This is a genomic window from Micromonospora sp. NPDC005291, assembly GCF_040607415.1.
Taxonomy (GTDB): Bacteria; Actinomycetota; Actinomycetes; order Mycobacteriales; family Micromonosporaceae; genus Micromonospora.
This window is the reverse complement of record NZ_JBEXGR010000004.1, coordinates 242218-299888: the sequence shown is the minus strand read 5'-3', so window position 1 is coordinate 299888 and position 57671 is coordinate 242218. Positions and strand designations below refer to the sequence as shown.

The following is a 57671-nucleotide window of genomic DNA, read 5'->3' as shown; positions in this document are numbered from 1 at the left end:
GGGCTCGGCTCCTCGGCCGCCGAGCTGTCCGGTCCCCCCGCGTCGCTCGGTCACCCGGCCATCCTGCCAGGCGGCCTCCCGGTGCACCGCCCGGTTTACCGGGGTGCGACCGGCTTCACCAGCTTGGCGGCGAGGCGCTCCGGCTTCGGCCAGCGCACCTGCGTCGCCGCACCGAACTTCTCGAACAGCCAGATCACCCGGGCGGAGATGTCCACCTGACCCCGCAGCACGCCGTGCCGGGCGCTGGTCGGGTCGGCGTGGTGCAGGTTGTGCCAGCTCTCGCCGAACGACAGGATCGCGAGCGGCCAGAAGTTCGACGCGCGGTCGCCCTGGCGCATCGCGAACGGACGCTCGCCATAGACGTGGCAGACCGAGTTGATCGCCCAGGTGACGTGGTGCAACAGGCCGATCCGGACCAGCCCGGCCCAGAAGAACGCGGTCAGCGCGCCCTGCCAGGACAAGGTCACCAGGCCGCCGATCAGCGCCGGACCGAGCAGCGAGATGCCCACCAGCGCGGGGAAGAGCCGGTCGACCCGGCTGATGTCACGGTCGGCGATGAGGTCCGGTGCGAAACGCTCCCGGTTGGACAGCTCCCGGCGGAACAGCCAGCCCACGTGGGCGTGGAACAGCCCGCGGGTCAGCGCCCAGAAGTTGGTGCCGAAGCGCCACGGTGAGTGCGGGTCACCCTCCAGGTCGGAGAACGCGTGGTGCCGCCGGTGGTCGGCCACCCACTGGATGATCTCGCCCTGCACCGCCAGCGAACCCGCGACCGCCAGCGTCACCCGCAGCCACCGCTTGGCCTTGAACGAGCCGTGCGTGAAGTAGCGGTGGAAGCCGACGGTGATGCCGAGCCCGGAGACGACGTACCAGACCAGACCGATGATCACATCGGTCCAGCCGAGCCAGCCGCCCCAGGCCACTGGCACGGCGACCAGCAGGGCGACGAAGGGGATCACGACGAAAGCCCAGAGGGCGGCCAGGATTCCGGGGGACTGGCTGCCGTCGGTGAGTGGTTTGGGGCCGGAGGCGGCGGTGTTGGGTTCGACCACAGCAGTGGACATGGGACCTCGCAGGGGGGATGGAAACGATCACTAACTTACGCCTACGTCACCGTAACTTACGGCACCGTAGATCGCACGGGGAAGTTTCGAACGACCCTCGCGTAACTGTTCGCAAGCGCAGGTCAGGTGCCCTTCGTGGCGGGTAGGTGAGGTGGCTCGGGGCGACGGATGCAGGGCCTGCGGGCTGCTCGCTGAGGGCTCCCGAGTCGCGAGTCGCGCGGGGTGCGGCGGAATGAGCGATGGCGTCCGGCGGCCGGGGCGCTAAGGTGTACCGCGGGATGCCCCATCCCTGCTGCGACGTGCTCGCGTCGCTGATCGGCCGTGGTGTAATTGGCAACACCCGGGTCTTTGGTACCCGTATTTCAGGTTCGAACCCTGGCGGCCGAGCTGTCCAACTACGTCCGTTCCAGGTTCCAGTGGGGTAACAGGGGAACGTGCCGGGCCCCGCGGTTAGCATGACCGCGAGAGTGTCCACCGCCCCGACGGGAGCCACGTCGTGCCCCAGCCCCACCTTCGTACCGTCGTCGTGCTCGCCGCCGGTGAGGGCAAGCGGATGAAGTCGACACTGCCCAAGGTGCTGCACCCCCTGCTCGGTCGAACGCTGCTCGGTCACGTGCTGAGCGCCGCCGCGCCGCTGGCCGCGGACCGCACCGTCGTCGTGGTGGGGCACGGCGCCGACCAGGTCGGGGGGCACCTGACCGAGGTCGCCCCGGACGCCACACCCGTGCTCCAGGCCGAGCAGCTCGGCACCGGACACGCCGTGCGGATCGCGCTGGACGCCGTTCCGGACGGCGCCGGCACGGTCGTGGTGATCAACGGAGACGTACCACTGCTGCGGCCCGAGACGGTGGGCGCGCTGGTGACCGCACACGAGGAGGCCGGCGCGGCGGCCACCGTACTGGCCGCCGAGGTGCCCGACCCGACCGGCCTCGGGCGGATCGTCCGGGACGCCGACGGTCGGCTGGAGCAGATCGTCGAGGAGCGCGACGCCGACGCGACGCAGCGCGCGATCCGCGAGATCAACGCCGGCATCTACGCGTTCGACGCCGTGCGGCTGCGTGAGGCGCTGGGCAAGCTCTCCACCGACAACGACCAGGGCGAGGAATACCTGACCGACGTCTTCGGGCTGCTCCGCTCGGCCGGCGAGCCGGTCGCGGTGCACGTGGCCGTCGATCACGTGGAGACGTTGGGCTGCAACGACCGGGTAGAGCTGGCCACCCTGCGCCGGCTGCTGCGCGACCGGGTCAACGAGGCGTGGATGCGCACCGGGGTGAGCCTGCTCGACCCCGCGACCACCTGGATCGACGTGACGGTGGCGCTGGACCGCGACGCGGTGGTCGACCAGAACACCCAGCTGCGCGGCGGCACGGTGGTCGGCGCGGGCGCGTTGATCGGGCCGGACGTCACGCTGATCGACACTGTCGTCGGCCCCGGCGCGTCAGTGGTCCGCAGCCACGCTGTCGGCGCCGAGGTGGGCGCGGGTGCCAGCGTCGGGCCGTACGCGTACCTGCGGCCGGCCGCGCGGCTGGCCGAGAAGGCGAAGGTCGGCACGTTCGTCGAGGTGAAGAATTCGCAGATCGGTGCCGGCTCCAAGGTGCCGCACCTGACGTACGTGGGCGACGCGACGATCGGTGAGCAGAGCAACATCGGCGCGGCGTCGGTCTTCGTGAACTACGACGGCGTCAACAAGCACCGGACCGTGATCGGCAGCCACGCGCGTACCGGTGCGGACAACATGTTCGTGGCGCCGGTCGAGGTGGGCGATGGCGCGTACACGGCTGCGGGTTCGGTGATCGTGGACGACGTCCCGCCGGGCGCGATGGGTGTCGCTCGGGCGCGCCAGCGCAACATCGAGGGCTGGGTGGTGAAGCGGCGCGCCGGCACGGCCGCGGCGGAGGCCGCGCAGCGGGCTCGCGACGCGAAGGGTGCGTCGGAGGTGACCGGTGCCGCAAGCGACAGTGAGGCAATGCACGGGGCGACCGAGACGGTGGGCGGCGCATCCGGCACGGGAGATACTGCAACCGAATAGTCCCCGACTCACCACCACCGGGTCGGGTACCGCCGACAAAACTGGAGCAGACGGGCCCATGGGCAGCATCGTCGCCGAAAACCGCAAAAGCCTGATGCTCTTTTCCGGACGTGGCTTTCCGGAGTTGGCCAAGGAGATCGGTGAGGTGCTCGGCGTGGCGCCGACCCCGGCCGACGCGTACGAGTTCGCCAACGGCGAGATCTTCGTACGGTTCAAGGACTCGGTGCGTGGTTCGGACGCCTTCGTGGTGCAGTCCGTCACGCACGGGGTGAACACCTGGGTCATGGAGACCCTGATCATGGTGGACGCGCTGAAGCGGGGGTCCGCCAAGCGGATCACCGTGGTGCTGCCGTTCTACCCGTACGCGCGGCAGGACAAGAAGCACCGGGGTCGGGAGCCGATCTCGGCCCGCCTGGTGGCGGACCTGTTGAAGACCGCTGGCGCGAACCGCATCCTCACCGTCGACCTGCACACCGCGCAGATCCAGGGCTTCTTCGACGGCCCGGTGGATCACCTCTTCGCGATGGACATCCTGGCCGAGTACGTGGAGCGCAAGTACGCCGGCCGACCGATGACCGTGGTGGCACCGGATTCGGGCCGGGTGCGGGTGGCCGAGCGGTGGACCGACCGGCTGGGCGGCTGCCCGTTGGCGTTCATCCACAAGACCCGCGACCCGATGAAGCCGAACCAGGTCGTGGCGAACCGGGTGGTCGGCGAGGTGGAGGGCCGGGTCTGCCTGATCGTCGACGACATGATCGACACCGGTGGCACGATCAGCAAGGCCGCCGACATCCTCAAGGAGTCGGGCGCGGCGGAGATCGTGGTCGCGTCCACCCACGCGCTGCTGTCGGACCCGGCGACCGAGCGGCTGAAGAACAGCTCGATCAGCGAGATCGTGGTGACCAACACGTTGCCTCTGCCCCCGGAGAAGCAGTTGGACAAGCTGACCGTGCTGTCGATCGCGCCGCTGCTGGCGCGGGCGATCCGGGAGGTCTTCGACGACGGCTCGGTGACCACCCTCTTCGGTGGCCTGAGCTGAGCCTCGCGCTGCGGTGAGCCCCGTTTCCGCCGCCAGTGGGAGCGGGGCTGCCAAACTGGTGGAAACGGGGCCGGCACGCTGGTGGGAACGCCACCGACGCGCCGGTCTGGAGGCGTGACCGGGGACTGCCGGAAACCCTGGAAACAGCTCGGGTAGACTAGTGCGGTTGCCACGGCGAGGGTGCCCGGCGGGCCGCTGAAAAGCGCCGCACGGAGGCACCGTCATCGACGCGGTGCTCCGGGCAGTCGTTCTCGACGCATGAGCCCCAAGCGAGCCCCTCGCCCCAGCACCGCCAGACGACAAGCCGCCGCAGCGAAAAGCATCAGGAGTTTCCCCGTGTCCGAGGTAAAGATCAGCGCCGAGCCCCGTACCGAGTTCGGCAAGGGTGGTGCCCGCCGTACCCGCCGGGCCGGCAAGGTGCCAGCCGTGCTGTACGGCCACGGCGAAGCGCCCAAGCACATCGCGCTGCCGTCGCGGGAGTTCGCCGCGGCGATCCGCAAGGGCGGCGCCAACCAGCTCTTCGCGATCGACATCACCGACGGCACCCAGGTGCTCGCGCTGCCGAAGGCGATCCAGCGCGACCCGATCCGGGACTCCTTCGAGCACGTCGACCTGATCCTGGTCCGTCGGGGCGAGAAGGTCACCGTCGAGGTCCCGGTGCAGCTGACCGGCGAGGCCGCGAAGGACACCCTGATCGTGCACGACCACGACACCCTCTCGGTGACCGCGGACGCCACCAAGGTTCCGGACCACCTCGAGGCGTCGATCGAGGGCCTGGAGGCGGGCACCCTGGTGACCGCCGGCGACGTCGAGCTGCCGGATGGCGTCGAGCTGGCTGTCGACTCGGAGCTGACCGTCGCGTCGGTGACCGCCGCCCCCACCGCCGAGCAGCTTGAGGCGACGCTGCCCGAGGTCGAGGCTGCCACCGACGAGGCCGAGGCCGAGGTCGGCGAGACCACCGAGGGTTCCGAGGGCGCGGACGCCGCCGAGGGCACCGAGACCACCGAGGCGCGCACCGAGGCCTGATCGGTTCGTACTGTGCGGCAGGCGTCCCCGAGGGTTCGGGGGCGCCTGTCGGCGTATCGGGAGTCGGTGGAACGGACGTCGGAAGGGACGGGTCGTGACGGACGAGGCGGGGCCGTGGCTGGTGGTCGGCCTGGGCAACCCGGGCCGGGAGTACGCCGGGAACCGGCACAACGTCGGGTTCATGGTGGCCGATCTGCTGGCCGGGCGGGTGAGCGCGCGGTTCGGGCGGCACAAGCGGGCGGTGGCCGAGGTGGCCGAGGCGCGACTGGGGTTCGGTGGGCCGAAGCTGGTGCTGATGAAGCCACTGACGTTCATGAACCTCTCCGGCGGGCCGGTGGCGGCGCTGGCGCAGTTCTACAAGGTGCCGGCGGCGCAGGTGATTGCGGTGCACGACGAGCTGGACATCGAGTTCGGCCAGGTGCGGGTGAAGTTCGGCGGCGGCGAGGGTGGGCACAACGGCCTGCGTTCGATGTCGAAGTCGTTGGGCACGAAGGACTACGCCCGGGTGCGGTTCGGCGTCGGCCGACCGCCGGGTCGGCAGGATCCGGCGGATTACGTGCTGTCGGATTTTGGCGCGGCGGAGCGCAAGGAGCTGGATTTCCTGGTGGACCGGGCCGCCGACGTGGTGGAGTCGGTGATCGTCAAGGGCGTGGAGCCCACGCAGAACCTCTACCACGGCGCCTGAGCCGGGCGGGGCGTACCGGATCGGAAATGGCGGGCCGGTAGTCTGCGCCTTTCGGCGTGCCACGACCGGCGACGCGGGTCGCGGCGAATCGGTCCGTGCGTGCGCGGGTCGCGGCGAGGCGACGGGAGCGGGCAGATGAGCAGTCCTCCGATGATTGATGGCGCGTTCGCCCGATGGTTGGCGTCCCGGGCCGGGCAGGCGTTGCTCGACCTGCGCACGGAGATGGGTTTCGCGGACGCCGGCGCGTTGAAGTCGGCCGGGGACAAGGTGTCGCACGACCTGATCCGCACGGAGTTGGCGAAGTGGCGGCCGGGCGACGCGGTGCTCTCCGAGGAGGACGAGGGGTCGCGGTTGGCCTGGGCCGCGGAGGTGAACACCGCAGCGGTGCCCCGGTTGACGGCGGACCGGGTGTGGATCATCGACCCGTTGGACGGCACCCGGGAGTTTTCCGAGGAGGGCCGCTCGGACTGGGCGGTGCACGTGGCGCTCTGGGCGCGTAACGCGCCGAGCCCGCACGGGCTGGTTGCCGGGGCGGTGGGGCTGCCGGCTCAGCACCGGGTGCTGGGCACGGACTACCCGTCGGCGTACCCGCCGATGACGGTGGAGGCGGCGACGGCCGGCGAGCGGAAGATCCGCCTGGCGGCGAGCCGGAGCCGGCCTCCCGTCTTCCTGACCGACCTGGCCGAGGACGTCGGGGCGCACCTGGTGCCGATGGGCTCGGCCGGAGCGAAGATCGCCGCCGTGGTCACCGGTGAGGTGGACGCGTACATCCACGCCGGTGGGCAGTACGAGTGGGACTCGGCGGCCCCGGTGGCTGTGGCGACGGCCACCGGACTGCACGCTTCCCGGATCGACGGTTCTGAGCTGAAATACAACGAGGCGGATCCGCGCCTGCCCGACCTGTTGGTCTGTCGCAAGGATCTCGCCACCCGGTTGCTTGCAGCGCTGCAGAGACATTCCGGGTAGCCTGAGCGCACTTTCTTGACATGTCCGACCGGAAAGGTCTGGAAATCGGATGAGCGAGCGAATCGAGCCGGTGTCATGACCACCCCCGCGGCATACCGGGTCTCCCACCTGGACGCCCTGGAGGCGGAGAGCATCTTCGTGATGCGCGAGGTCGTCGCCGAGATGGAACGCCCGGTGCTGCTCTTCTCCGGCGGCAAGGATTCGATCGTCATGCTGCGGCTGGCGCAGAAGGCGTTCGCCCCGGCCAACATCCCCTTCCCCGTCATGCACATCGACACGGGGCACAACTTTCCCGAGGTCCTCGAATACCGCGACCAGCGGGTCGCCGAGCTGGGGTTGCAGCTTGTGGTGGCGAGCGTGCCCGAAGCCCTGGCAAGCGGCATGGTCCGGGAGTCCGGTGACGGGATGCGCAACCGGATCCAGACGCCGGTGCTGCTGGACGCGGTCGAGAAGCACCGCTTCGACGCCCTGTTCGGTGGCGCCCGCCGGGACGAGGAGAAGGCTCGGGCGAAGGAGCGGGTGTTCAGCTTCCGCGACGAGTTCGGCCAGTGGGATCCGAAGAACCAGCGTCCGGAGCTGTGGTCGCTCTACAACGGCCGGCATCACCCGGGTGAGTCGATCCGGATCTTCCCGCTTTCCAACTGGACCGAGCTGGACATCTGGCACTACATCGCCCGGGAACGCCTCCCGCTGCCCTCGATCTACTACGCGCACGAGCGCGAGGTGATCGAGCGGGACGGCATGTTCTACGCGGTCAACGAGTTCTTCCGCCCCCGCGCGGGCGAGGAGCGGTTCAAGGCCCAGGTGCGCTATCGCACCGTGGGCGACGCCTCCTGCACTGCCGCGGTCCGTTCCGACGCGGACACCGTGGAGAAGGTCATCGAGGAGGTGGCGGCCACCCGGATCACCGAGCGCGGCGCGACCCGTGGTGACGACCGGGTCAGTGAGGCCGCCATGGAGGACCGCAAGCGGGAGGGCTACTTCTGATGAGCACCGAGATCATGGCGTCCGCGAATGCGGAGGCCCGGGCTGCTACCGGGGCCGGGCCGGAGGCCCGGGCTATGGACCTGCTGCGGTTCGCCACCGCCGGCAGCGTGGACGATGGGAAGTCGACCCTGATCGGTCGGCTGCTCTACGACACCAAGTCGCTGTTCACGGATCAGTTGGCGGCGGTGGAGGCGGTCAGCGCGGCCCGCGGTGACGAATACACCAACCTGGCGTTGCTCACCGACGGTCTGCGTGCCGAGCGGGAGCAGGGCATCACCATCGACGTGGCGTACCGGTACTTCGCCACGCCGCGGCGCAAGTTCATCATCGCCGACACTCCGGGGCACATTCAGTACACCCGCAACATGGTCACCGGAGCGTCGACCGCTGACCTGGCGCTGATCCTGGTGGATGCGCGTAAGGGTCTGGTCGAGCAGTCCCGCCGGCACGCGTTCCTGTGCTCCCTGCTGCGGGTGCCGCACCTCGTCCTCTGTGTCAACAAGATGGACCTGGTGGACTGGTCGCAGGAGGTCTACGAGCGGATCGCCGACGAGTTCACCGCGTTCGCCGCGAAGCTCGACGTGCCGGATCTGACCGTGGTGCCGATCTCCGCGTTGCGGGGCGACAACATCGTCGCCCGGTCGGAGAACATGCCCTGGTACGAGGGCCCGTCGCTGCTGCATCACCTGGAGCGGGTGCACATCGCCAGCGACCGTAACCTGGTCGACGTCCGGTTCCCGGTGCAGTACGTGATCCGTCCGCAGTCCACCACGGTCACCGACTACCGCGGTTACGCCGGTCAGGTCGCCTCGGGTGTTCTGAAGCCGGGTGACGAGGTGATGGTGCTGCCGTCGGGGTTCACCAGCCGGATCGCCGCCGTGGAGACCGCCGACGGGCCGGTCGCGGAGGCGTTCCCGCCGATGTCGGTGACGGTGCGGCTGGCCGACGAGATCGACATTTCCCGGGGTGATCTGATCTGCCGGCCGAACAACGCACCGGCGGTGGCCCAGGACATCGAGGCGATGGTCTGCTGGATGGATGAGACGGCCCCGCTGCGGGTCGGCGGCCGGTACGCGATCAAGCACACCACCCGGTCGGCGCGGGCGATCGTGCGCGGGCTGCACTACCGGTTGGACGTCAACTCGCTGCACCGCGACGAGTCCGCCGACGAGCTGCGGCTCAACGAGATCGGCCGGGTACGGCTACGCACCACCGTGCCGCTGCTGGCCGACGAGTACCGCCGTAACCGCACCACCGGAGGCTTCGTCATCATCGACGAGGCCACCAACCGCACCGTAGGCGCCGCCATGATCGTCGAAGCCGCCTAACCCCACCCCACCCCCACCCCACCGTTCGCACCGGTGATCAAGAGGTTTGCGTCAGAATCCGCGCTCGGACTGACGCAAACCTCTTGATCAACCCACCCAGAGGTTGGGGCGGCAGGGTCAGGGCAGGCGGGTTGCGCCGGGGGCGGGGAGGACCGTCACGGTGTTGGGGGCGGTGAAACCGCGCTCTGCGTACGCGGCCGTGACGGCGGCGGCGACCGCGTCGGAGCGGTCGGCCTCGACCAGGGCGAGGACGCAGCCGCCGAAGCCACCGCCGGTCATCCGGGCACCCAGCGCACCGGCCGCCAGGGCCGCCTCGACCGCAGTGTCGATCTCCGGCACGGTGATCTCGAAATCGTCGCGCATCGAGACGTGCGAGGCGGTGAGCAGCGGGCCGATGTCGCGGACCCGGGCAGCGCGCAGCAGCGCCACCGCGTCCAGTACGCGCTGGTCCTCGGTGACCACGTGTCGAACCCGTCGCCGGGTCTCCTCGTCGTCGAGCTGGGCCAGCGCGGTGTCGAGCTGGTCGACGCCCACGTCGCGCAGGGCGGGGACGCCGAGCGCCTCCGCAGCCGCCTCACAGGATCGGCGGCGGGCAGCGTACTCACCGTCGGCGTGCCGGTGCGGCGCCCGGCTGTCGATCACCAGCACAGCCAGCCCGGCGGCGTCCAGGTCGAACGGAATCTGCTCGACCGACTCGTCGCGGCAATCCAGGAAGAGAGCGTGCCCGGCGCGGCAGCGGATCACCGCGGACTGGTCCATGATGCCGGTCGGCGCGCCCACGTAGACGTTCTCCGCCCGCTGCGCCAGCCCAGGCCGCCGCTCGGCGGGCAGCTCAAGCCCACCGAGGTCGAGCAGCGCGGCCAGCACCGCCGACTCCAGCGCCGCCGAGGAGGAGAGCCCGGAGCCCAGCGGCACGTCGGAGGCGATCGCCAGCCGGGCGCCCGGCACCGGATGACCGGCCTCGCGTAGCGCCCAGACCACACCGGCGACGTACGCGCCCCAGCCGGTGACCCGACCCGGCTCGGCGACGTCGTCCGCGCCGAAGGTGATCGTCTCGCCGGAGAGCTCGGACCAGACCGTCCAGTGCTCCCCGTCCTGTCGGTCGGCCGCGACGACGGTACGCATCGGCAGCGCGAAGGGCAGCACGAACCCGTCGTTGTAGTCGGTGTGCTCGCCGATCAGGTTGACCCGGCCGGGAGCCGCCCAGCGACCGGCGGCCTGGCCGCCGAACTGCGCGGTGAAGCCGGCAGCAGCCCGCTCCGCGACGTCACCGGTGGGGTGGGTCATGCTTGCTGCTCCAGGATGTGCGTGCGGTAGAAGGCCCAGGCGTCGCCGACCATGTCGTGCAGGGTCGGCTTCTGCGGCACCCAGCCCAGCTCGTCGCGGGCCAGCGCGGAGGAGGCGACCAGCTCGGCCGGATCGCCCTCGCGGCGCGGCGCCACCTCGACGGGCAGTTGGTGCCCGGTGACCTCGCGGACCACGTCGACGACCTGGCGGTTGGTGAAGCCGTTGCCGTTGCCCAGGTTGTAGATCCGGTGCTGGCCGCTGGTGGCCACGTCCAGCGCCAACAGGTGGGCCTGGGCCAGGTCGGCGACGTGGATGTAGTCGCGGACGCAGGTGCCGTCCACGGTGGGGTAGTCGTCGCCGAAGAGCTGGAGCTTCTCCCGTCGGCCGGCGGCGACCTCCAGCGCGATCGGAATCAGGTGCGTCTCCGGGTCGTGGCGTTCGCCGAGCGCGACGTCGCCGTTGAGGTGGGCGCCCGCCACGTTGAAGTAGCGCAGCGACACGGCGGCCAGCCCGTGCGCGATCGCCTCGGAGGTGAGCGCCATGTCGACGGCGAGCTTGGTCGCGCCGTACGTGTTGGTGGGTGCCTTGACCGCGGTCTCCGTGATCGGCAACTCGGTGGGGTTTCCGTAGACGGCGGCGGTGGAGGAGAAGACCATTCGTGGCACTCCGGCGGCCCGGACCGCGTCGATCAGGGCGAGCGTGCCGACGGTGTTGGTCTGCCAGTAGAGCTCCGGCTTGACCATCGACTCGCCGGCGGCGATCAGGGCGGCGAAGTGCAGCACCCCGTCGAAACCGGCGTCGGGGGTGATGATGCGGGCGGCGTCGTGGATGGACGCCTCGACGTGGGTCGCGTCCGGGGCGAGCGCCTCGCGGTGGCCGGTGCGCAGGTCGTCCAGGACGACCACCTGGTGGCCCGCGTCGAGCAGCATTCGGGTCACTACGCTGCCGATGAAGCCGGCGCCCCCGGTGACGAGCAGTTTCACGTCGTTGCCTCCTGCCTGGCCCGCCCGGGACGTGGCCCTTCGGTGATCACCCTAAGGCGGCGCCCGGCATCCTCGCCGACGCCACCGTCATCCCCATTCCATCATAATCTTTCACGATTAAACAGAGCCGAACATGTACGGTCGGCCCCGCGCGATTCCCAGTGGGGTGGGCGAACGGTGTCTACCATCTCTGTCATGCGGGAAGCGGCCCGTACCGGGCTCCGGCGACGCGTGCGGGTGCGACCCCGCCGCGACCCCGGCCCGCTCGCCCGGGCCGTCGCCCGGGTGCTGGTCCGCGCCGCAGATGGTGTCAGCCGACTCGTCACCGATCTGCTCGGGGCCGGTCCGGCAGCCGGTCGGGAGCGCATCTCCGAGGCCGACCTGCGGGACCTGGTCGCGGCGAACACGGTGCTCGACCCGGACGAACGGCGGATCATCCACGAGGTCCTGGTCGCCGGTGCCAGCCTGATCCGCGAGGTGATGATGCCGCGCACCGAGGTGGTCTTCCTCCCGGCACGGCTGACCATCGCCGAGGCCGCCCGGCTGGTCCGGGCGGAAACGCACACCCGCTACCCGGTCACCGACGGCACCCACGACGACGTGGTCGGCTTCGTGCACCTCCGCGACGTGCTGCTGCGACCGGACGCCGATCCGTGCGCCACCGTCGGCGAACTGGCCCGGGAGGTGAAGCGGCTCCCCGGCAGCAAACGGGTGCTACCCGCGCTGACCGAGATGCGCCGAGAGGGCCAGCACCTGGCGGTGGTGGTCGACGAGTACGGCGGCACCGCCGGGATCGTCACCCTGGAGGACCTGATCGAGGAGTTGATCGGCGAGATCCACGACGAGTACGACGCCACTCCGGACCCGGTGCACGCAGGCCTGCCCGCCGTGGTGGACGGCCGCCTCAACCTGGCTGACTTCGCCGAACGGACGGGGGTGGCACTGCCCGCCGGGCCGTACGAGACGGTCGGCGGGTTCGTGATGGCCGAGCTGGGCCGACTCCCGGTGACCGGTGACGAGGTGCCGGTGCCCGGTGAACCGGCCGACGTGGGCGCGCCCGAAACGGCCGACCTGCCGGGCGACGGCTGGCTGCTGCGGGTGCTGGCGTTGGACGGCCGCCGGGTGGCCCGGCTCGCGGTCTCCGCCGTGCGGGTGCCCGAGCAGCGCCGAGAGCACAACGCCGGGCAGCTCCGTCGGGTCGGGGCCGCGCCGACGCGCCGGGTTGGCGCGGGTGAACCACGCGAGGTCAGTGCCCCCACACCGGCGGGCCGCAGCCGACCCGCCGGCCCGTCATGACGGACCGGGTTGCTTGCTGACAGAATTATCGCCATGTCCGACGTTCCCGCCCGCCCCCGCGTCTTCTCCGGCATCCAGCCGACGGCCGACTCGTTCCACCTTGGCAACTATCTGGGCGCGGTGCGGCACTGGGTGGCCCTACAGGACACCCACGACGCGTTCTACTGCGTGGTGGACCTGCACGCCATCACCGCAGGGCACGACCCGGCGCTGTTGCGCCAGCGGACCCGTGTGGCCGCCGCCCAGCTGTTCGCGGTCGGGCTCGACCCGGACCGCAGCACCCTGTTCGTGCAGTCGCAGGTGCCTGAGCACCCGCAGCTGGCCTGGGTGCTCGGCTGCATCACCGGCTTCGGCGAGGCCAGCCGGATGACCCAGTTCAAGGACAAGTCGCAGAAGCAGGGCAACGAGCGGGCCAGCGTCGGGCTGTTCACCTACCCGGTCCTGCAGGCCGCCGACATCCTGCTCTACCAGGCCAACGCGGTGCCGGTCGGTGAGGACCAGCGCCAGCACCTGGAGCTCTCCCGGGATCTGGCCCAGCGGTTCAACTCGCTGTTCGGCCCGACGTTCACGGTGCCCTCGCCGCACATCGTCAAGGACACCGCGAAGATCACCGACCTGCAGGACCCGACCGCGAAGATGTCCAAGTCGTCGTCCTCGCCGGCCGGCATCATCGACCTGCTGGAAGATCCGGCCCGGTCTGCGAAGAAGATCCGGTCGGCGGTGACCGACACCGGTCGGGAGGTCGTCTTCGACGCCGCGACCAAGCCGGGTGTGTCCAACCTGCTGACCATCCACTCGGCGCTCAGCGGCCGCAGCATCGACGAGCTGGTGGCCGCATACGCGGGCCGGGGCTACGGCGACCTGAAGAAGGAGCTGGCCGAGGTCGTGGCGGACTTCGTCCGCCCGATCCAGGAGCGCACCCGCGCCTACCTCGACGACCCGGCGCAGCTGGACAAGCTGCTCGCCACCGGTGCGGAGAAGGCCCGCTCGGTGGCCGCGACGACCCTGCGGTCCGTGTACGAGCGGGTCGGGTTCTTCCCGCCCGTGCGCGGCGAGTAGCGCCGCGGGGCAGGGGGACGGGTCGGTGGCCGGAGTGGCGGCACGAAGCGTGGATCGCAGTGGCGGGGTGCCGCCAACCGGCGACACCATCCAGATCGGCATCGCCGTGGACATCCCCGAGCCGTGGGGTGCGCAGCTCACCCGGCGGCGGGTCGAGGCGGGCGACCCGCTCGCGGTGCCAGCGCACGTGACGTTGCTCGGGCCCACCGAGATCCGGACGGCCGACCTGCCCGCCGTCGAGCGGCACCTGGCCGCCGTCGCCGCCGCGCACCTGCCGTTCGCGCTGCACCTGCGGGGCACCGGCACGTTCCGCCCGGTCACCCAGGTGGTGTTCGTCGCGGTGGCCGCCGGGATCAGCGAGTGTGAGCTGCTGGCCGCCGCGATCGCCGCGTCGCCGGGCCTGCATCGCGAGGTCCGCTTCCCGTACCATCCGCACGTCACCGTGGCGCAGGACGTGGCACCAGAAACCCTGGACAAGGTGTACGAGGATCTGGCCGACTTCTCCGCGATGTTCGAGGTCGACGCGTTCACCCTCTTCTCGCACAGCGGGCAGGCCCGGTGGCAGCCGCGTCGGGACTTCCGCCTCGGCGACTGAGCCGGCGACGCGCCGACCGGCGAGCATCGGGAGCCGGTTGCCACCACAGCAGTGGGAGATCGGCGAGGATGATCGCGTGAACGTGATCGGCCGGATCGAGGCGGGCATCGACCGCTGGGTGAGCGCCGCGCGCCACCGGTCGGGGCTCTTCGATCACGTGTGGCGGGCCGGCGCGCTGTACGCCGAGGTGCTGGCGGGGCGGCTGGCCGCCGCGATCGCCTACTACGGCTTCTTCGCGGTGTTCGCCCTCGCCCTGGTCGCGTACGCCATCTTCGGCGCGATCCTCGAGGACAACGACGAGGTCAGCGCCGCAGCAGCCAACTTCCTTGAGGGGAACCTGCCATTCCTGGACGCTGAGCAGATCGCCAACTCCAGTGGCACGGTCGGTGTGGTGGGCCTGGTCATCCTGGTCTTCACCGGGATCGGGTGGGTTGAGGCCATCCGATCCTCACAGCGGTTGATGTATCAGCTCAACCAGCAGCCGGGCAACCTGGTGATGCGCCGGCTGGTCGACCTGGGTGTGATGATCGGTGTCTTCGTGCTGCTCGGCGTCTCGGTCGCGGCAGTGGACGCGTTGGAGTCGCTGCTGCGTTTCCTGCTGCGCAGCACCGGCTCGGTCGGTCTGACCACGATCAGCGCGATACTCAGCGTGCTGATCAACGCGGTGCTTGCGGCCGCGCTGCTGGTCGCGGTGCCCCGGTTGCGGATGAGCCGGTCCCGGTTGCGCCCGGTGGTGGTGCTGGTCGCGATCGGTATCACCCTGCTCAACACGGTGGGGCGGTACTACGTGGTGCGTACCGAGCGGAACCCGGCGTACACCGTGGTGGCCGGCGCCGTCGGTCTGCTGCTCTACCTCTACCTGCTCAACCAGTTGGTGCTGTTTGGCGCGGCGCTCCTCGCGACCAGCACGAACGGGCGGGTGGTGGACCTGGCGGCGGCCACCGCGCCGACGAGGGATGTCGATGAGGGCACCGATCCCGGTACGCCGGGCGGTGCGGGCTGATGACGGAAGGTGTGCAGGTGCTGATCTCGGTCGACCCGGACTCGTCGGTCCCCCCGTACGAGCAGGTGCGCGGGCAGCTCGCCGAGCTGATTGGCGACGGCCGGTTGCCGGTCGGCAGTCGACTGCCCACCGTCCGGCAGCTCGCCGCGGACCTGCGGCTGGCCGCCAACACGGTGGCGCGGGCGTACCGGGAGTTGGAGGTTGCCGGGTTGCTGGAGACCCGGGGGCGCAACGGCACCTTCGTCGCTCCGGGCCGGGACGACGCTGTCGACCGGCTGCAGCGGGCAGCGGCTGGCTACGCGGCCGAGGCCGCTCGGCTCGGCGTGCCGCCAGCCACCGCGCTCGCCCTGGTCCGCGCCGCTCTGGACGCCGCCCGGCCCGGCTGATCGGCCGCCGATCGTACGCCGGACGGGCGGTAACTGAGGCGAAAGGCGTCGGCGCTCGCGTTCGCGGCCCATGATGAGCCGGTGGGCGCACTCATGACACTGGACCTGCCGGCGGACTCACCGCTCCTCGGTCTGCCGTGGATCATCACCTTCGGTCCGCTCGGTGACCTCGACGAGTGGGAGCCGGTGGTCTGTGGGCCGTACGAGCGGCCGCACGCGTTGGCGCTGGCCGAGGCGGTGGTGGCCGACGAGCAGCTGATTGCCGTGGTGGAACCGCTGCTGCCGGCGCTGTCGGCCGACGAGATCCGCAGCGAGATCGCCGCCGCGCAGGTCGCCGCCGAGGACGAGGCGCGTCAGGTCGAGGGGGCCGACCTGTACGGGGACTTCGAGGACGTGATCGACGAGGAGCTGGATGCCGCCGCCGACGAGGCGGGCCACGGTGAGCCCGCTGAGCCACCGGACGAGGCCGAGGTGCGCGAGGGCTTCACCCGGATCGCGGCGCTGCTCACGGCGAAGTAGCTCGCGCAGACGGACACCGGCGCCGCGCGGAGCGGACTCCGCGAGGCGCCGGCGCCACCTCACCCCCCACCACAAGGGGCCGGTAGCCCAGTCGCCCGTCGGCGCGGGGCACAACGAACGACCAGGTCGAAAACGAGTTACCCGCTCAGCGCCGTTCCAACCAGGCAGCCGCGTCGACGGGCAGCAGGTGGCCGGAGCCCTGCCCGGTGAGCGCGTCGCTGGCGACGACCGGCTGGCCGTACCCGTCGATCAGGACCGGCGCACCGCTGAGGTTGACCACGCAGGTCAGCACGGTTTCGCCGGCGGTGCGGGAGAAGGCCAACATGCCCGGCCCGCTCTCCAGCCAGGTGACCCCCCCGGCGTCGATGGCCAGTGCCGGGTGCTCGTGGCGGATCCGCAGTGCGGCCCGGTACAGCTCCAGCGTCGAGCCGGCCACGCCGGTCTGCGCGGTGACGGACAGGGCCCGCCAGGTCGCCGGAGCCGGTAGCCAGCTCAACTCGCTGGCGGTCGGCCCGAAGCCGTACGGGGCCAGCTCGCCGCTCCACGGCAGGGGCACCCGGCAGCCGTCCCGGCTCTCGCCGGTGCGCAGGAATGCCGGGTCCTGGCGCAGCTCGTCAGGGAGGTCGAGCACCTCGGGCAGGCCCAGCTCCTCACCCTGGTAGAGGTAGGCGCAGCCGGGCAGGGCGAGCATCAGCAGGCTGGCGGCGCGGGCCCTGCGCAACCCCTCGGTGCCGTCACCGTAGCGGGTGACGTGCCGCTGCTTGTCGTGGTTGGACAGCACCCAGGTGGTGGGCGCGCCGACGACGTCCGACTCGGCCAATGCCGTGTCGATCACCTTGCGGAACGAGTCGGCCGACCAGGTGGCGTCGAGGAAGTCGAAGCTGAACGCCTGGTGCAGCTCGTCCGGGCCGATATAGCGGGCCAGGCGCTGCGGGGTCTCGGCCCACGCCTCGGCGACCGCCATCCGAGCGCCCGGGTAGCTGTCCAGGATGGGCCGCCAGGCGCGGTAGATCTCGTGCACCTCGTCCTGGTCGAAGTAGGGCAGCCGGCCCTTGCCGAGCAGTTCGACCTGGCGCTGGCCGGTGGTCATCGTGCTGAAGCCGACGTCCGGCAGCCCTTCGGCCTTGATCATGCCGTGCGCCACGTCGATGCGGAAACCGTCCACGCCCCTGTCCAGCCAGAACCGCAACACGTCCTCGAACTCGGCGCGGACCTCCGGGTGGCGCCAGTTCAGGTCCGGCTGGGCCGGGTCGAACAGGTGCAGGTACCACTGGCCGTCAGCGATCCGGGTCCACGCTGGGCCGCCGAAGATGCTCTCCCAGTCGTTCGGGGGCAGCTCGCCGTGTGCGCCCTGGCCCTCGGCGAAGAGGTAGCGGGCCCGCTCCGGCGAGCCGGGGCCGGCGGCGAGCGCGGCGGTGAACCAGCGGTGAGCGCTGGAGGTGTGGTTGGGCACCAGGTCGACGATGATCCGCAGGCCGAGGGCATGCGCGTCGGTGATCATCGCGTCGAAGTCGGCGAGGGTGCCGAACATCGGGTCGACGTCCCGGTAGTCGGCGACGTCGTACCCGCCGTCGACCATGGGGGAGGTGTAGAACGGCGTCAGCCAGAGCGCGTCCACCCCAAGGTCGCGCAGGTACGGCAGGCGCTGTCGAATGCCCCGGAGGTCACCGATGCCGTCGCCGTCGCTGTCGGCGAAGCTGCGCACGTACACCTGGTAGACGACCGCGGAGCGCCACCAGTCGTCGTTGGTGGCGTGGGGCGGGGTGGCAGTGCGGATCATCCGAGCAATATGCCGGCCTGCGGCTGCAAGAGTCAAGCAGATCTTGCGTAAGAGAGTCGTGCAGAGCTCGGGGCGACCGCGGTGGAACCGCGCACCACCAGCTCCGGGCGGAACAGATACTCCGAGTGCGGGGCACCGTGTCCGTTGATCTCGTCCACCAGGGCTCGGACAGCAGCCACCGCCATGGCGATGACCGGCTGCCGCATGGTGGTCAGCGGCGGGTCCGTGAAGGCCATCAGCGGTGAGTCGTCGTAGCCGACCACGGAGAGGTCACCCGGCACGCTGAGGCCGCGTTGGCGTGCCGCCCGGATCGCGCCGAGCGCCATCAGGTCGGAGCCGCACACCACGCCGGTGACGCCGCGGTCGAGTAGTCGGCCGGCGGCCGCCTCGCCACCCTCCACACCGAACAGCGACAGCTCGGCCAGTGGACCCAGATCGGCCTCGGGGACGCCGGCCAGCCGGGTCATCGCGGCACGCCAGCCGGCCACCTTGCGCTGCACCGGCACGAACCGGTCCGGGCCGGTGATCAGTCCGATCCGTCGGTGCCCGAGCGCGACCAGATGGGCAACGGCCAGCTCGGCCGCCTCCCGATCGTCGCAGGAGACGAAGGGTGCGCCGATGTCGGGCACGTACCCGTTGACCATCACGACCGGCAACGGCCGGGCGATCAGCGCCCGGTAGCGCTCGTGGTTGGCGGCAGTGTCGGCGTGCAGCCCGGAGACGAAGGCGATCCCGGAGACCTGCCGGTCCAGCAGCATCTCCACGTACTCGTCCTCGGTCACGCCACCAGCGGTCTGGGTGCAGAGCACCGGCGTGAACCCGCTCTGCGCCAGCGTCGACTCGATGACCTGGGCGAAGGCGGGGAAGATCGGGTTGTCCAACTCCGGCACCACCAGGCCGACCAGCCCGGCGCTGCGTTTGCGCAGCCGGGCCGGGCGCTCGTAGCCGAGCACGTCGAGCGCGGTGAGGACGGCCTGCCGGGTCTCCGGGGCCACGCCGGGGCGGTCGTTGAGCACCCGCGACACCGTGGCCTCGCTGACTTCGGCCTGCTGGGCGATGTCGGACAGTCGAGCGCGCATGGCGGCACTTTAGCCCACCGGCAAGTTCTTGCGGGGGGCTCTGCAAGCCCTTCCATGATCTGCAACTTCTTGCTAACGTCCCCGCAACATGCGAGAGCAGCGGCGCGGTATCGAGGCGCCGGTTGGCAAGAACTTCCAGAGGTTCCCACTGGCGGGCCGCCCTTCCCCCGGCGGACCCGCCATGACGACAGGAGTACCGATGCGCATCCGTACCGCGGGTGTGGTCGCCCTCTTCGCCCTGGCGCTCGCCGCCTCCGGCTGTGGCGGCGACAGCGACGAGCCGGCCGCGAAGGAAACCCCCAAGGCCGCCGGCGGCAAACTGGTCATCTGGGCGGACGACAAGCGCACCGCCGCACTCAAGCCCTTCGCCGAAAAGTTCGGCCAGGAGAACGGTGTCACCGTCGAGGTGCAGGCCGTTCCGAACGAGGACCTCCAGAACAACTTCGTGACCGTGTCGAGCCAGGGCGGCGGCCCCGACGTGGTGATCGGCGCGCACGACTGGATCGGCAACCTGGTCCAGAACGGTGCCATCGATCCCGTGCAGCTCGCCGCCGAGCAGAAGAGCGCGTTCAACGAGACCGCCATCAAGGCCGTCACCTTCAACGGCCAGCTCTACGGAGTTCCGTACGCGCAGGAGAACCTGGCGCTGATCCGCAACACCGAGCTGGCCCCCGAGGCGCCGAAGACGATCGAGGACCTGGTCGCCACCGGTAAGCAGCTCAAGGCGCAGAAGAAGGTCACCGAGACGCTGTGCCTCCAGGTCGGCCAGAAGGGCGACGCGTACCACATCTACCCGCTGTACGCCTCGGCCGGCGGCTACCTCTTCGGCACCACCGCGAACGGCGACTACGACCCGAAGGACCTCGGCGTGGGCAAGCCGGAGTCCATCGAGGCGTTCAAGAAGATCGCCGCACTCGGCGAGAAGGGCGAGGGCGTGCTGAAGCGCTCGATCGCTGACACCAACTCGACCGCCACCTTCACCGGCAAGAAGTGCGCCTTCCTGGTCTCCGGGCCGTGGGCGACCGCCGACGTGAAGAAGGCCGGCATCACGTACGACGTCTCCGCCGTTCCCGGCTTCGCCGGTGGCAAGGCGGCCGCGCCGTTCGTGGGAGTGCAGTCCTTCTACGTGGCCGCCAAGGGCAAGAACAAGGCTCTCGCCCAGGAGTTCGTCGTCAACTACGTCGCCAAGCCGGAACTGGCCGTGGCGCTCTACCAGGCCGACCCGCGTCCTCCGGCGCTGACCGCCGCGCTGGACCAGGTCAAGGGCGGCGACCCGGATCTGGCCAAGTTCATCGAGGCCGGCAAGAACGGCCAGGTGCTCCCGGCCATCCCGGCCATGGCCGCGATCTGGGACCCGTTCGGTAAGGCCGAGGCCGCCGTCATCGGCGGCGCCGACCCGACCAGCACGGTCACCGCGGCTGGCAAGACGATCGCCGGCTCGATCAAGTAATGAGCACACCGCTGTCCGGCCCGGGGACTGCCCAGCAGACCCCGGGCCGGGGGCCCGTCCGCACCGGGTCCCCGCGCACGTCCCGTACCGCGCGCAACCACGCGCCGATCACCGCGACCGGCCTCGCCGCGAAGGTGATCCTGCTCGGCCTGGTGGCCGGGATCGCGATCTGGGCGGCCTTCCCACTCGTGGAGGCCGAGAAGTGGGTCTGGTTGGCGGTGCTGGTGCTGACCACCGCCGCGCTGTTCTACCTGTACCTGGGCCGTCGGCACATCCCGGCGAAGTACCTCGTCCCGGGCACGCTCTTCCTGATCGCCTTCCAGGTCGTGCCGGTGCTCTACACAGCGAGCACGGCCTTCACCAACTACGGCGACGGCCACCGCGGCAGCAAGGACGACGCGATCGTCGCGATCCAGAGTTCCTCGGTCAGGCAGGTCCCGGGTTCCACCCAGTACCCGATGTCCGTCGCCACCACGGGCGACCCGGCCACCGGTGCCCTGGTCTTCCTGATCACCGACCCGGCGACCGGAGCGGTCTCTGTCGGTGACGCTCGGGGCCTGCGCCCGCTCGACCCGGGCGCGGCCACCGTCGCCCCCGGCGGCAAGGTCACCGCTGCCGACGGCTACACCGTGCTGAACGTCGGTCAGGCCAGCGCCCGCAGCAAGGACGTCACCGACCTGGTGGTGCCGACCGCCGGTGGCGCGCTGCGCTCGTCCGGCCTCTCCCGGGCGTACGAGGGCAAGGCCGTCCGGGCGTACGGCGCGGGCTGTGACTGCGTGAAGGACAGCGACAGCGGCAAGACCTGGACCGCGGACGGCGAGGTCGGCGCGTTCGTCGCCGCCGACGGTGAGCGGCTGGCCCAGGGATGGAAGGTGAACGTCGGGCTGTCCAACTTCACCCGGGTGCTCACCGACGAGCGGATCTCCGGGCCGTTCCTCGGCACGCTGATCTGGAACTTCGCCTTCGCGATCGGTTCCACCGGCGGCACGTTCATCCTCGGCATGTTGATCGCGCTGGCGCTGCACTCGCCCCGGATGAGGGGCACCAACCTCTACCGGATGTTGCTGATCCTGCCGTACGCCATGCCGTCGTTCGCGATGCTGCTGGTCTGGCGGGACATGTTCAACACCGACTTCGGGCTGATCAACAACCTGTTCGGGCTCAGCGTCGACTGGTTCGGGCAGGACTGGTCGGCCCGCGCCGCGGTGATCCTGGTGCAGCTCTGGCTCGGCTACCCGTACATGTTCCTGGTGGCCACCGGCGCGCTACAGGCCATCCCGCGGGAGTTGACCGAGGCCAGCTCCGTCGACGGGGCGTCGCCCTGGCAGTCGTTCAAGGCGGTCACCCTGCCGCTGCTGCTGGTCGCGCTCTCGCCCCTGCTGATCTCGTCGTTCGCGTTCAACTTCAACAACTTCAACGCGATCTACCTGACCACAGAGGGCGCGCCGTTCCCGGCGGACAACCCCAGCAACGGCGCCACCGACCTGCTGATCACCTACACCTACCGTCTGGCGTTCGGTGGGCAGGCCGCGCAGTTCGGCTTCGCCGCGGCCATCTCGTTGTTCATATTCGCCATCGTCGCGGTGGTCTCAACGGTCAGCTTCCGGCGGACCCGGCAACAGGAGGAGACGTACGCGTGACCACACTCACCGGCGCGAGCCGCCCGACGGCGGTCGACCGCAACGCGGGGAGGCGGGGGAACCGTTGGTTCGCCCAGGTCGGCTGGCGGCACGTGGTCGGCCTGCTCGGCGTGCTGTTCAGCCTCTTCCCGCTCGTGTTCGTCGTCTCGGCGGCGCTCAATCCGCTCGGCACGCTGTCCTCCACCGAGTTGGTGCCGACCGGCGGGGTGTCGTTCGAGAACTTCGGGGATCTGTTCGCGCGCACCGAATTCGCCAACTGGTTCCTGAACTCGATGCTCATCGCCGGTGGCGCCGCGTTCGCCTCGGTCTTCCTCTCGGCGCTCGCGGCGTACGCCTTCTCCCGGATGCGATTCCAGGGGCGACGGGTGGGGTTGCTGTCGCTGCTGTTGATCCAGATGTTCCCGCAGTTCCTGGCGATCGTGGCGATCTTCCTGATCTTCGGCGCCATCACGGACCTGTGGCCAGCCATCGGCTTCAACACGCCGTGGGGCCTGATGCTGCTCTACATGGGTGGCGCGCTGGGCGTGAACACCTGGCTCATGAAGGGCTTCTTCGACACGCTGCCCCGGGAGTTGGACGAGTCGGCCACCATGGACGGCGCGTCGCACGCCCAGGTCTTCTTCCGGATCCTGCTGCCGTTGGTGGCGCCGATCCTCGCGGTGACCGGGCTGCTCGCCTTCATCAACACCATCAACGAGTTCCTGATGGCGAGCGTCTTCCTCACCGACACGGACGCGAAGACCCTCGCTGTCGGTATGCGAGGCATGTTGCAGGGCGCTGAGCGGAACACCAACTTCGGGATCTTCGCCGCCGGTACCCTGCTCACCGCGATCCCCACCGTGCTGGTGTTCCAGTTCCTCCAGCGTTTCATCGTCTCCGGCCTCACCAGCGGCGCCGTCAAGGGATGAGCCAGCGACGCGCCGATCGGCCGACCCCACTACTACAAACTGTCGTTGATAGGGGAGGATGGGCGGCGTGGAAGCACTGCGACTGATTCTTCTCTATGTCCATCTGATCGGCTTCGCCCTGCTGCTCGGCGGCACGATCGCCCAGTACGTCAGCGGCCCGCTACGGATCAACCAGGCCATGCTGTGGGGCTCGGTGATCGGTTTGCTGACCGGCATCGGGCTTTCCGCGCCGCTGCGCGATGGCGACGAGCCGGAGCCGGCGAAGCTTGTGACGAAGTTGGTACTCGCTCTGCTGATCTTCGTCATGGTCTTCTTCTCCCGGAAGCGGGAATCGGTCAACCGCGGCCACTTCCTAACGATCGCCGGTTTGACCCTGGTCAACGCAGCAGTGGCGGTCTTCTGGCGGTAACGTCCGAGAGGGGGAGCGGCCCCCCGAAAACGGACTTTCGCGACGCCTGGGCGCTTGCTTAGCAGCACAAAGAGTGATGTGCCCCACGCAAGGGTTACACCCGGGTAACAGGCGTTCAACAGTCGTGCACGATTGTCGGCCGGTGGGTGGGCGCGGGCGTACGCTCCCGTCCGTAACGTGGGACAGCCGGCGGCATACCGCAGGTCGGCTGATGGGCTGCCACCGCACTAGGCGCGGTGTGCAATGGGAAGGAGACGTCTTGCGTTCGGTGCGTGGGATGCGGATCGCCTCGATCTTCGCGGTGGGTGGGCTCGTGCTCAGCGCCGCCGCGTGTGGCGAGGCCCCCGATGATGACAACAACGCCGGCAGCGGCGCCAAGAAGTTCAGCGCCTGCATGGTGACCGACGTCGGTGGCATCGACGACAAGTCGTTCAACACCTCAGCCTGGAAGGGCCTCGAGGAGGCCAAGGCCGCCAACAGCAACATCGAGACCAAGTTCGTGGCCTCGAAGGCTGAGGCTGACTACGAGCCGAACCTGACGCAGTACGTCAACCAGAAGTGCGACTTCATCCTGGCGGTCGGTGGCCTGATGGCCAACGCCACCTCGAAGATCGCCAAGGCGAACCCGAACCAGGAGTTCGGCATCGTCGACGCCGACCCGGGTGACGCCAACGTCTACCCGATGCAGTTCGACACCGCGCAGGCCGCGTTCCAGGCTGGCTACCTGGCCGCTGGGATGAGCAAGAGCGGCAAGGTGGGCACCTACGGTGCTATGCCGATCCCGCCAGTGACGATCTTCATGGACGGCTTCGTCGACGGTGTGACGTACTACAACACCACCAAGGGCAAGAACGTCCAGGCGCTGGGTTGGAACAAGGAGACCCAGAAGGGTTCCTTCACCAACGACTTCGCCAAGCAGGATGAGGGCAAGAAGGTCTCCGACGCGCTGGTCGCCCAGGGTGCGGACATCATCATGCCGGTCGCCGGCGGCGCCGGCCTCGGCACCACCGCCGCGGCCAAGGCCTCGGGCGGCAAGTACAACACCATCTGGGTGGACGTCGACGGCTGCGAGAGCACCCCCGACTGCTCCGCGATCATCACCACGGTGGTCAAGAACATCCCGGAGGCCGTCAAGGAGGCCGTGGTCAAGGCCGCCGCCGGCGACAAGTTGCCGGCCAAGCCGGGCTTCGTCGGCACCCTCGCCAACAACGGTGTCTCGATCGCCCCGTACCACGACTTCGACAGCAAGGTTCCGGCCGAGCTGAAGGCCGAGGTCGACAAGATCAAGGCGGACATCGCCGCTGGCACCATCACCGTCACCTCGAAGGCCCAGCCGACCAAGTGACGACCGACCGGCCTCCCCGATGAGATCATCGGAAGGGTCGGCGGGGGACAGGTACGACCGATCCGGCCGCTCCGGCGCCGCGGGTTAACCACCCGTGGGGCCGGAGCGGCCGATCGCGCGCCACGGTGACCGGGCCGGTCCGGCTCGGTCAACGGCAGCTACGCTGCACCATCGCTCGCACTCCAGGAGGTTGCGCTGAGACTCGAACTGCGCGGCATCACCAAGAGATTCGGTGATCTGGTCGCCAACGACCACATCGATCTGACGGTGGAGCCTGGAGAGATTCACGCCCTGCTCGGCGAGAACGGCGCGGGCAAGTCGACCCTGATGAACGTCCTCTACGGGCTCTACCAGCCCGACGAGGGCGAGATCCTGGTCGACGGCAAGCCGCTGAAGCTGAAGGGCCCGTCGGACGCGATCGCCGCCGGGATCGGCATGGTGCACCAGCACTTCATGCTGGTGCCGGTCTTCACCGTGGCCGAGAACATCATGCTCGGCGCCGAGCAGGTCAGGGGCGGCATCGCCGGCTTCCTGGACCGACGCCGGGCCAAGCGCGAGGTCACCGAGGTGTCCGAGCGCTACAACCTGAAGGTCGATCCGGACGCGGTGATCGAGGACCTGCCGGTCGGCATTCAGCAGCGCGTCGAGATCGTCAAGGCGCTCACCCGCAACGTCGACCTCCTCATCCTGGACGAGCCGACCGCCGTGCTCACCCCCCAGGAGACCGAAGAGCTGTTGACGGTCATGCGGTCGCTCAAGGCGGCCGGCAAGTCGATCGTCTTCATCACCCACAAGCTCGGCGAGGTCAAGGCCATCGCCGACCGGATTACCGTGATCCGACGTGGCAAGACCGTCGGCACCGCCTCGCCGGAGGCCAGCCGGGACGAGTTGGCCGCACTGATGGTCGGCCGCAACGTCCGGCTCACCGTGGAGAAGTCCCCGGCCACGCCGGGCGACCCGGTGCTGGAGGTGACCGGGCTCGTCGTCGACGACGACCGGCAGATCCGCGCGGTCGACGGGGTGGACCTGACCGTGCGCGCGGGCGAGGTGCTCGGCGTGGCGGGCGTGCAGGGTAACGGCCAGACCGAGCTGATCGAGGCGATCATGGGCCTGCGCCCGGTGCTCGCCGGCACGGTCAGCCTGGCCGGGGACCGGATCGACGGCTGGAAGACCAAGAAGGTGCTCCGCGCTGGCGTCGGCTACGTGCCCGAGGACCGCAGCGTGGACGGCCTGGTCAAGGAGTTCAGCGTCGCGGAGAATCTCGTGCTGGACATCTACGACCGGCCGCCGTTCGGCGCCGGGCTCGCGCTCAAGCCGGACGCGATCGCGACGTCGGCGAAGGAGCGGATCGAGCAGTTCGACGTCCGCACCTCATCGGCCGACGCGCCAGTGGGCACCCTCTCCGGCGGCAACCAGCAGAAGGTGATCGTGGCCCGTGAGCTGTCCCGGCCGCTGAAGCTCTTCATCGCCGCCCAGCCGACCCGCGGCGTCGACGTCGGGTCGATCGAGTTCATCCACAGCCGGATCATCCACGAGCGGGACGTCGGCACCGCCGTCATGGTGGTCTCCAGCGAGCTCGACGAGGTGATCGGGCTGGCCGACCGGATCGCGGTGATGTACCGGGGCCGCATCATCGGCATCGTCGGGCCGGACACCCCGCGCGAGGAGATCGGCCTGCTGATGGCCGGCATCAGCCCGGACTCGGTCCCCGAGCGCGGTGCGGACGCCGCGTCGACCGACGGCACGGCTACCGACGGGAGCCCGGCGAGCGACGCAGGCTCCGCGAACGAGGATGAGACATGAGCGAGCGTCAGCGAGCGAATCATCGTTGCAGAGCGTTGGTGCCTCGTGGCGTCACGCAGCGAAGCGGAGTGACGGCATGAGCAAGCGTCAGCGAGCGAATCATCGTTGCAGAGCGTTGGTGCCTCGTGGCGTCACGCAGCGAAGCGGAGTGACGGCATGAGCGACCCCAACCCGCCGTCCGGCTCGCCGGACAAGGAACCGGCGAGCGAGGCGCAGGCCGCGCAGAACGCGCTCGGCAACACCGAACGGGCCGAGTTGGCAACCGAGCCGGGCCGCTCGACGCCGGAGCCAAAGTCGGAGCCGGAGCCCAACCTGGGCCGGATGTTCCTGGACAACCTCTGGGCGGCCAACACCTTCACGGTGACCCTGCTGTCGCTGGTGCTGGCGATCGTGGTCGGCGCGGTTCTGATGATCATTTCTGATCCGGACGTGCTCTCTACCTTCTCGTACATCACCTCCCGCCCGTCCGACGCGCTCAATTCCAGTTGGACGCTGGTCAGCGAGGCGTACGCGAACCTGTTCAAGGGTTCGGTCTTCGACCCGGAGGCGTTCTCCGGCTGGCTGAACGGCACCAACGGGTGGGAGGCCGTGCTCGCGCCGATCTCCGAGACGCTCACCTACACCGCGCCGCTGGTCTTCACCGGCCTGTCGGTGGCGCTGGCCTTCCGCGGCGGCCTGTTCAACATCGGCGCTCAGGGCCAGGCCACCATGGGCGTTATCTTCGCCGCGCTGGCCGGCTTCCTGCTGCCGCTGCCGCCCGGCCTGCACCTGCTGGTGGCAGTGCTGGCCGGCGCTCTGGGCGGCGCGATGTGGGGCTTCATCCCCGGCATCCTCAAGGCTCGCGCCGGGGCCCACGAGGTGATCAACACAATCATGCTCAACTACGTGGCCACGTACTTCCTGACCTGGCTCATCGTGCAGAACGGCGTGCAGGACCCCACCCGCACCGACGCGATCAGCAAGGCGGTCGACACCTCCGCGCAGCTGCCCCGACTGCTCGGCGACAACCTGCGGGTGCACGCGGGCATCCTGCTCGCCGTGCTGGCCACCTGGGCGGTCGCCTGGCTGCTCAACCGTTCCACGCTCGGCTTCGAGCTGCGCGCGGTCGGCGCCAACCCGGACGCCGCCCGCACCGCCGGCATCAGCGTCACCCGGACGTACATCCTGATCATGGTCTTCGCCGGGATCCTGGCCGGTCTCGGCGGCTCGAACATGGTGCTCGGCTCCACCGCCAGCGCGTTGACCCCGCTGGTGGTCGCGCAGATCGGCTTCGACGGCATCCTGGTGGCACTCCTCGGACGGGTGAGGCCGTGGGGGGTGTTGCTGGCCGCGCTGCTGTTCGGGGCGCTCCAGGCTGGCGGCAACCGGATGCAGTCGTACTCGGGGATCTCGCTGGAGCTGGTCACGGTGCTCCAGGCGCTGATCGTCATCTTCATCGCCGCGCCCGCCCTGGTGAAGGCGATCTTCCAGCTCCGGGCTGCACGGGCAGCCCGGTTGCAGACGAGCCTGGCGAAGGGCTGGTAACTCATGTCCACCATGGCTGTCCCCGACGTGGCGGTCGCCGCGGTCGACCAGGGCTTCTGGACCCGGAACCGCAAGGTCGGCCTCGTGCTGCTCGCGCTCGGCCTGCTGTCGGCGGTGCTCTTCGGCGCACTCGCCACCGAACAGCAGGCCCGATTCACGCTCAGCGATGACGCGGCCGGCGCCGCGCTGGAGATCAACGGCACGATCGGCTCGATCCTGTTCGGGATCATCGCGATCGCCGCCGGTGCGGCCCTGCTCGCCGGGGTGCCGAAGCGGTGGTTCCTTCCCGTGCTCGGCGTCGGGCTGGTCGGCTTCGTGCTCTCCTTCCTCTGCTGGCAGGTTTCCGCCGCGCCGACCGGGCAGAACTTCATGCCCCTGGTCAACATCATCCGGGGCACCTTCATCCTGGCTCTGCCGCTGATCTTCGGCGCGCTGGCCGGTGTGCTCTGTGAGCGTTCCGGTGTGGTCAACGTGGCCATCGAGGGGCAGCTGCTGATGGGCGCGTTCAGCGGCGCGCTCTTCGGCAGCATCTCCGGCAGCGTCTGGGTGGGCCTGGTCGCCGCCGCCCTCGGCGGCGCGTTCATCTCGCTGCTGCTGGCCGTCTTCGCCATCCGCTACCTGGTTGACCAGGTGGTCATCGGCATCGTGCTGAACCTGCTCGCGGTCGGTGTCACCGGCTTCCTCTACGAGCGGCTGATGCAGACCGACGCGGCGAGGTACAACAGCGCGCCCCGCTTCGGTAACTGGGAGATCCCACTGCTCAAGGACATCCCGGTGCTCGGCCCGGCGCTGTTCCGCGGCAACATCTTCCTCTACCTCGGCCTGCTCCTGGTGCTGGTGATCCACATCGCGCTGTTCCGCACGCGGTGGGGGCTGCGTACCCGCTCGGTCGGTGAGCACCCGATCGCCGCCGACACGCTCGGGGTCAAGGTGCTGCGGGTGCGCTACCGCAACGTGCTGCTGGCCGGGGTGGTCGCCGGTATCGGCGGCGCGTCCTACACGCTGGCGCTCTACTCGTTCACCAAGAACATGATCGGCGGTAAGGGCTTCATCGCACTGGCCGCGCTGATCTTCGGCCGGTGGAACCCGACCGGCGCGCTGCTCGCCGCGCTGTTCTTCGGCTTCGCCGACCAGCTCGCCACCTATCTCGGGGCGATCAACAGCGCGATCCCCAGCCAGTTCCTGGCCATGCTGCCCTACCTGGCGACGATCCTGGCGGTCGCCGGGCTGGTCGGCAGGGTCCGGGCACCGGCCGCCGACGGCAAGCCGTACATCAAGGGCTGACGCCCGAGCTGTGCCCGGCGGGGCTCCCGTCGGGCACAGCGAGGTCCGCGCCAGCCATCATGATCACGCTGGCCTTTCGCCACCGCTGTTCGGACTGCTCACGGGTGCCGTCTCGACACGGAACGCGGGGTACTGTGCCGCGATTGCCGCGAACTCGGACAGGGGCGCGTGCCGGTCGACGGGGAGGTGCGGTCGGGCTCCGGGGACCGTCGCCAGATACCGCTTGAGGATCGGTGCACGCTCGTCGACCGGCACCTCGACCAGGCGGCAGACCCGGGCACGCCCGTGCCGAATGGTCACCAGGCCGTCGGCCGCGCGCACGTTTCGGACCCAGTTGCAGCTCTCGCCCAGCATCGGCACCAGATACCAGTCGCCCTGCCAGTCGGCCATACCCAGCGGGAACCGGGTGATCCGACCGGTGCGGCGTCCCACGACCTCGAGTGTCACCCAGCGCCTCGGGTGCAGGCCAGCGCTGTACACGGCCGCCCACAGCCGGGCGAACCTGCGGGCCGCCGCATTACCGCGGCCCCCCGCGTACATCCGACGAAGAGTGTTCGCGGATAACGGCCAACTCCCCAACTTCGCCATCACATCTTCCCCTCGGTGGCAGGTGTCCTCCTCGGCTTCAGGGTTGGCCATCCCGAGCGGGAGATGCAGGGTCGAACGTCCCTTTCACCCCGAGCAGTCATCCTCGGCGTTGCCTCCGACTGTGGTGGTGACTGACCGCCGCCTACCGCTGCGGTGGCGTGGCCGATGAGTCGGGCTCAAGCCCGGCGCGGCTGCGCCTGCCCGTGGACCCGGCCCTGCCCGCTTCTGACCTGGCCTACTTCGGCAGAATGATGGCATGACCGACATTGACTGGGCGCGGTTGCGCGCTGCCGCCACCGACGCGATGCGGCACGCGTACGCGCCGTACTCGACGTTCCCGGTCGGCGCGGCCGCGCTGGTCGACGACGGCCGCGTGGTGGTTGGCTGCAACGTGGAGAACGCGGCGTACGGCGTGACGCTCTGCGCCGAGTGCGGCGTGATCTCCAGCCTGCACGCCACCGGCGGCGGTCGGCTCGTCGCGCTCTCCTGCGTCGACGCCACCGGTGAGCCGTTGATGCCGTGTGGCCGCTGCCGGCAGTTGCTCTGGGAGCACGGCGGGCCGGAGTGCCTGATCGAGAGCAGGACCCGTCCGCTGCGGATGGCCGAGCTGCTGCCGCACGCCTTCGGCGTGGAGGACCTGGAAGCCGTGACCGGCGAGACGCCGGTGCCGGTTGTTCCGGAGCGGCTGGCCGCCTGGCGGGGGCGCGGCACGGTCTTCGTGCACCCGGACATGTCCGCCGGTCAGCAGGTCTGGACCGCGTACTGGGAACGGTCGGCCGGAGACGACGCCGGCGCCGAGACCGGGGTGCTGGAGGAGGCCCCGAGCTGGGACGATCCGGCCGAGGCGATCACCTGGGGCCTGGCCCGATCGCCCCGGGTGGTCGTGGTGGACGCGACCGGCACGATCTTCTGGGCCGGCGAGGGTGAGCCGCCGATGGAGATCCCTGTTCGCTGGTCCTGATTGTGGTTGCGCCCCGGCCCCGTCGTGGGCCCGGCCGTACGTCAGTCACGGTTGTGGTCCGGCATCTGTCATACGACTAGAAAAGATCTTCTGATGAGTGGTTTTGCGGCTGTTGACGTCATTCGGGTCAAGCGGGACGGGGGTGTGCTGTCGGACGCGCAGATCGACTGGGTGGTCGACGCGTACACCCGGGGGGTTGTCGCCGACGAGCAGATGTCCGCCCTGGCGATGGCGATTCTGCTCAACGGCATGACCGGGCCGGAGATCGCCCGGTGGACCGCCGCGATGATCGCCAGTGGTGAGCGGCTGGACCTCTCGGCGGTACGCCGGCCGACGGTCGACAAGCACTCCACCGGCGGCGTCGGCGACAAGATCACTCTGCCGCTCACCCCGCTGGTGGCGGCGTGCGGCGCAGCCGTACCGCAGCTGAGCGGCCGTGGTCTCGGGCACACCGGCGGCACGCTGGACAAGTTGGAGTCCATCCCGGGCTGGCGGGCCGCGGTGGGCAACGACGAGTTCATCGCCCAGTTGGACGAGGTCGGCGCGGTGATCTGCGCGGCCGGCGCCGGGCTCGCCCCCGCCGACCGCAAGCTGTACGCGCTGCGCGACGTGACCGGCACCGTGGAGGCGATCCCGTTGATCGCCAGCTCGATCATGAGCAAGAAGATCGCCGAGGGCACCGGCGCGCTCGTCCTCGACGTCAAGGTCGGCTCGGGTGCCTTCATGAAGTCCGTCGACCAGGCGCGCGAGCTGGCTCGCACCATGGTCGAGCTGGGCGGCGCGCACGGTGTTCGGACGGTCGCCCTGCTCACCGACATGTCCACCCCGCTCGGCCTGGCGATCGGCAACGCGGTCGAGGTGACCGAGTCGGTCGAGGTGCTGGCCGGTGGTGGGCCGGCCGACGTGGTGGAGCTGACGCTGGCCCTGGCCCGGGAGATGCTCGACGCCGCCGGTCTGCCGGACGCCGATCCGGCGGCGGCGCTGCGCGACGGCCGGGCGATGGACTCCTGGCGGGCGATGATCCGGGCGCAGGGTGGCGACCCGGACGCGCCGATGCCGGAGGCCGCCGAAATCGAGGTGGTCCGTGCCGAGCAGGACGGGCACGTCGCGGCCATCGACGCGTACGCCATGGGGGTTGCGGCGTGGCGGCTCGGCGCGGGTCGGGCGCGCAAGGAGGACCCGGTCAGCGTGCCGGCCGGTGTGGTGTTGCACAGGCGGCCGGGCGACGCGGTGCGGGCCGGTGACCCCCTCTACGAGCTGCGTGCCGAGGACGCGACGCGGATTCCGGCGGCGCTGGCCGAGGCCGCCAACGCGGTACGGATCGCGCCGACCGCTTCGGCGACGACGCCGTTGGTCATCGAGCGCATCGGCTGATCGAACGGCGGTCGGGGTGGGCGTGGTGCCGGTCACCTGGGAGCGCTATTGTCGCAGGCCAAGGGGGGACAACCGGCCTTGAGTCGGCGCGAACAGACAGGAAGTTGCCCTGTGACCGTTGCTGCCCCCGACCCACGTCAGGTGCGTGAGGCGAGCCTGGACGAGCTGTCCCGGCTCGGCCTGCCGCTGCCGCCGGCCCAGTTTCCGCTCGTCTGGGAGCCGGGCGACAAGATCGAGCTGCGCCCCACGGCGGAGATCGAGGCGCGGATCGCCGTGCTGCACCTGATCCTGGCCCGCTGCTTCGGGATGCCCCCACAGGCGGCGATGAGCTGGTTGCTCGGCTCGCACCTGGTCGAGATGGTCACCCCGCCGGAGTGGCAGTTCGTCATGGGCGGCAAGGGCGACCACCGCTCCTTCGTGCTGCACCACGACGCTCTCTTCGCGCTGGCCTGGGTGCTCGGCTTGACCAAGCAGCTCGACCCCACCCTGGCCGTCGACGAGCGGCTGGTCGAGCGGCTGCCGCACATCGCCGAGGGGGAGACGTTTCCGCGCTGGCGGTCCCGGATCCTCACGGCGCCGCAGCACCCGGCCGACGCGGCCGCCCTGCTCGACCTGCACTACTGCCTGGACTGGGCGTATCTGGAGACCGAGCGCAGCGGCCGGCGGGCGCCGGGTCTGGTCGACGCGAACGCGATCGGGCAGCGGCGCTGGGCTCTGGAGTGGGCGGTGATCCTGCGCGGGCCGTACCACGACGAGCCGCCCGGCTGGGAAGAGGTCGACCTCTCCACCTGAGCTCAGCGGAGCCTGAGCTCAGCGGGGCCTGAGCTCAGCGGGGTCGGTACGCGTCCAGCCGGACCGCCACGGTCACCCGGACGGGCTCGGGCAGCGCGGCCAGCCGGGCGGCTAGGGCGCCCGGGTCGGTGTGCCAGGCGCTCGGGCCCATCCCGACCAGGGTGGCGGCCTCCGCCCTGGTCAGGGCCAGCTCCGCCCGGTGCACCGCCGAGCTGACCGGCGTGAAGTGCCCGCCCAGGCTGCCGGTCACCCGGTCGGCCTTGTCCGGGTCGACCCGCAGCAGATCGAGGGCATCCACCAACTCGGCGAGGTGGTCGGTGTCGGGTGTGACCACCAGCAGCGTGCCGGCCGGGTCGAGCACCCGGTGGAACTCCGGGCCGTTGCGCGGGGCGAAGACGTTCAGCAGTACGGCGGTCGACGCGTCCGCGAGCGGTAGCCGCTGCCAGGTGTCGGCGAGCGCCGCGGCGGCCCGGGGATGCACGCGGGCCGCGCGGCGCAGCGCCGGCTTGGACACGTCCAGGGCCAGACCCACCGCGTCCGGCAACGCCGCCAGCACCGCGCCGAGGTACCGGCCGGTGCCGGCACCGGCATCCACCACGAGGGGGTACGCCCCGAAGTTCGCCGCGGCCTGCGTCGCGGCGTCGGCGAGGGCATTCGAGACGAGGTCGTAGTGCCCGGCGGCCTGGAAGTCCGCCCGGGCGGCGACCATCTCGGCGGTGTCCCCGACGTGCGGGGCGCGACCGGCGAGCAGGTTGACGTAACCCTGGCGGGCGATGTCGAAGCTGTGCCGGCGGGGGCAGCGCAGCGCGCGGGTGGTGCCGGCGGTCGCCTCGCTCAGCGGCTCACCACAGGCCGGGCAGCGCAGCCGTTCCAGGATGCGTGGGTCCACGTCAGGCCGCCGGGTCGTGCCGCGGGCGGGGCGCCCGGTCGCCGAGGTGGTCGACCACCCGGTGGGTGAGCGCGCCGAGCGCCTCGACCTCGGCCGGGGTGAGTAGATCGATGAGATGCCGGCGGACGGCGGCCACGTGGCCGGGGGCGGCGGACTCGATGGCCTGTCGACCGGCCGGGGTGAGCGCGATGATCGAGCCACGGGCGTCGTCGGCGCACTCCTCCCGGGTCACCAGGCCGCGCTGCTGCATGCGGGTCAGGTGGTGGGAGAGCCTGCTGCGTGACCAGAGCATCCGGTCTGCCAGCTCCCGCAGGCGCAGCCGCCCCTGCGGTGTCTCGGAAAGGTCGGAGAGCACGTCGTAGTCGGCCTCGGACAGGCCGGCGTCCTGGGTCAGCTCCCGGGCCAACTCCAGGTCGAGCAGCCGACGCATCCGGCGGTAACCCCGCCAGGCGCGGTCCTCCCGCTCATCCAGCCACTGTGCGCCCACGCCCCGAGTCTAGCCGTTTGGTTGACACGTCATCGATCTGCCCCTCGGCGCGGCTGGCCCGGATGAGCGGGCTGGCTCGGCCAGCCGGGGCAGGCTGACTAGGGTCTGAGCATGGTCGCAACTATCCGGTACGAGGACATCGTCAAGGTTCCGAAGGCGTTGCTGCACGACCACCTCGACGGCGGGCTGCGGCCGGCGACGATCGTCGAGCTGGCCGCGGAGGTGGGCCACGAGCTGCCCACCACCGATCCGGAGGCACTCGGGCGCTGGTTCGCGGACGCCGCCGACTCCGGCTCCCTGGAGCGTTACCTTGAGACGTTCGCGCACACCGTGGCGGTCATGCAGACCGGGCCGGCGCTGCGCCGGGTGGCCCGCGAGTGCGCACTGGACCTGGCCGCCGACGGGGTGGTCTACGCCGAGGTGCGCTTTGCCCCGGAGCAGCACCTGGAGCGGGACCTGAGCCTCGACGAGGTGGTCGAGGCGGTGCTGGCCGGGTTCGCCGAGGGCACCGCCCAGGCTGTCGAGGCGGGCCTGAGCATCCGGGTGGGCACGCTGCTCACCGCGATGCGGCACGCCGCCCGCTCCCAGGAGATCGCCGAGCTGGCCGTGCGGCACCGGGACTCCGGCGTGGTCGGCTTCGACATCGCCGGTGCCGAGGCGGGCTTCCCGCCCACGCGGCACCTGGACGCCTTCGAGTACCTGCAACGGGAGAACTTCCACTTCACCATCCACGCCGGCGAGGCGTTCGGTCTGCCGTCGATCTGGCAGGCGATCCAGTGGTGCGGGGCGGACCGCCTCGGCCACGGGGTGCGGATCGTCGACGACATCGCCCCCGACGGCGCGCTCGGCCGGCTCGCCGCGTACGTGCGGGACAAGCGGATCCCCCTGGAGCTGTGCCCCTCGTCGAACGTGCAGACCGGTGCGGTCGCCTCGATCGTGGACCACCCGATCGGCCTGCTGCGGGACCTGCGGTTCCGGGTCACCGTCAACACCGACAACCGGCTGATGAGCGGCACCTCCATGTCGCGGGAGATGTCGCTGCTGGTCGAGACGTTCGGCTACGGCTGGAAGGAGTTGCAGTGGTTCACCATCAACGCGATGAAGAGCGCCTTCATCCCGTTCGACGAGCGGCTGCGCATCATCGATGAGGTGATCAAGCCGGCGTACGCCAAGCTGCTGGCCTGACCTCCTCAGCCGTGTGGGTGGCCGGCGAGCAGGCCGGCCACCCGGCGCAGCACCTCCCGGGCGCGCGCCGCCTCCGCGCCCAGACCGGTCTGCCGACGCAGCACCGCGGGCTCGGCCCGGAGTAGCGCCACGCCGCGCTGGACCAGCACCCGGGGCGCCTTGCGCTGCTCAGCCAGGTCGCGGGCCAGCCGGCGCAGGAAGGTCGCGCCACGCGGTCGACGCAGCGCGTACGCCCCGGCGAGCAGTCCTCGACGACGGCACTCCTCGACGATCTCGGCGGCGAAAATCCCTTCGGCCACGAAAAGTGGCGATCCGGCGACATCGAATGGCCGGGTGGCCACACGTCGATCTGCGCCGATCGCATAAACCGGCACATCGGCCCGCCCCTCACGAGCTACGCGGGCAATGGTTTCCACCGCGGTCGGGGCATCCCAGGACTGCGGCGATTCCCAATCCACCTGGCCGTTTCGTCGGGGCAACGTAGGGTCATCGCCGTTTTTGTAGAAGTCGTCCAAGCAGAGCACCGGTAACCCGGTTTGCTGCGCTATGTATGACTTTCCGGACCCAGAAGGGCCCGCGAGCAGGACAACGCGGTGCGGATGTTTCATTACCTTCAGTTACTCCGGCCAGACGGACTGCTATCAAATCGCATCAACATCTCATCACACCTTCGGTAGGTGACAACCTGGGCTTTCTTCTTGCCGACCGGCGTGATGGAATCTCGGGGGTCCGACCCGCCCGGGTCGGACGCTGGGCGTTGCCCGGGGCAACGCGCTGAAGCTGTAATCGCGAGGGCGGTGACGTGAGCAAACGGCCAAAGACGGCGGGCTCCTTCCTGTCGCGGCTGCGCCGGCCGGCCAGCCGGCTCCGGGACATGCCGATCTGGTCCAAGCTCGGTCTCATCATGATCGTGCCGACCATCGCCACGGTCGTGGTGGGCACCAGTGGTCTTGTCGACCACGTGGAGACGCTCAACAATGCCAACCGAGCCGGCGACCTGGCCAACCTGTCGAGCTACTCAGGTGACCTGGTCGACAGCCTGCAGGACGAGCGGACCGCCGCCGTGCTGCTGCTGGGTGCGGACGGGACGCAGCCGACGGCGCAGTACCAGGAGGCCTACAACCGGGTGAACTCCCGGGTAGACCAGGACACGGGCCCCTACCGGCAGCAGCGAGCCGAAATCGAAGATCTGCCGAGCAGCCTCAACGGTCTGCTCGACGGCATCGACCAGAACCTCAAGGACCTGCCGGGCATCCGCAGCCAGGTGTTCAACGGCAAGCTCGCGCTCACCGAGACCATCCAGCAGTACGAGGGTCTGATCAGTGACCTGCTCGCCATCCGTGACTCGGCCACCCAGCTCGCCGGCGACAACGACCTGAGCGACCGGATGCGCGCCGCCGCGGCGGTCGCCCGGGAGAAGGAGTTCCTCGCCGCACGCCGGGTCGTCGTGCACCGCGCGCTGGGCGTGAAGGGTGGAAAGCGCCTGACTCCGGCGCTGCGCACCGACTACATCGCCAGTGGCACCGGCCAGGACCAGGCGCTGCAGAGCTTCAAGGCAGTCGCCACCCCCGATGACGCGAAGTTCCACGACCAGACGGTTGCGGGCGGCGACCGGCGGGAGGCAGCGAACTACACGGGCTGGATCGACGGCAACACCACCGGCGACATGCGCGATGCGCCGTTCAAACCGGACCAGTGGGAGGCCGCCATGACGGCCAACGCCAAGCTGATCCGCACCGTTGAGACGAAGCTCGACGCTGATGTGGTCGCCGAGGCCGACAACGTCCGCTCGGACGTTCAGCGCCAGGTGTTCCTGGAGACCGGCCTGCTGCTCAGCATGCTGCTGCTGGCCATCCTCTTCGCGTACCTGGTCGCCCGCTCGATGGCCCGCTCACTCCGTGAGCTGCGGCAGGGTGCCCTCTCCGTCGCCCAGTACGGCCTACCCCAGGCGGTGGCACGGCTGCGTGACCCGCAGGTCGTCGGGCAGCTCTCCCCGGTGCAGCTGGCCAACCAGATCGCCGAGCCTCTGCCGGTCCGCAGTAAGGACGAGTTCGGCCAGGTGACCGAGGCGTTCAACGCCGTTCACCTGGAGGCCGTCCGCACGGCCGCCGAGCAGGCGGCACTGCGCGCCTCCGTCGCGACCATGTTCGTCAACCTGGCCCGCCGTTCGCAGATCCTGGTCGACCGCCTCATCGGGCACCTCGACCGGCTGGAACGCGGCGAAGAGGACCCGGACCGGCTGGCCGAGCTGTTCCAGCTCGACCACCTGGCCACCCGGATGCGCCGCAACGACGAAAACCTGCTGGTGCTCGCCGGTGCCGACTCCACCCGCGTGCAGCGTGAGCCGGCCGCGCTCATCGACGTGCTGCGCGCCGCACAGTCCGAAGTCGAGCACTACACCCGGATCGAGTTCGGGGTCATCGACCGCGACATCGAGGTGTCCGCGCACGCGGTCAACGACCTGGTGCACCTCATCGCCGAGCTGTTCGACAACGCCACCGCGTTCTCCCCGCCCGACTCGCAGGTGATGGTCGAGGCCCGCCGGGTCGGCGACCGCTCCTCGCTCTACGTCGAGGACCGCGGTATCGGCATCAGTGCCGAGCAGTTGCACGACCTCAACGAGCGGCTCGCGACGCCGCCGCAGGTGGACGTGGCCGTGTCCCGGATGATGGGCCTGGTCGTGGTCGCCCGGCTGGCGTCCCGGCACGGTGTCCGGGTGGAGCTGCGCCCCGGCGTCGACCGTGGCACGGTCGCCGACGTGACCCTGCCCACCTCGGTGCTGGTGCCCCGGGCGCTCTCCGGTCGGGTGCAGCAGCCCCCGGCCCTGCCCGCGGTCGGCGGCCCTCAGCACGGTGGGCCCGCGCCGGCCTTCGGCGCGCTGCCCGCGCTGGGCAACGGCCCTCGTCCGAGCGAGTCCGGCAACCAGGTGACCCTCGGCGGTCGCCCATTCGACCCCGCGTCGCGCAACGGTGCCGGCACCCCCGCCAACACCGGGATGTACCGCTCGATGCCGGCCTGGTCCGATCTGACCGGCGCGGCAGGGACGAACGGCGTCAACGGCGGCGACGGGTTCACCCCGCGGCCGGCCAACGGCCAGCCGATCGACCCGCTGCCGCAGCGCCGCGCCGGGGACGACACCACGAGCGCCGGCCAGCAGCCGTCCATTCCTCGGCAGTTGCCGAGCAGCCCGGAGGCGCATCCGTACTCTGCGCCGCCGGTCTCCGCGCAGCCCTACTCCGGCGCGCCGGTCTCCGCGTCGCCAGCCTCCGGGCAGCCGTACTCGGGTCAGCCGTACTCCGGGCAGCCGTACTCGGGTGCGCCGTACGGCGGTCCGCCGGTTTCCGCCGCCCCGGCCTCCGGGCAGCCGTACGCCGGTCCGCCGGTGTCCGCGGCCCCGGTGTCGGCCTCGCCGGCGTCCGGTCTGCCGTATTCGGGGCAGCCCTACTCGGCGCCGCCCGCCTCCAGCCAGTCGTTCAGCGGGTTCGCGCCCCGATCCGCCCCGCCCGCGCAGGCGCCCAGCGCCCCCGCACCACCGGCCTGGCCGCCGGTGCCGGGTGGCGACCGGGATGCGGCGACTCCGCCGGTGCCTGAGCGGCTCGCCGCCGCTCTGGACATGACGACGGAGCTGCCGCGGGTACCGCGACCCGGCGAGCAGCCGGCCGCCGCAGCCCAGCCCCAGCCCTCGGCTCCGGCTCCGCAGAGCCGGCCCGCGCCGCAGCAGCCACAGGCGCAGAACCGTCAGCGGTACGCGGACGAGACGATGGAGCTGCCGATCTTCCGGGAGCTCGAGTCAGCCTGGTTCCGTACCCGCCGCCCGGGTTCGGAGGAGGCCGCGGCCGGTGCCCCACCGGCGACGAACGGCGACACCGCGACCCAGCAGTTCGCCACGGTCGAGGCCACCGGTCGGACAGTCCACAAGACACCACCCGGGACGACAGGTAACACACCGATGGCAGACACTCCGACGGTCGGAGGAGCGCCGCGGGACAACGGCTCCACAGCGAACGAGGGCGCTCGCCCCAAACTCGCCGAGAGCCTGCCGAACCGCCGGCCCCAATCGCAGACCAACGGCTGGCAGACCGCTGCCGACGACGGCTGGCGTGCTGCTTCGGCAGCGGCTGGCGCGGCGCCGGTGAGCGAGACCACCACGACCGGTCTGCCGAAGCGCAAGCCGATGGCGCAGCTGGTGCCGGGTGCGGTAGAAAAGCCCACCACTTCGGTCCAGCGGCGTTCCCCGGAGGCGGTCCGTGGCCTGCTCTCCGCCTACCACCGGGGCGTGCAGCGAGGGCGTAGCACCTCGGACAACCCGACCAGCCCGGAGGCAACTCCGGGAGGGAAATCCTCGCAGTCTGGCTCAGGCCCGGTGGCCGGGAGCGGGCAGAAGGAGCAAGAAGGATGACAACTACGCAGGATCTTGGTTGGCTGCTGGCCAACTTCGCCGACCGGGTGCCCGGTGTCGCGCATGCGGTCGCCGTCTCGGCGGACGGCCTACTCCTCGCGTCGTCACGGGACCTGCCGCGGGACCGAGCCGACCAGCTCGCCGCGATCTCATCGGGTCTGGTCAGCCTGACCCAGGGGGCAGCCCGCTGCTTCGAGGGAGGCGCGGTGTTGCAGACCGTCGTGGAGATGGACAATGGCTTCCTGTTCCTGATGTCCATCTCGGACGGCTCGTCCTTCGCCGTGCTGGCAGCCCGCAGCTCCGATGTCGGCCAGGTCGGCTACGAGATGGCGCTGCTGGTCGACCGGGTGGGCGACGCGCTGACCCCGCAGCCGCGTGCGGCTGCGGGCATGCTGGGCTGACGCCGCGCCGATCGTGAGGTCGGCACTACTGCAACGACGACAACGACGGGCTTCACCGGTGGGAGCCGGTAGCGGGTACGAAGGAGGTGAGCGGCGAGATGGCCGATCGTGACGAACCGACCGGAGCGTTGGTCCGTCCATACGCCGTGACCCGTGGTCGTACCCGTCCCCGGCTCGACATCGCGCTGGAAGCGCTCGTCGAGACGACGGTGCGCGGTCGGGCCGCTGCCAATGGCAACGGCGGCCAGGGCCGCGAACACCAGTACATCGCCGCGCTGTGTGACGGACGCGTGCAATCGCTCGCAGAGATCGCGGCGCGGCTGCAGCTCCCGCTCGGTGTGGCCCGGGTGCTCATCGCCGACATGGCGACGGACGGCCTGGTCGCGGTCCATGAGCCGACCATCCTGGACGACTCCGACGACGCGGTGGGCACTGAACTGCTGGAGAGGGTGCTGAGTGGACTTCGCAGGCTCTGACATGTCGCACCGCCCGCCGAACCCGAGTGGGCGCGTGACGTCGGCGAAGATCGTTATCGCCGGTGGATTCGGCGTCGGTAAGACGACGCTGGTCGGCTCGGTCTCGGAGATCACGCCGCTGACCACCGAGGCCATCATGACCTCCGCCGGCGTGGGCGTCGACGACACCCGGCAGGTGCCGGGCAAGACGACGACCACGGTGGCCATGGACTTCGGCCGGATCTCGATCGACCGTGACCTGATTCTGTACCTGTTCGGTACGCCGGGTCAGACCCGTTTCTGGTTCATGTGGGACGAACTGGTGCGGGGTGCCATCGGTGCGGTCGTGCTGGTGGACACTCGCCGGCTGGCCGACTGCTTCGCGGCGATCGACTTCTTCGAGCACCGACGCCTGCCGTACCTGGTGGCGATCAACTGCTTCGACGGGATGCAGTACCACGACCCGCAGGACGTTCGGGACGCCTTGGCGATCTCGAGCGACGTGCCGGTGGTGGCCTGTGACGCCCGTAACCGGGAGTCGACGAAGCACGTGCTGATCTCGCTGGTCGAGTACGTGCTCACCATGCGCCGTACGCGCGCCGTCGCCCCGGCCTGATCGGGACGCTTCACGCCCGGTGGTGGCTCCGGCCGCCACCGGGCGCTGCATGCTGTCCCGCGGTGCCACCGCGCGGACTCGTCTGTCCGACGAGCCTGCCCGCAGCCCCGCAGCCCCGCAGCCCCGCAGCCCCGCAGCCCCGCAGCCCCGCAGCCCCGCAGCCCCGCAGCCCCGCAGCCTTCCACGACCTGTGGAAGGCGGCTTTTTCGTGTCGGGGGGTCTTTCCTGCATACGCGATTGCGCCCTCAGTCAGCTGACTGAGGGCGCAATCGCGTATGGAAGAGAGGTGACGGTCAGGACTGGTAGCCGGCGGAGCGGTACTCGTATTCCCGGTCGTCGTCGCGGTCGCCGTGGTCGCGGCTGAAGTCCCAGCCACCGGCTGCCTCGCGACCGGGCCGACCACCCACCGCGAAACCGCCGATCTCCTGTCCGCGACGCCAGCCGCGGAAGTAGCCGGTGGTGTTCTCCGCGAGACTCGCCGCATCACGCACTATCCGCAATGGACGCTCCTCGCGAAGCGGAGAACCGGGGACCAGGTTGGCCTGGGGCACCCGCTTCGGCAGCCCGGCGTTGGTCTCGGCGCCCACCGCGGGGCGGGCGGCCTGCTCGGCGGCCTGCCAGCCGGTGTCGGCCGTGGTCGACCATTCCAGGTCGGTCTCCTCGGCCTGCCCGACGAACCACGCCGACTTGGCCTGCGCGAAGATCAGCAGATCACCGTCGCCCTCGTCGGCGACCGGAGGCGGCCGGTGCTCCACCGGGGGCGCAGGCCGGTGCTCGGCGGGGCGGTCGGAACGGGAGGGCAGCCGGCCGCCGCGAGCGGCCTGCTCCCGGTCGACCAACCGCAGCGGCGGCGTCTCCAGGTGCGGGTCGACGGGCGGGTTGAGCCCCTCGCGCAGCGCCCGGTCAGCCAGTGGCGGTGGCTCCACCAGCCGCAGCATGGGTGGTTCCTGCGGCAGGTCGTCCGCCAACCAGGGCGGGGTGACCCGACCGTCGGCCCGGCCCGGGTCGGTCGGGGCATCGATGCCACGGCTGCCGCCGTACGAGTAGGCGACCGGGTTGTTCGGCGAGCTGTCGGCCGGGTCGTCCGGGTTGTTGACCAACGGCCAGTTGGCACGGGAGCCGGGAGGTGCGGACTCCTGACCAGGCCGGGGGGTCGGCACCGGAATGCTGAGATCGGTGGCGCTGAACCCGCCGGTGGGTGGCTCGTCGACCGGGCGTTGCAGGTGGCTCGGCCGGGGCTCGCCGTTGGTCTTGGGGCGGGGCGGGATGACCGTACGCTGCCGCTCGGCCCGTGCGTTGTTGATCGCGGCGGTGGTCAGCGTCGGCCGGAACGGCTCACCGGCCTCGGCTGGGGGCACCATGCCGCGCTGTGTCGGTGCGATCGGGGTGATCCCGGGCGGCGGGGGCGGCGGTGAGGAGACCGGTCGGTTGGTCGGACCGTCGATCCGGCTGGGGAGCGGCTCGGTGCGCCCTGGCAGCGTGGACGCCGGCAGACCAGCCATTGCTGCCGGGGCCATCGGCGCGGGTGCGACCGGGGGCGGCGTGACAGGAGCCGGGGCGACCGGTGGCGGCCCGAGTGGGCGGGGCGACGCCAGCGGTGCGTTACCCGGGATCGGCTCGGGTCGGCTGCGCCGCCCGAGGGCGGGTACGGGGTCGACGGCGGGCGGGGTGGGCCGGACCGACCGCAACCCGTTGCCGGCCAGACCGCTCAGCTCGCCGACCGACTCGCCGCGGCGGGCAGCGGCACGGCGGCCGGGCGCCTGGGCAGGCGTGCTGACCCGTGAGCTGAGCGCGCTGACCAGCGCCTCACACCCCGCGTCGCAGGCCCGCACGGAGGCGACGGCCTGGCGGACCGTCTCGGCCACCGCGGACGTGAGCGCCCGGTTCACCGCAGCGCGGCGCGGCGTCTCGGAGATGGCGACCCGCAGGGCGGTGACCGCTTCGTTGATCTCTTCGGCGTCGGCGACGCCGTCGGCGGCGAGGTGCGCGGCGATGGCATCCGCCGCGACCGACACCTCGCGGCCCCGGGCGACGGTGCCGCCGAGCATGCCCGGCTCCGGCAGCGCGTCCAGCACCGCCAGAGAGACCGGCTCGGCCGGATCCGGGTACGCGCGCAGCGCCGCCGGGTAGAGCTCACGCAGGACCTCGCGCAGCGCCACGGCGGCGGAGTGTCGACCACTCGCCAGAGCGGCGTGCGCGGCGAGCACCTGCTTGTAGCCGGCGAGGTCCCGGGGTGCCGGCAGAGTGACCGCGGAGAGTGCGCCCGCCTGCAACGCGCGGGCCAGGCCGACGGCCCGTCGTTCGGCCGGAGGGGACTGCATCTCCTCCAGCGAGTCGTCATCGGCGAACCGCTCGGCGAAGTCGTCCACCAAGTCGTCGTCGGCGATCGCCAGAGGCCGACCCGCCGCGCTCAACAGCGACGTGACCGTGTGGTCGTCGCTGTCGGCGGCGATGGCCGCACCGCTCGGCCCGCCCGACCGCTCCACGAGCAGCACGACGAGCTGGGCGTAGCCAGCGGCGTCATCGCTGATCTCGCAGACATGCAGCAGACGGCCTGCGTCGTCGACCACAGCGGACGTCAGCGTCGAACCGGCGGAGGCCGGTCGGTCAGCTGGATCCGCCGAGGCCAGACCGCAGTAAACGCGCACGAGCGCCACGGCGTCGTCCTCCTCCCGGGACAGGTCTTCCTCTGCCAGCAACTGATGCTCCCCGGTACGGGTCAGTCGCGCCAGTCCACCACCGCAGAGATCTTGCCGACAATGGTGCGCCAACCCAAACTCGCGGTCTGTGCCCCGATCTTCTTCAACCGCCGCCGACCCATGAAGGCGCCGATCCCGCCGTTGGCGGTGGAACGCAGCGCCTCGTCCAGGTCGTCGAGGCTGGAGCCGGCGGAGAGCATGTCGAGTACCGCAGGCAGCCGCAATGCGTACGAGAGGTCACGAGCGATCTCGCCGGCCTCGATCAGCAGGGTCGAATCCCAGGCGTCGTGCCCGCCGCGCAGGTTCTCCACGACCAGGTCCAGCTCGTAGGTGTCCTCGTCGAGGGGCGCGATATCTGCCGGCTCCACCCGTTCGGACAATTCATTCCAGCTGTCCAGTTGGGACAGGTCGTTGGGCGCACCAGATCGGATGAAACTGACCAACGACTCGGGGCTCTTGAACAGCAGGAGCTTGCCCCGGTTGGTGAGGAAGACCGGCACCTCCTCGTCGTCCGCCTCGTCCGTGGCGTCCTCGTCCGCCTCGTCGTCATCCGCCTCGCTGTCGGCGGCGCCGTCGCGGCGGCGGCGCGTCGACTCATCCTCGTCGCCGTCGGTGAACTCCTCGGCCAGCTCCTCGTCGAGGATGACGACGGCCTCGTCGTCCTCCTCTTCGATCACCTGACGGCGGGCGAGGAACGGGTCGTCCAGGTCGCGCTCGGTCACGTCGGTCGGAGTCAACGAGCTGGCCGGCCGGTACGCCCGCAGCGTGAAGCCGGTGCCGGAGGGCAGGGCGATCTCCACCGGGTCGATGCGCAGCTCGTCCCAGAGCGAACGGTCGACCGAAGCCGACGCGTGATCGGTCTCCTCGGCCTCATCTGGCTCGGCCGCGCCGGTGGTGTCGTCGAGCTCGGGCTCGTCGGCGTCGGGCCGTTGGGGCGACTGGCGGGCCACGCTGACCTCCGTGTGCTTCGGGTTGCCCACCCGCCGGGGTCTCTGACCGGCGAGTGACTCTGGGCACATACCCTAGTCGGCGGCCCTGGGTGACCGATGCCCGCACCCCGGTGGTCGGTTGGCGCGCGGGTACGACCTGCTGGTGGCCGTCGGTGGCGGGCCGGCCCTTCGACAAGTAGCGTAGCTACGCATGAAGGCCCAGGCGCTGCACGGCCATCTCGACGCTCTACTGCTCGCCGTGCTCGAACAGGGCGCGCTGCACGGCTACGCCATCATCGAGGCGTTGCGTGCGCGCAGCGGCGGCAGTCTCGATCTGCCCACCGGCACCATCTATCCGGCGCTCCGTCGCCTGGAACGCGCCGAGCACGTGGCGAGCACCTGGAGCACCGTCAACGGCCGGGAACGGCGGACGTACGAACTCACCGACTCCGGCCGGCGGGCACTGGCCGGGGAGCGCGCCGGTTGGCACGAGTTCCAACTGACCGTCGGCCGGTTCCTCGACCCGGGCAACCCACCGCCGACGCCAGCCTGAGCCAGGGTCAGCGGGCGACGCGGGTCAGGGGGCGATGGGCGGCCAGCAGCCAGCCGCGCGCCGCGCGGGTCAGCGAAAAGTAGGCGCCGCCCACCAGCACCGCGCCGATGATCATTGGCGGCCAGCGCAACGCCGCGTCCCAGAGGTTGAGTGACCAGGTGAAGAGGGCGCAGCCGGTCAGCATGCCGAGGCCCAGCATGCCGGTCAGGCCGGTGCCCACCGCGCGTTGCGCCACGGCCAGGCTCGGCCGTGGCGAACGGGCGCTCGCCGCGACGACCAGCAGACCGGCCACCGCGAGCAGCAGCGAACCCATCCAGATCCACTCGACCGACGTGGAGAGCAGCAGGTAGACGGCCGGCGGGCGGGGACCGCCGCTCCAGCTCGACCCCTGCCAGGTCAGGTCGCCGGCGACCACCCCCACGCCGGCGATCGCCAGCATCCGCAGGGAGAGGCCGCGCAGGGCGCCCACCGCCAGCTCGGCCTGCCAGGAGGGGAGCAACTGCGCCGGCGAGCCGAACTCGACCACCGCCCGGCGCTGGGCCTCGGTGGGTGGCACACCGTGCTCGCGGTACGCCTCGACGGCGTCCAGCAGCCCGTGCCGGGCCTCGGTCAGCAGGTCGGACTTGAGCCGCGCCGGCCCCTGCAAGCGGGCGGCCAACTCCCGCAGGTGCTCGTCGATCAACACGTCCTCACAGCGCGGCATGGGACCACCCTGCCACGGAGCCGAGGGCGCCGACGTCCGGGAGAACCCTGGTCCGCCCCGGAGTCCGGTCAGGGGGCGAGCGCCAGGTAACCGCGTTCGGCCGCAGCCTGGAGCAACCACTGGTCCCGGTACCAGCCGTCGGCGGCGACCAGCTCTGCGTGTCGACCGCGCTGGATCACCCGGCCGCCGTCGAGAACGACGATCTCGTCCAGCTCGGCCAACCCGCTGAGTCGATGGCTGATCAGCAGCACCGAGTGCCCGGCGGGGGTGGCGGCGAGCGCGGACGCGAGGACCGCGTCCGCGGCGGCCGGGTCCAGCCCTTCGGTGGGCTCGTCGAGCACCAGCACCGCCGGCGCGGCGAGCAGGGCCCGGGCGAGCGCGAGCCGTTGCCGCTGGCCGCCGGAGAGCTGCCCGCCCTCCTCGCCGACCAGCGTGTCCCAGCCTGCCGGCTGGGCGCGTACCCACTCCAGCAGGCCAGCGGCGGCGGTCGCCGCGGTCAGCTCATCCTCGCCCGCATCGGCCCGCCCGAGCAGCAGGTTCTCCCGCACCGTGGCATGGAAGACGTACGCCTCGGCCAGCAGCCCGCCGACCGCGCGGGGCAGCGCCTCCTCGGCGTACGCCGACAGGTCTTGACCGTCCAGGGTGACCTGGCCGGACGCCGGCCGGACGGTGCCGGTCAGCACGGCGGCCAGGGTGCTCTTGCCGGCGCCGCTCGGGCCGACCACCGCGATCCTCCGTCCGGGCGGCAGGTCCAGGCTGACGCCGTCCAGGGCGGGCGCCGCGCCGGCCCGGTACCGCACGGTCACGTCGACGAAGCGCAGCTCGTGCGGGCCGGTCAGATCCGTCAGACCACCCATGGGCGCGGGAGTCGGCGTGTCGGCATCGAGCAGGGCGGCCACCCGGGCCAGGCCGGGCCGCAGTTGCGTCCACTGCCGGGCTGCCGTGACCAGCGTCAGTGTGACCTCGACGGCGGCCAGTGCGCCGACGGCGAGGACGCCCACCAGCACCCCCGGCACGTCGGCGGCCAGCGCGGCCAGCACCACGGCGGCGGCGGTCAACCCGGCGGTCAGAACCCCGGCCGCGTCCACCGCGAAGCCGGTGGCGGCCAGCCGACGTTCCAGTCGGGCCAGCCGGCGGGCTCGCTGCTCGGCGGCGCGTAGCGCCACGTCGGTCGCCCCGAACGCGGCCAGGTCGGCGGCACCGTGGGTGAGGTCGATCGCGTCGGTGGCCAGTGCGCCGCGCAGTGGGGCCACCTCGGCCGCGCTGCGGCGCGTGACCGCGGTGGCCAGCGCGGGCAGCGCCACCCCGGCGACCAGCAGCCCGACGGCGAGCGCACCGGCGGCCGGCAGTGAGATCAGCGCCGCCACGGCGACCGCCAGCACACCGACGAGGGCTGCCGCCGAGCCCGGGACCAGCACCCGCAGCAGCAGGTCCTGGACCGCCTCGACGTCGGAGACCAACCGGCTCAGCACGTCCCCCGAGCGGTGCACGACGCTGCGGCGGGCCGCGAGGGTGGCGAACACCCGAGCCCGGACGTCGGTGATCATGCGGAGCACCGCGTCGTGCCCGGCGAGCCGTTCGGTGTAGCGGAACACGCCCCGGCTGATCGCCAGCGCCCGGACCGCGACGATCGCCACGGTGAGCCGGTCCAGTGGAGGCTGGCCGGCGGCGCTCATCAACAGCCAGGTGGCGGTGGCCATCAGGGCGAGCCCGGCGAACTCGGTGGTGGCGGCGAGCAGCCCGGCACCGACCAGACGACTCAGGTACGGCCGGGCCAGCCGCAGCACGGCCCGCTCGGCGGCGGCCCGCCCGGCCGGTGCCGCGTCGACGACCGGTTCCGCGTCTACCAGGCCGGGCCCGTGTGCCGCGCTCATCGGGCCGCCTTTCCGGTCGGCTCGGGCGTCAGCTCGGTGACCCGACCGTCCTCGATCCGCAGGATCCGGTCGGCATCGGCGAGCAGCGCGGGTCGGTGCGCGACCAGCAGCGCGGTCCGCCCGGCGACCAGACGGCGGGTGGCGTCGAGCACCACCGCCTCGGCCGCAGTGTCCAGCCGGGCGGTGGGTTCGTCGAGCAGCACCACCGGTGCGGCCCGCAGAAATGCCCGGGCCAGCGCGACCCGCTGCCGCTGCCCGCTGGACAGCCCGTGCCCGCGTTCGCCGAGCAGGGTGTCCAGACCGTCCGGCAGGCCGGCCACCACGTCGTCCAGGGCGGCGTCGTGCACTGCGGCGGCGAGCGCGTCGGGCGGGGTGTCCGGTGCGCCGAGCTGAATGTTGTCGGTCAGCGAGGCGGCGAAGAGGTGCGCCCGCTGTGGCACCCAGGCGAGCTGCCGGCGCCAGGCGTCCGGGTCGACGGTGGCGAGGTCGACCCCGTCCACGGTGACCCGGCCGCTGGTCGGGGTCACGAAGCCGAGCAGCAGGCCGAGCAGGGTGCTCTTGCCGGCCCCGCTGGGCCCGATGATGGCGATCCGTTCGCCGGGCCGGATGGTCAGGGTCACGTCGCGCAGCGCGGTGGTCCGCTCGTACGCCACGGTCACCGACTCGAACCGGATCTCGCGCCGCGCGTCCGGGGTGGCGGCACCCTCGGCGGCCTGGGGTGCGGCGGGCGCGGCCGAGATGGTCAGTGCCTCGTCCAGCGCGGCGAGCCCTTCCATGCTGGCGTGGAAGCGGCTGCCGGCGGCCCGCAACGGCAGGTACGCCTCGGGGGTGAGCAGCAGCACCAGCAGCGCGGTCTGCAGGGCCAGCCCGCCGCCGAGCAACCGGATGCCGACCGGCACCGCGACCAGCGCCACCGAGAGGGTGGCGACCAGTTCCAGCACCAGCGCGGAGAGGAACGCGATCCGCAGCGTCTTCATGGTGGCGACGCGGTGTCCGTCGGCCATCCGGCGGACCACGTCGGTCTGTGCCCGGGCTCGCCCGAACACGCGCAGCGTGGGCAGCCCGGCGACCATGTCCAGGAAGTGCCCGCCGAGCAGGGAGAGCCGCCGCCACTGCCGTTCGGTGGCGGCCTGCGCCTGCCACCCGAGCAGCGCGCCGAAGACCGGGATCAGCGGCAGGGTCAGCGCGATGATCAGCGCCGAACTCCAGTCGGCGAAGACGACCCGGGCCAGCACCGCCACGGGAACCGTCACGCTGAGCACCAGCTGTGGCAGATACCCGGTGAAGTAGGCGTCCAGCGCGTCCAGCCCGCGTCCGCTCAGGGTGGCGAGCTGGCCGGCCCGCTGCCCGGCAACCCAGCCCGGCCCGTGTCGGCCCACCGCGGCGAACAGGTCGGCCCGCAGTCTGGCCTTGACGGTGGCGGCGACCCGCGCGGAGACCGTGCCCTGCGCCCACACCAACGCCGAACGGGCGGCGACGGCGACAATGAAACCCGCCAGGGCCGGCCGGTTCAGCCGCCCGTCGAAGGCGGTGGCCAACACCGTCGCCAACGCGGTGGCCTGCGCGACGATCAACCCGGCGGCGAGCACACCCAGAAGCGCGAGCACGGCAAGATCGCGCCGGGCCTCGGGGACCCGGCGCAGCAGACGCGGGTCGAACGGACGGCGGTTCACCAGTACACCGGTGCCCTGCCGTCGGTCCGTCCCCGGAAAACCCACCAGCTCATCGCCTGGAAGCCTAGTAGGGCCGGCAGCAGGGGCAGCGCCACCCAGCCGAGCAGCCGCAGCGTCGGTGTGCTCGCGGCGGCGTCGGCCACCGTCAGCGAGGCGCCCGGGTCGGTCGTGGACACCAGCACGTAGGGCCAGAGGGCCGTGCCGACCAGCACCACCGGCAGCGCCAGGGCCGCGCCGGTGGCGACCAGAGCCCACCCCGGCCGACGCCGTGCCAGCGCCGCGCGGGCCGCCAGCAGCGCCACCACCAGCACCACCGGCAGGAGTACGGCCACCGCCGGCCGCTGGACAGCGTCGCGTACCCGGGCGGAGAGCAGACCCACGACGCTGGCCAGGGCGACCGCGGTGAGCGCCACCGGCACCAGTCGGCGGGCTGTACGGCCGACCACGGCGGCGGCGTCGGCCGACAGTCGCAGGGTGAGGAAGGTCGCACCGTGCACGGCGACCAGGGCGACCATGGCCAGCCCGGCGGCGGCGGCGAACGGGGTGGCCAGGTGCGACACCCCGGCGACGTGCCCGTCGGCCTGGCGGGGCACGCCCTGCAGCAGCGCGGCGAGCAGCACACCCCAGCCCAGTGCGGCGAGGGCGCTGCCGATGACCACGACGCGGTCCCAGCGCGCGCGGATCCGCTCGTCGGTGGGTCGACTGCGCAGTTGCACCCCGACGGTGACCAGGATGACCCCGACCAGGGCGCCGGCGACAGCCGGATAGCAGCCGGAGAGCAGCTCGCCCTCCAGCACCGGGAACGCGCCGAAGAGGATGCCCATGGCGGCCACCAGCCAGACCTCGTTGCCGAGGAAGAACGGGCCGAGCGCGGTGAGCGTCTCCCGCCGCCCGGCCGCGCCGCCGCCCCGGGCGAGCAACAGCCCGACGCCGTAGTCGTAGCCGGCGAGCACCAGGTAGCTGGCGAAGAAGAGGCCGAGCAGGCCGTACCAGGCGAGGACCACGGGTCTCTCCTCAGACGAGGGCGGGTTCGGGGTGGGCCGGCTCGTTGGGTGGCGTCGGTGGGCGGCCGAGCGCCGGGTCGGTCGCGCCACGTGCCGCGTGCCGGGCGAGCAGCACCCAGTTGGTGACGGCGAGGGTGCCCAGCAGCAGGCTGAAGCCGATCAACGAGGCGAGCATCATGGGCGCGCCGACCGGGGAGACCGCCTGCTCGGTGGGGAGCAGCCCGTACGCCACCCAGGGCTGGCGGCCGACCTCCCGGGAGATCCAGCCGAGGATCACCGCGACGAACGGCAGCGGTAGGGCGAGCAGGACCAGCCAGAGCGGGAAACGCAGTCGGATGATCCAGTCCCGGAAGAGCAGGGGGAGCAGGAACCAGACGCAGCCGAGGGTGAAGCCGATCAGGATCATGAAGCCCAGCCCGACGCTGGCCAGCACCGGTGGCGTGTAGTCACCGGGGCCGAACCGGGCGGTCCACTCGGCGATCAACGCCTGCGCCTCGGGACCCTGGCCGAACTTGGTCGGCTGCACCTCGCCGACCGGACCGAACTGGGCGAAACCGAAGCTCTGCACCAATGTGATCGCCAGCGCCGAGGTGACCACGCCGATCCGCAGCGACGTGCGGAAGAGCGCGAAGTCGGGGGTACGCCGGATCAGGTGCCAGGCGCTGACGGCCGCCATCAGCATCCCGCCGACCAGCAACGAGGCCGAGACCACATGCCCGAACGCCATGCCGAGGCTGGGATTGGTGAGCAGCGCGCCGAAGTCGGTGAGGTGGGCGATCCCGTCGCGTACCTCGTACCCGACCGGGTGCTGCAGCCAGGAGTTGGCCACCATGATCCAGAACGCCGAGGCGTACGCGGTGAGCGCCACACCCCAGAGCAACGCGAGGTGGACACCCTTGCGGAGCCGGTGCCAGCCGAAGATCCACATCCCGAGGAACGTGGACTCCAGGAAGAACGCCACAAGCGTCTCGATGGCCAGGGGCGCGCCGAAGACGTTGCCGACGTAGCGCGACAGGCCACTCCAGTTCAGCCCGAACTGGAACTCCATCACGATGCCGGTGGCGATGCCGAGCACGTAGTTGATCACGTAGAGCTGGCCCCAGTATCGGGTGAGCCGCTCCCACCTCGGGTTGCCGGTGAGCACCCAGGCGGTCTGCATCCCGACCAGCAGGGTCACCAGCCCGAGCGTGACGACCACGAACAGAAAGTGGATCGAGGTGGTGGTGGCGAACTGCAGGCGGGCGAGGAGCAGCGTGTCCATGGCCGGCTCTCCGTAGCGTTGGCTCCCTTGTCGTAGCCACCCTACACGTAGCTTGCCTACATGTCCGACCACGACGACGCGTAGCAGCTCCGTTTCCTGGAGATCGCGCTCGATCCTGGATGTAGTGGCCTCGTGGGCCACGAGATGCCACTCGATCCTGGATCGAGCGCGATCTTGGGGTGCGCGATCGGACCCAGGGCCGCGTGGTGCGCGGTGGTGTGGGGCGGCGCGGACTCGCGAGGTGTGAGGGAGTGCGTGGGGGTGTGGGTCAGCTCAGGAAGAGGGTGACCGGGAGGGCGACCAGCGTGGTGGCGACCGCGAGGGCGGTGGCACCGAGCACCCGGGGCGGCCGGTCGCTGACCAGCAGGCGCTGCACGCGTACGTCAAGGTCCCGATCGCCCATGCCCAGCGCGCCCGCCGGGGTGATCCGGTGACCGGCGGCGGCGAATCGACGAAGCGCTCCCGCCAGCGGGGCATCGGCGTGCAACTCGCGAGCCTTGTCGTCGGCGCGCATCTCGACCAGCAGGGCGACCCGCTCGTGGGCGTCGCGGACCCAGCCGAACCATGGCAACGCGCGGCAGAGGGCCGTGAACGGCAGCAGCACCAGGTCGTGCCGCTCGTGGGCGTGCGCCCGCTCGTGGCTGAGCACCGCGGCCAGCTCGGCCCGATCCAGCAGACTGAGCGTGCCGGCGCTGACCACCACCTGCGGCCGAACCCCCGGCAGGCAGTACGCGGCGGCGCTCGGATGATCCAGCACCAGCGCGCCGGGCGCGGCCGGGTCGTCCCGGGCGACCAGCGTGAGCAGGTCCCGGTGCCGGCGCTGGGCGCGTACGGTGCCGTGGATGCTGCGCACCGTCGTGGTGACCAGCACCGCGCCGATGCCGAACCCCACTCCCACACCGGCCAGGTGGAAGGCGGTCTCCCCGACCGGAAGGGTGCCGTGGGCGAGGTCGGTGGTCAGGGCGAGCAGGGCGCTCCCGGTGGGCAGGTCGTACGCGCTCAACCCGAGCGCCATCGGCAGGCCCATCGCGGAGAGGCCCAGCGCCAACCCGACGGCCTGCCAGCAGATGATCGCCACCCGGGGGCTGCGCCACGTCCAGGTGGAACGGGCCAGCACCTGAGCGGTCAGATAGCAGGCCGCCATGGTGGCGGCGAAGTGCACGGCGTACGCCATGGCGCGTCCTACCGCTCCGCTGTCTCGTCGGCCGCTCGGCGGCCCGCCGGCCCGTCCACCCGGTCGGTCAGCTCGGCCCCGCCCGTGTCGCCGCCGGTGGAACCCGGCCCGGCCAGCCCGGCCTCGCTCCCCAGTGCCGCGCGCAGCACCTCGGCTTCGGTGCCGGTCACCGAGCGGGCGAACCGCACCAGTGCGGCGTCCCGGCTGCCACCCAGGTCGAGGGCGTCGAGCATGAGTTGGGCGATGTGCGCCTCGCGGCTGGCCGCTGGCCGGTACCGCCAGGCCCGGCCCTCCCGTTCCCGCTGGACCATGCCCTTGCCGGCGAGCCGGTCCAGCACGGTCATCACCGTGGTGTACGCCAGTTCGCGGCCGTCGAGCGCGTCGGCCACCTCGCGCACGGTCACACCGTCCGACGTGCCGGGGACCACGTCCCACAACACGTCCATCACCGCACGCTCAAGATCGCCCAACCGAGTCACGGACCAATCCTACCCCCGGTAGTAGACCCCCTCACTCCCGCGCTCCCACCCCATTCGGCCCGCACGACCAAGATCCGCACAAGAACAGTGATGTAGTGGCCTCGAAGCGCCCGGGAGGCCACTACATCAAGGAAGTAGTGCGATCTTGAAGCGGAGCGGGGTGCAGCAGCCCATCCGGAAGGCCGTTCCCCACCCAGACACCGCTGGCCGGCAACCACCCCGAGGCAGCACCCGTGAGCTGACCTTCCCGACGGGCCCGGCCCACGTCAGGTTTTCCGGGGGAGCCCGCCCACGCAGGGATCAAGCCTGACCGCCCGGAGTGGGCGGGCTCCCCCGGAAAACCCCAAGGCCGGGACCGACAGCTCACACCCCCTTGGGATGCCACACAGTCTTCGTCTCCAGCAGGGCGGTCATCCGGGCGAGCCCCGGGTCGGCGGCCCAGTCCTGCTCGGCCAGCGCCGGCCGGAGCACCCGCTTGAGGTTCTCCGCCGCCTTGACCTCCAGGTCGGTGGCGAGCGAGGCGTCGGTGACCCCGGTCAGGTCGATCGCGTTGACGTCCATGTGCGCGGCCAACGTCGGCGCGGTCTCGGTGATCGCGCCGGTGAGGATGTTGACCACCCCGCCGGGCAGGTCGGAGGTGGCCAGCACCTCGGCCAGCGTCACCGCCGCCAGCGGATCGGTCGGGGATGCCGCCACCACCACCGTGTTACCGGTGACGATCGCCGGCGCGATGACGCTGACCAGGCCCAGCAGCGCCGGACGCTCGGGGGCGACCACCGCGACCACGCCGGTCGGTTCGGGAGCGGAGATGTTGAAGTACGGGCCGGCGACCGGGTTGGCGCCGCCGTACACCTGGGAGAGCTTGTCGGCCCAGCCGGCGTACCAGACCCAGCGGTCCACCGCGGCGTCCACCTCGTCGCCGGGTACGCCCAGGGCGACGAACTGCTCGCGGCGGCCCTCCAGCATCTCGGCGGCCCGGTAGAGGATCTGACCCCGGTTGTACGCGGTCGCGCCGGCCCAGCCCTTCACGGCGGCGCGGGCGGCGACCACCGCGTCCCGGGCGTCCTTGCGGGAGGCCAGTGACACATTCGAGGACTGCACGAGATACGACCGTCCCGACTCGCTGCGCGGGAACTTCCCGCCGATGAAGAGCTTGTACGTCTTGCGTACCGCGACCCGCTCAGACATTGAGGTAGCCCTCCAGCCCGTGCCGGCCGCCCTCGCGACCGTAGCCCGACTCCTTGTAGCCACCGAACGGTGAGGTGGGGTCGAACTTGTTGAACGTGTTGGCCCAGACGACGCCGGCGCGCAGCCGGTCGGCCATCCACAGGATCCGGGAACCCTTGTCGGTCCAGATCCCCGCCGACAGCCCGTACGGCGTGTTGTTGGCCTTCTCGACGGCCTCGGCCGGGGTGCGGAAGGTGAGCACCGACAGCACCGGGCCGAAGATCTCCTCGCGGGCGATCCGGTGTGCCTGGGTGACCCCGGTGAAGATGGTGGGCGCGAACCAGAAGCCGCGGTCGGGCAGCTCGCAGGGGGGCGACCAGCGCTCGGCGCCCTCGGCCGAGCCGGCGTCGGACAGTTCGCGGATCCGCTCCAGCTGGGCGGCGGAGTTGATCGCGCCGACGTCGGTGTTCTTGTCCAGTGGGTCGCCGACCCGGAGTTGGGCCATCCGCCGCTTCAGCGACTCCAGGACCCGGTCGGCGACGTTCTCCTGGACCAGCAGTCGGGAGCCGGCGCAGCAGACGTGCCCCTGGTTGAAGAAGATGCCGTTGACGATGCCCTCGACGGCCTGGTCGATGGGTGCGTCGTCGAAGACGATGTTGGCGGCCTTGCCGCCCAGCTCCAGGGTGAGCTTCTTGCGGGTCCCGGCGACGGATCGGGCGATGGCCCGGCCGACGTCGGTGGAGCCGGTGAAGGCGACCTTGTCCACGCCGGGGTGCTCGACCAGCGTCCGGCCGGTGTCGCCGGCGCCGGTGACGATGTTGACGACGCCGGCCGGCAGGTCGGCCTGCTGGCAGATCTCGGCGAAGAGCAGCGCGGTCAGCGAGGTGGTCTCGGCGGGCTTCAGCACCACGGTGTTGCCGGCCGCGAGGGCAGGGGCGATCTTCCAGGCCAGCATGAGCAGCGGGAAGTTCCACGGGATGACCTGCGCGGCCACACCGATCGGCTGCGGGTTCGATCCGAAGCCGGCGTGACCCAGCTTGTCGGCCCACCCGGCGTAGTAGAAGAAGTAGGCGGCGACCAGCGGCAGGTCGACGTCGCGGGATTCCTTGATCGGCTTGCCGTTGTCGAGCGATTCCAGGACGGCCAGCTCGCGGGAGCGCTCCTGGATGAGCCGGGCGATCCGGAACAGGTACTTCGCTCGGTCCCGGCCCGGCATCGGACCCCAGACCTTGTCGTACGCCTTCCGGGCGGCGCGCACCGCACGCTCGACGTCCGGCGCGCCGGCCTCGGCGATATCGGCCAGCACCTCCTCGGAGGCGGGATTGATCGACTTGAAGCTGCCACCGTCGGTCGGATCGACGAACTTACCGTCGATGAACAGCCCGTACGAGGGCTTCAGGTCCACCACCGAGCGGGACTCGGGGGCGGGGGCGTATTCGAACATCGGCTATCAGTCCAGGGTGAAGTAGTCGGGACCGGAGTAGGTGCCGGTCGTCAGCTTGGTGCGCTGCATCAGCAGGTCGTTGAGCAGGCTGGACGCGCCGAAGCGGAACCAGTCCGGGTCGAGCCAGTCCGGGCCGACGGTCTCGTTGACCATCACCAGGTACTTGATCGCGTCCTTGGTGTTCTTGATGCCGCCGGCCGGCTTCACGCCGACCTGCCGCCCGGTGGCCTCGCGGAAGTCGCGGACCGCCTCCAGCATCACCAGGGTCACCGGCAGCGTCGCCGCGACCGGGACCTTACCGGTGGAGGTCTTGATGAAGTCGCCGCCGGCCAGCATGGCCAGCCAGGAGGCCCGCCGCACGTTGTCGTAGGTGGCCAGCTCGCCGGTCTCCAGGATCACCTTGAGGTGGGCGTCCCCGGAGGCTTCCTTGGTGGCCACGATCTCGTCGTAGACCTCCTGGTACCGCCCGGCCAGGAACGCACCCCGGTTGATCACCATGTCGATCTCGTCGGCGCCGGCCGCGACGGCGGCCCGGGTGTCGGCGAGCTTGATCTCCAAGGGGGCCTGACCCGACGGGAACGCCGTCGCCACGCTGGCCAGGTGGACACCGGATCCGCGCAGCACCTCGGCGACGTACGGGACCATGGCCGGGTAGACGCAGACCGCGCCGACGTGCGGACAGGACGGGTCGGCCGGGTCCGGGCGCAGCGCCTTCGCGGCGAGCGCGCGCACCTTGCCCGGGGTGTCCGCCCCTTCCAGGGTGGTCAGGTCGACCATCCGGATCGCCAGGTCGATCGCCTGGGCCTTGGCGGTGGTCTTGATGGAGCGGGTGCCGAGCTGTGCCGCCCGCTGCTCCGCGCCGACCTGGTCCACACCGGGCAGGCCGTGCAGGAAGGTCCGCAGAGCGGTTTCGGATCGTCCCAGCTCGGAGAGCTCCGACCGGGCCGACGTCGTTGTCGCCGTCATGCCCCGAAGTCTACGCACCAGAGCGTCGAGTGATCTTGCTCACGACCGGTCGGTGGGTCACGCTGACGTGAGCGGCGTCGCTGGTCCGACCGCACCCGCACCACCGTGCCGAACGGACCGGTAGGTT

Annotated in this window: 51 protein-coding genes and 1 tRNA gene; 31 read left to right on the top strand and 21 right to left on the bottom strand. The window is 71.0% G+C overall.

All coding sequences use genetic code 11. The features are described 5' to 3' along the window. Positions 1–95 precede the first annotated feature (95 nt). Positions 96–1061, bottom strand: a complete 966-nt coding sequence (locus ABZT18_RS08020; RefSeq protein WP_354995504.1) for an acyl-CoA desaturase — start codon at positions 1059–1061, stop codon at positions 96–98. Positions 1062–1376: 315 nt separating this feature from the next. Here ABZT18_RS08020 and ABZT18_RS08015 point away from each other — a divergent pair. The 8 genes from ABZT18_RS08015 (at position 1377) to ABZT18_RS07980 (ending at position 9121) form a co-directional block, all read left to right on the top strand. Further along, positions 1377–1448 (top strand) — tRNA-Gln (locus ABZT18_RS08015). Positions 1449–1557: 109 nt separating this feature from the next. After that, complete coding sequence (gene glmU, locus ABZT18_RS08010) at positions 1558–3090, top strand: bifunctional UDP-N-acetylglucosamine diphosphorylase/glucosamine-1-phosphate N-acetyltransferase GlmU (RefSeq protein ID WP_354995503.1); 1533 nt, start codon at positions 1558–1560, stop codon at positions 3088–3090. Between the two features lie 58 nt (positions 3091–3148). Further along, entirely contained in the window at positions 3149–4129 is a 981-nt protein-coding gene (locus ABZT18_RS08005; protein WP_354995502.1) for a ribose-phosphate diphosphokinase, read from the top strand. Between the two features lie 336 nt (positions 4130–4465). Beyond that, positions 4466–5155, top strand: a complete 690-nt coding sequence (locus ABZT18_RS08000; RefSeq protein WP_354995501.1) for a 50S ribosomal protein L25/general stress protein Ctc — start codon at positions 4466–4468, stop codon at positions 5153–5155. 94 nt (positions 5156–5249) lie between these two features. Then, positions 5250–5840, top strand: a complete 591-nt coding sequence (pth, locus tag ABZT18_RS07995; protein WP_354995500.1) for an aminoacyl-tRNA hydrolase — start codon at positions 5250–5252, stop codon at positions 5838–5840. Positions 5841–5975: 135 nt separating this feature from the next. Further along, positions 5976–6806, top strand: coding sequence for an inositol monophosphatase family protein (locus tag ABZT18_RS07990; RefSeq protein ID WP_354995499.1), 831 nt, complete (start codon positions 5976–5978; stop codon positions 6804–6806). Positions 6807–6881: 75 nt separating this feature from the next. Further along, positions 6882–7793, top strand: coding sequence for a sulfate adenylyltransferase subunit CysD (gene cysD, locus ABZT18_RS07985; protein ID WP_354995498.1), 912 nt, complete (start codon positions 6882–6884; stop codon positions 7791–7793). 14 nt (positions 7794–7807) lie between these two features. Next, complete coding sequence (locus tag ABZT18_RS07980; RefSeq protein WP_354995609.1) at positions 7808–9121, top strand: GTP-binding protein; 1314 nt, start codon at positions 7808–7810, stop codon at positions 9119–9121. Positions 9122–9238: 117 nt separating this feature from the next. On the opposite strand, the gene galK is transcribed toward ABZT18_RS07980, so the two are convergent. Then, the gene (gene galK, locus ABZT18_RS07975) at positions 9239–10408 is read right to left on the bottom strand and encodes a galactokinase (protein WP_354995497.1); all 1170 of its coding nucleotides are present in this window, start codon (positions 10406–10408) and stop codon (positions 9239–9241) included. After that, on the bottom strand, positions 10405–11391 hold the full coding sequence (gene galE, locus ABZT18_RS07970) for a UDP-glucose 4-epimerase GalE (protein ID WP_354995496.1): 987 nt from the start codon (positions 11389–11391) through the stop codon (positions 10405–10407). Before galE ends, galK begins: the two co-directional genes overlap by 4 nt. Positions 11392–11586: 195 nt before the next feature. Here galE and ABZT18_RS07965 point away from each other — a divergent pair, with 195 nt between their 5' ends. From ABZT18_RS07965 to ABZT18_RS07940, 6 genes are all read left to right on the top strand, one after another. Beyond that, entirely contained in the window at positions 11587–12687 is a 1101-nt protein-coding gene (locus ABZT18_RS07965; RefSeq protein WP_354995495.1) for a hemolysin family protein, read from the top strand. 33 nt (positions 12688–12720) lie between these two features. Then, a complete protein-coding gene (trpS, locus tag ABZT18_RS07960; protein ID WP_354995494.1) occupies positions 12721–13746 on the top strand; it encodes a tryptophan--tRNA ligase in 1026 nt (341 codons plus the stop codon). 25 nt (positions 13747–13771) lie between these two features. Further along, positions 13772–14341, top strand: a complete 570-nt coding sequence (locus ABZT18_RS07955; RefSeq protein ID WP_354995493.1) for a 2'-5' RNA ligase family protein — start codon at positions 13772–13774, stop codon at positions 14339–14341. 76 nt (positions 14342–14417) lie between these two features. Then, complete coding sequence (locus tag ABZT18_RS07950) at positions 14418–15344, top strand: YhjD/YihY/BrkB family envelope integrity protein (RefSeq protein WP_354995492.1); 927 nt, start codon at positions 14418–14420, stop codon at positions 15342–15344. Then, positions 15344–15730 carry a GntR family transcriptional regulator gene (locus ABZT18_RS07945; RefSeq protein ID WP_354995491.1) on the top strand — a complete coding sequence of 129 codons (387 nt, stop codon included), beginning with the start codon at positions 15344–15346 and terminating at the stop codon, positions 15728–15730. The genes ABZT18_RS07950 and ABZT18_RS07945 overlap by 1 nt, the downstream gene beginning before the upstream one ends. 81 nt (positions 15731–15811) lie before the next feature. Beyond that, positions 15812–16249, top strand: a complete 438-nt coding sequence (locus tag ABZT18_RS07940; RefSeq protein ID WP_354995490.1) for a hypothetical protein — start codon at positions 15812–15814, stop codon at positions 16247–16249. A gap of 145 nt (positions 16250–16394) precedes the next feature. Here the strand turns inward: ABZT18_RS07940 and ABZT18_RS07935 are convergent, their stop codons facing one another. Next, on the bottom strand, positions 16395–18029 hold the full coding sequence (locus tag ABZT18_RS07935) for a glycoside hydrolase family 13 protein (RefSeq protein WP_354995489.1): 1635 nt from the start codon (positions 18027–18029) through the stop codon (positions 16395–16397). A gap of 32 nt (positions 18030–18061) precedes the next feature. Next, positions 18062–19108: a LacI family DNA-binding transcriptional regulator gene (locus ABZT18_RS07930; RefSeq protein WP_354995488.1), complete on the bottom strand. Its 1047-nt coding sequence runs from the start codon at positions 19106–19108 to the stop codon at positions 18062–18064. Between the two features lie 199 nt (positions 19109–19307). Here ABZT18_RS07930 and ABZT18_RS07925 point away from each other — a divergent pair, with 199 nt between their 5' ends. From ABZT18_RS07925 to ABZT18_RS07890, 8 genes are all read left to right on the top strand, one after another. Further along, positions 19308–20558, top strand: a complete 1251-nt coding sequence (locus ABZT18_RS07925) for a maltose ABC transporter substrate-binding protein (protein WP_354995487.1) — start codon at positions 19308–19310, stop codon at positions 20556–20558. Then, on the top strand, positions 20558–22198 hold the full coding sequence (locus ABZT18_RS07920; RefSeq protein WP_354995486.1) for an ABC transporter permease subunit: 1641 nt from the start codon (positions 20558–20560) through the stop codon (positions 22196–22198). The genes ABZT18_RS07925 and ABZT18_RS07920 overlap by 1 nt, the downstream gene beginning before the upstream one ends. Positions 22199–22290: 92 nt before the next feature. Continuing rightward, positions 22291–23106, top strand: a complete 816-nt coding sequence (locus ABZT18_RS07915) for a sugar ABC transporter permease (protein ID WP_354995608.1) — start codon at positions 22291–22293, stop codon at positions 23104–23106. 67 nt (positions 23107–23173) lie between these two features. After that, positions 23174–23515, top strand: a complete 342-nt coding sequence (locus ABZT18_RS07910) for a hypothetical protein (RefSeq protein ID WP_354995485.1) — start codon at positions 23174–23176, stop codon at positions 23513–23515. 277 nt (positions 23516–23792) lie between these two features. After that, positions 23793–24860, top strand: a complete 1068-nt coding sequence (locus ABZT18_RS07905; RefSeq protein ID WP_354995607.1) for a BMP family ABC transporter substrate-binding protein — start codon at positions 23793–23795, stop codon at positions 24858–24860. Between the two features lie 195 nt (positions 24861–25055). After that, on the top strand, positions 25056–26663 hold the full coding sequence (locus ABZT18_RS07900) for an ABC transporter ATP-binding protein (RefSeq protein WP_354995606.1): 1608 nt from the start codon (positions 25056–25058) through the stop codon (positions 26661–26663). A 156-nt stretch (positions 26664–26819) separates the two neighbouring features. After that, entirely contained in the window at positions 26820–28187 is a 1368-nt protein-coding gene (locus tag ABZT18_RS07895) for an ABC transporter permease (RefSeq protein WP_354995484.1), read from the top strand. Between the two features lie 3 nt (positions 28188–28190). Next, complete coding sequence (locus ABZT18_RS07890; protein ID WP_354995483.1) at positions 28191–29471, top strand: ABC transporter permease; 1281 nt, start codon at positions 28191–28193, stop codon at positions 29469–29471. A gap of 63 nt (positions 29472–29534) precedes the next feature. Here ABZT18_RS07890 and ABZT18_RS07885 read toward each other — a convergent pair whose 3' ends face one another. Beyond that, complete coding sequence (locus ABZT18_RS07885; protein WP_354995482.1) at positions 29535–30011, bottom strand: nitroreductase/quinone reductase family protein; 477 nt, start codon at positions 30009–30011, stop codon at positions 29535–29537. A gap of 304 nt (positions 30012–30315) precedes the next feature. Here ABZT18_RS07885 and ABZT18_RS07880 point away from each other — a divergent pair, with 304 nt between their 5' ends. From ABZT18_RS07880 to ABZT18_RS07870, 3 genes are all read left to right on the top strand, one after another. Beyond that, positions 30316–31020, top strand: a complete 705-nt coding sequence (locus ABZT18_RS07880; protein ID WP_354995481.1) for a cytidine deaminase — start codon at positions 30316–30318, stop codon at positions 31018–31020. Between the two features lie 93 nt (positions 31021–31113). After that, entirely contained in the window at positions 31114–32394 is a 1281-nt protein-coding gene (locus tag ABZT18_RS07875) for a thymidine phosphorylase (RefSeq protein WP_354995480.1), read from the top strand. A 111-nt stretch (positions 32395–32505) separates the two neighbouring features. Further along, positions 32506–33186, top strand: a complete 681-nt coding sequence (locus ABZT18_RS07870) for a DUF4272 domain-containing protein (protein WP_354995479.1) — start codon at positions 32506–32508, stop codon at positions 33184–33186. Between the two features lie 34 nt (positions 33187–33220). On the opposite strand, the gene ABZT18_RS07865 is transcribed toward ABZT18_RS07870, so the two are convergent. Both ABZT18_RS07865 and ABZT18_RS07860 read right to left on the bottom strand, forming a co-directional pair. Beyond that, on the bottom strand, positions 33221–34075 hold the full coding sequence (locus tag ABZT18_RS07865; protein ID WP_354995478.1) for a putative RNA methyltransferase: 855 nt from the start codon (positions 34073–34075) through the stop codon (positions 33221–33223). A gap of 1 nt (position 34076) precedes the next feature. Further along, positions 34077–34562, bottom strand: a complete 486-nt coding sequence (locus ABZT18_RS07860) for a MarR family transcriptional regulator (protein WP_354995477.1) — start codon at positions 34560–34562, stop codon at positions 34077–34079. Positions 34563–34673: 111 nt separating this feature from the next. Between ABZT18_RS07860 and ABZT18_RS07855 the strand changes: the two genes are divergently transcribed. Continuing rightward, positions 34674–35747, top strand: a complete 1074-nt coding sequence (locus ABZT18_RS07855; RefSeq protein WP_354995476.1) for an adenosine deaminase — start codon at positions 34674–34676, stop codon at positions 35745–35747. 5 nt (positions 35748–35752) lie between these two features. Here the strand turns inward: ABZT18_RS07855 and ABZT18_RS07850 are convergent, their stop codons facing one another. Next, on the bottom strand, positions 35753–36046 hold the full coding sequence (locus ABZT18_RS07850) for a hypothetical protein (protein WP_354995475.1): 294 nt from the start codon (positions 36044–36046) through the stop codon (positions 35753–35755). 503 nt (positions 36047–36549) lie between these two features. On the opposite strand from ABZT18_RS07850, the gene ABZT18_RS07845 reads away from it, so the two are divergent. The 4 genes from ABZT18_RS07845 to ABZT18_RS07830 all read left to right on the top strand — a co-directional run bounded on the left by ABZT18_RS07845 (position 36550) and on the right by ABZT18_RS07830 (position 41618). Beyond that, positions 36550–40146: a nitrate- and nitrite sensing domain-containing protein gene (locus ABZT18_RS07845; protein ID WP_354995474.1), complete on the top strand. Its 3597-nt coding sequence runs from the start codon at positions 36550–36552 to the stop codon at positions 40144–40146. After that, the gene (locus ABZT18_RS07840; protein WP_030329023.1) at positions 40143–40547 is read left to right on the top strand and encodes a roadblock/LC7 domain-containing protein; all 405 of its coding nucleotides are present in this window, start codon (positions 40143–40145) and stop codon (positions 40545–40547) included. Before ABZT18_RS07845 ends, ABZT18_RS07840 begins: the two co-directional genes overlap by 4 nt. Positions 40548–40645: 98 nt before the next feature. Then, positions 40646–41023 (top strand): DUF742 domain-containing protein, encoded by a 378-nt coding sequence (locus ABZT18_RS07835; protein ID WP_354995473.1) that lies wholly within the window; start codon positions 40646–40648, stop codon positions 41021–41023. A 1-nt stretch (position 41024) separates the two neighbouring features. Next, positions 41025–41618 (top strand): ATP/GTP-binding protein, encoded by a 594-nt coding sequence (locus ABZT18_RS07830; protein ID WP_007455465.1) that lies wholly within the window; start codon positions 41025–41027, stop codon positions 41616–41618. 293 nt (positions 41619–41911) lie between these two features. Here the strand turns inward: ABZT18_RS07830 and ABZT18_RS07825 are convergent, their stop codons facing one another. Beyond that, the gene (locus tag ABZT18_RS07825; protein WP_354995605.1) at positions 41912–44299 is read right to left on the bottom strand and encodes a transposase; all 2388 of its coding nucleotides are present in this window, start codon (positions 44297–44299) and stop codon (positions 41912–41914) included. Between the two features lie 38 nt (positions 44300–44337). Further along, the gene (locus ABZT18_RS07820; protein ID WP_354995472.1) at positions 44338–45297 is read right to left on the bottom strand and encodes a DNA primase; all 960 of its coding nucleotides are present in this window, start codon (positions 45295–45297) and stop codon (positions 44338–44340) included. A 160-nt stretch (positions 45298–45457) separates the two neighbouring features. Here ABZT18_RS07820 and ABZT18_RS07815 point away from each other — a divergent pair, with 160 nt between their 5' ends. Next, positions 45458–45799, top strand: coding sequence for a helix-turn-helix transcriptional regulator (locus ABZT18_RS07815; protein WP_354995471.1), 342 nt, complete (start codon positions 45458–45460; stop codon positions 45797–45799). Between the two features lie 7 nt (positions 45800–45806). Here the strand turns inward: ABZT18_RS07815 and ABZT18_RS07810 are convergent, their stop codons facing one another. From ABZT18_RS07810 to deoC, 10 genes are all read right to left on the bottom strand, one after another. Then, complete coding sequence (locus ABZT18_RS07810; protein ID WP_354995470.1) at positions 45807–46502, bottom strand: permease prefix domain 1-containing protein; 696 nt, start codon at positions 46500–46502, stop codon at positions 45807–45809. Between the two features lie 68 nt (positions 46503–46570). Further along, positions 46571–48376: a thiol reductant ABC exporter subunit CydC gene (cydC, locus tag ABZT18_RS07805; protein ID WP_355250784.1), complete on the bottom strand. Its 1806-nt coding sequence runs from the start codon at positions 48374–48376 to the stop codon at positions 46571–46573. After that, the gene (cydD, locus tag ABZT18_RS07800; RefSeq protein ID WP_354995468.1) at positions 48373–50049 is read right to left on the bottom strand and encodes a thiol reductant ABC exporter subunit CydD; all 1677 of its coding nucleotides are present in this window, start codon (positions 50047–50049) and stop codon (positions 48373–48375) included. Before cydD ends, cydC begins: the two co-directional genes overlap by 4 nt. Beyond that, the gene (locus tag ABZT18_RS07795; protein WP_354995467.1) at positions 50046–51053 is read right to left on the bottom strand and encodes a cytochrome d ubiquinol oxidase subunit II; all 1008 of its coding nucleotides are present in this window, start codon (positions 51051–51053) and stop codon (positions 50046–50048) included. Before ABZT18_RS07795 ends, cydD begins: the two co-directional genes overlap by 4 nt. Before the next feature lie 10 nt (positions 51054–51063). Beyond that, a complete protein-coding gene (locus tag ABZT18_RS07790) occupies positions 51064–52314 on the bottom strand; it encodes a cytochrome ubiquinol oxidase subunit I (protein WP_354995466.1) in 1251 nt (416 codons plus the stop codon). Positions 52315–52582: 268 nt separating this feature from the next. Beyond that, positions 52583–53488 (bottom strand): M56 family metallopeptidase, encoded by a 906-nt coding sequence (locus tag ABZT18_RS07785; RefSeq protein WP_354995465.1) that lies wholly within the window; start codon positions 53486–53488, stop codon positions 52583–52585. Between the two features lie 8 nt (positions 53489–53496). Continuing rightward, positions 53497–53967 carry a BlaI/MecI/CopY family transcriptional regulator gene (locus ABZT18_RS07780; RefSeq protein WP_354995464.1) on the bottom strand — a complete coding sequence of 157 codons (471 nt, stop codon included), beginning with the start codon at positions 53965–53967 and terminating at the stop codon, positions 53497–53499. A 363-nt stretch (positions 53968–54330) separates the two neighbouring features. Then, positions 54331–55155 carry an aldehyde dehydrogenase family protein gene (locus ABZT18_RS07775; protein WP_354995463.1) on the bottom strand — a complete coding sequence of 275 codons (825 nt, stop codon included), beginning with the start codon at positions 55153–55155 and terminating at the stop codon, positions 54331–54333. Continuing rightward, positions 55148–56578 carry an aldehyde dehydrogenase family protein gene (locus tag ABZT18_RS07770; protein WP_354995462.1) on the bottom strand — a complete coding sequence of 477 codons (1431 nt, stop codon included), beginning with the start codon at positions 56576–56578 and terminating at the stop codon, positions 55148–55150. Before ABZT18_RS07770 ends, ABZT18_RS07775 begins: the two co-directional genes overlap by 8 nt. Positions 56579–56584: 6 nt before the next feature. Beyond that, on the bottom strand, positions 56585–57544 hold the full coding sequence (deoC, locus tag ABZT18_RS07765) for a deoxyribose-phosphate aldolase (protein WP_354995461.1): 960 nt from the start codon (positions 57542–57544) through the stop codon (positions 56585–56587). Between the last annotated feature and the right edge of the window lie 127 nt (positions 57545–57671).

Excerpts from the sequence above, each read along its gene's own strand:
- ABZT18_RS07785 (WP_354995465.1), bottom strand. The coding sequence starts at position 53,488 with ATGGCGTACGCCGTGCACTTCGCCGCCACCATGGCGGCCTGCTATCTG.
- ABZT18_RS07815 (WP_354995471.1), top strand. The coding sequence starts at position 45,458 with ATGAAGGCCCAGGCGCTGCACGGCCATCTCGACGCTCTACTGCTCGCC.
- ABZT18_RS07980 (WP_354995609.1), top strand. The coding sequence starts at position 7,808 with ATGGCGTCCGCGAATGCGGAGGCCCGGGCTGCTACCGGGGCCGGGCCG.
- ABZT18_RS07810 (WP_354995470.1), bottom strand. The coding sequence starts at position 46,502 with ATGCCGCGCTGTGAGGACGTGTTGATCGACGAGCACCTGCGGGAGTTG.
- ABZT18_RS07775 (WP_354995463.1), bottom strand. The coding sequence starts at position 55,155 with ATGTCTGAGCGGGTCGCGGTACGCAAGACGTACAAGCTCTTCATCGGC.
- ABZT18_RS08020 (WP_354995504.1), bottom strand. The coding sequence starts at position 1,061 with ATGTCCACTGCTGTGGTCGAACCCAACACCGCCGCCTCCGGCCCCAAA.
- ABZT18_RS07840 (WP_030329023.1), top strand. The coding sequence starts at position 40,143 with ATGACAACTACGCAGGATCTTGGTTGGCTGCTGGCCAACTTCGCCGAC.
- deoC (WP_354995461.1), bottom strand. The coding sequence starts at position 57,544 with ATGACGGCGACAACGACGTCGGCCCGGTCGGAGCTCTCCGAGCTGGGA.
- ABZT18_RS07965 (WP_354995495.1), top strand. The coding sequence starts at position 11,587 with ATGCGGGAAGCGGCCCGTACCGGGCTCCGGCGACGCGTGCGGGTGCGA.
- ABZT18_RS07990 (WP_354995499.1), top strand. The coding sequence starts at position 5,976 with ATGAGCAGTCCTCCGATGATTGATGGCGCGTTCGCCCGATGGTTGGCG.
- cydC (WP_355250784.1), bottom strand. The coding sequence starts at position 48,376 with ATGAGCGCGGCACACGGGCCCGGCCTGGTAGACGCGGAACCGGTCGTC.
- ABZT18_RS07770 (WP_354995462.1), bottom strand. The coding sequence starts at position 56,578 with ATGTTCGAATACGCCCCCGCCCCCGAGTCCCGCTCGGTGGTGGACCTG.
- ABZT18_RS07920 (WP_354995486.1), top strand. The coding sequence starts at position 20,558 with ATGAGCACACCGCTGTCCGGCCCGGGGACTGCCCAGCAGACCCCGGGC.
- ABZT18_RS07880 (WP_354995481.1), top strand. The coding sequence starts at position 30,316 with ATGACCGACATTGACTGGGCGCGGTTGCGCGCTGCCGCCACCGACGCG.
- ABZT18_RS07835 (WP_354995473.1), top strand. The coding sequence starts at position 40,646 with ATGGCCGATCGTGACGAACCGACCGGAGCGTTGGTCCGTCCATACGCC.
- ABZT18_RS07875 (WP_354995480.1), top strand. The coding sequence starts at position 31,114 with ATGAGTGGTTTTGCGGCTGTTGACGTCATTCGGGTCAAGCGGGACGGG.
- ABZT18_RS07935 (WP_354995489.1), bottom strand. The coding sequence starts at position 18,029 with ATGATCCGCACTGCCACCCCGCCCCACGCCACCAACGACGACTGGTGG.
- ABZT18_RS08005 (WP_354995502.1), top strand. The coding sequence starts at position 3,149 with ATGGGCAGCATCGTCGCCGAAAACCGCAAAAGCCTGATGCTCTTTTCC.
- ABZT18_RS07790 (WP_354995466.1), bottom strand. The coding sequence starts at position 52,314 with ATGGACACGCTGCTCCTCGCCCGCCTGCAGTTCGCCACCACCACCTCG.
- ABZT18_RS07930 (WP_354995488.1), bottom strand. The coding sequence starts at position 19,108 with ATGCGCGCTCGACTGTCCGACATCGCCCAGCAGGCCGAAGTCAGCGAG.
- trpS (WP_354995494.1), top strand. The coding sequence starts at position 12,721 with ATGTCCGACGTTCCCGCCCGCCCCCGCGTCTTCTCCGGCATCCAGCCG.
- ABZT18_RS07895 (WP_354995484.1), top strand. The coding sequence starts at position 26,820 with ATGAGCGACCCCAACCCGCCGTCCGGCTCGCCGGACAAGGAACCGGCG.
- ABZT18_RS07830 (WP_007455465.1), top strand. The coding sequence starts at position 41,025 with ATGTCGCACCGCCCGCCGAACCCGAGTGGGCGCGTGACGTCGGCGAAG.
- ABZT18_RS07890 (WP_354995483.1), top strand. The coding sequence starts at position 28,191 with ATGTCCACCATGGCTGTCCCCGACGTGGCGGTCGCCGCGGTCGACCAG.
- cysD (WP_354995498.1), top strand. The coding sequence starts at position 6,882 with ATGACCACCCCCGCGGCATACCGGGTCTCCCACCTGGACGCCCTGGAG.
- ABZT18_RS07945 (WP_354995491.1), top strand. The coding sequence starts at position 15,344 with ATGACGGAAGGTGTGCAGGTGCTGATCTCGGTCGACCCGGACTCGTCG.
- ABZT18_RS07855 (WP_354995476.1), top strand. The coding sequence starts at position 34,674 with ATGGTCGCAACTATCCGGTACGAGGACATCGTCAAGGTTCCGAAGGCG.
- galK (WP_354995497.1), bottom strand. The coding sequence starts at position 10,408 with ATGACCCACCCCACCGGTGACGTCGCGGAGCGGGCTGCTGCCGGCTTC.
- ABZT18_RS07905 (WP_354995607.1), top strand. The coding sequence starts at position 23,793 with ATGCGGATCGCCTCGATCTTCGCGGTGGGTGGGCTCGTGCTCAGCGCC.
- ABZT18_RS07885 (WP_354995482.1), bottom strand. The coding sequence starts at position 30,011 with ATGTACGCGGGGGGCCGCGGTAATGCGGCGGCCCGCAGGTTCGCCCGG.
- ABZT18_RS07925 (WP_354995487.1), top strand. The coding sequence starts at position 19,308 with ATGCGCATCCGTACCGCGGGTGTGGTCGCCCTCTTCGCCCTGGCGCTC.